Source organism: Actinophytocola xinjiangensis (assembly GCF_001921215.1).
GTDB lineage: Bacteria > Actinomycetota > Actinomycetes > Mycobacteriales > Pseudonocardiaceae > Actinophytocola > Actinophytocola xinjiangensis.
Genome location: NZ_MSIF01000039.1, coordinates 1 through 54,884 on the forward strand (window position 1 = coordinate 1; position 54,884 = coordinate 54,884).

59 protein-coding genes, 2 tRNA genes, 1 pseudogene and 1 CRISPR repeat array (1 of these 63 running past the window's edge) are annotated in these 54,884 nt (G+C 70.0%); of the genes and pseudogenes, 35 read left to right on the plus strand and 27 right to left on the minus strand.

The window, feature by feature from the left end; all coding sequences use genetic code 11:
- From BLA60_RS44065 to dusB, 4 genes and pseudogenes are all read right to left on the minus strand, one after another.
- Positions 1-1,062, minus strand: a pseudogene (locus BLA60_RS44065) (hypothetical protein); the annotation flags it as partial.
- Between the two features lie 264 nt (positions 1,063-1,326).
- Positions 1,327-2,100, minus strand: coding sequence for a GGDEF domain-containing protein (locus BLA60_RS39380; RefSeq protein WP_075138200.1), 774 nt, complete (start codon positions 2,098-2,100; stop codon positions 1,327-1,329).
- A 254-nt stretch (positions 2,101-2,354) separates the two neighbouring features.
- Positions 2,355-2,837: a hypothetical protein gene (locus BLA60_RS39385; protein WP_245812480.1), complete on the minus strand. Its 483-nt coding sequence runs from the start codon at positions 2,835-2,837 to the stop codon at positions 2,355-2,357.
- Between the two features lie 46 nt (positions 2,838-2,883).
- Positions 2,884-4,017, minus strand: a complete 1,134-nt coding sequence (gene dusB / locus BLA60_RS39390) for a tRNA dihydrouridine synthase DusB (RefSeq protein ID WP_075138201.1) — start codon at positions 4,015-4,017, stop codon at positions 2,884-2,886.
- 97 nt (positions 4,018-4,114) lie between these two features.
- Here dusB and BLA60_RS39395 point away from each other — a divergent pair, with 97 nt between their 5' ends.
- From BLA60_RS39395 to BLA60_RS39410, 4 genes are read left to right on the plus strand one after another with little or no spacing between them, the layout of a single operon-like run.
- A complete protein-coding gene (locus BLA60_RS39395; RefSeq protein ID WP_211289011.1) occupies positions 4,115-4,759 on the plus strand; it encodes a TetR/AcrR family transcriptional regulator in 645 nt (214 codons plus the stop codon).
- Between the two features lie 47 nt (positions 4,760-4,806).
- Positions 4,807-5,292 (plus strand): hypothetical protein, encoded by a 486-nt coding sequence (locus BLA60_RS39400; RefSeq protein ID WP_075138203.1) that lies wholly within the window; start codon positions 4,807-4,809, stop codon positions 5,290-5,292.
- 26 nt (positions 5,293-5,318) lie between these two features.
- Positions 5,319-6,032 carry a DUF1266 domain-containing protein gene (locus BLA60_RS39405; RefSeq protein WP_075138204.1) on the plus strand — a complete coding sequence of 238 codons (714 nt, stop codon included), beginning with the start codon at positions 5,319-5,321 and terminating at the stop codon, positions 6,030-6,032.
- 37 nt (positions 6,033-6,069) lie between these two features.
- Positions 6,070-6,558, plus strand: coding sequence for a DUF6328 family protein (locus BLA60_RS39410; protein WP_075138205.1), 489 nt, complete (start codon positions 6,070-6,072; stop codon positions 6,556-6,558).
- Positions 6,559-6,560: 2 nt separating this feature from the next.
- On the opposite strand, the gene BLA60_RS39415 is transcribed toward BLA60_RS39410, so the two are convergent.
- Positions 6,561-7,178 (minus strand): hypothetical protein, encoded by a 618-nt coding sequence (locus tag BLA60_RS39415; RefSeq protein ID WP_075138206.1) that lies wholly within the window; start codon positions 7,176-7,178, stop codon positions 6,561-6,563.
- Between the two features lie 96 nt (positions 7,179-7,274).
- A complete protein-coding gene (locus BLA60_RS39420; RefSeq protein ID WP_075138207.1) occupies positions 7,275-7,781 on the minus strand; it encodes a hypothetical protein in 507 nt (168 codons plus the stop codon).
- A gap of 189 nt (positions 7,782-7,970) precedes the next feature.
- On the opposite strand from BLA60_RS39420, the gene BLA60_RS39425 reads away from it, so the two are divergent.
- Positions 7,971-8,435: a methylated-DNA--[protein]-cysteine S-methyltransferase gene (locus BLA60_RS39425; protein ID WP_154814921.1), complete on the plus strand. Its 465-nt coding sequence runs from the start codon at positions 7,971-7,973 to the stop codon at positions 8,433-8,435.
- A 17-nt stretch (positions 8,436-8,452) separates the two neighbouring features.
- On the opposite strand, the gene BLA60_RS39430 is transcribed toward BLA60_RS39425, so the two are convergent.
- The gene (locus BLA60_RS39430; RefSeq protein ID WP_075138252.1) at positions 8,453-9,016 is read right to left on the minus strand and encodes a bacterial proteasome activator family protein; all 564 of its coding nucleotides are present in this window, start codon (positions 9,014-9,016) and stop codon (positions 8,453-8,455) included.
- 122 nt (positions 9,017-9,138) lie between these two features.
- Between BLA60_RS39430 and BLA60_RS39435 the strand changes: the two genes are divergently transcribed.
- On the plus strand, positions 9,139-10,344 hold the full coding sequence (locus BLA60_RS39435) for a cysteine desulfurase-like protein (protein ID WP_075138209.1): 1,206 nt from the start codon (positions 9,139-9,141) through the stop codon (positions 10,342-10,344).
- A 272-nt stretch (positions 10,345-10,616) separates the two neighbouring features.
- Here BLA60_RS39435 and BLA60_RS39440 read toward each other — a convergent pair whose 3' ends face one another.
- Positions 10,617-11,597, minus strand: a complete 981-nt coding sequence (locus BLA60_RS39440; protein WP_075138210.1) for an NAD(P)H-quinone oxidoreductase — start codon at positions 11,595-11,597, stop codon at positions 10,617-10,619.
- Between the two features lie 162 nt (positions 11,598-11,759).
- Between BLA60_RS39440 and BLA60_RS39445 the strand changes: the two genes are divergently transcribed.
- The 3 genes from BLA60_RS39445 (at position 11,760) to BLA60_RS39455 (ending at position 14,371) form a co-directional block, all read left to right on the plus strand.
- Positions 11,760-13,292: a M28 family metallopeptidase gene (locus BLA60_RS39445; RefSeq protein ID WP_075138211.1), complete on the plus strand. Its 1,533-nt coding sequence runs from the start codon at positions 11,760-11,762 to the stop codon at positions 13,290-13,292.
- Between the two features lie 540 nt (positions 13,293-13,832).
- Complete coding sequence (locus tag BLA60_RS39450; protein WP_075138253.1) at positions 13,833-14,264, plus strand: MarR family winged helix-turn-helix transcriptional regulator; 432 nt, start codon at positions 13,833-13,835, stop codon at positions 14,262-14,264.
- 22 nt (positions 14,265-14,286) lie between these two features.
- A tRNA-Ser gene (locus tag BLA60_RS39455) sits at positions 14,287-14,371 on the plus strand.
- A 99-nt stretch (positions 14,372-14,470) separates the two neighbouring features.
- Here the strand turns inward: BLA60_RS39455 and BLA60_RS39460 are convergent.
- Both BLA60_RS39460 and BLA60_RS39465 read right to left on the minus strand, forming a co-directional pair.
- A complete protein-coding gene (locus BLA60_RS39460) occupies positions 14,471-15,805 on the minus strand; it encodes a tyrosine-type recombinase/integrase (RefSeq protein WP_154814922.1) in 1,335 nt (444 codons plus the stop codon).
- 114 nt (positions 15,806-15,919) lie between these two features.
- A complete protein-coding gene (locus tag BLA60_RS39465; protein WP_075138213.1) occupies positions 15,920-16,363 on the minus strand; it encodes a helix-turn-helix domain-containing protein in 444 nt (147 codons plus the stop codon).
- A 128-nt stretch (positions 16,364-16,491) separates the two neighbouring features.
- Here BLA60_RS39465 and BLA60_RS46030 point away from each other — a divergent pair, with 128 nt between their 5' ends.
- From BLA60_RS46030 to BLA60_RS44085, 10 genes are all read left to right on the plus strand, one after another.
- Positions 16,492-16,932 (plus strand): DNA-binding protein, encoded by a 441-nt coding sequence (locus BLA60_RS46030; protein ID WP_075138214.1) that lies wholly within the window; start codon positions 16,492-16,494, stop codon positions 16,930-16,932.
- Positions 16,929-17,270, plus strand: coding sequence for a helix-turn-helix domain-containing protein (locus BLA60_RS46610; protein ID WP_075138215.1), 342 nt, complete (start codon positions 16,929-16,931; stop codon positions 17,268-17,270). Before BLA60_RS46030 ends, BLA60_RS46610 begins: the two co-directional genes overlap by 4 nt.
- The gene (locus BLA60_RS39480; RefSeq protein WP_154814923.1) at positions 17,267-18,682 is read left to right on the plus strand and encodes a hypothetical protein; all 1,416 of its coding nucleotides are present in this window, start codon (positions 17,267-17,269) and stop codon (positions 18,680-18,682) included. The genes BLA60_RS46610 and BLA60_RS39480 overlap by 4 nt, the downstream gene beginning before the upstream one ends.
- 452 nt (positions 18,683-19,134) lie before the next feature.
- The gene (locus BLA60_RS44070; RefSeq protein WP_154814924.1) at positions 19,135-19,368 is read left to right on the plus strand and encodes a hypothetical protein; all 234 of its coding nucleotides are present in this window, start codon (positions 19,135-19,137) and stop codon (positions 19,366-19,368) included.
- A gap of 472 nt (positions 19,369-19,840) precedes the next feature.
- Positions 19,841-20,032, plus strand: a complete 192-nt coding sequence (locus BLA60_RS46615; protein ID WP_075138217.1) for a ribbon-helix-helix domain-containing protein — start codon at positions 19,841-19,843, stop codon at positions 20,030-20,032.
- The gene (locus BLA60_RS39490; RefSeq protein ID WP_075138218.1) at positions 20,032-20,559 is read left to right on the plus strand and encodes a hypothetical protein; all 528 of its coding nucleotides are present in this window, start codon (positions 20,032-20,034) and stop codon (positions 20,557-20,559) included. Before BLA60_RS46615 ends, BLA60_RS39490 begins: the two co-directional genes overlap by 1 nt.
- Positions 20,549-20,719, plus strand: coding sequence for a hypothetical protein (locus BLA60_RS44080; RefSeq protein WP_154814925.1), 171 nt, complete (start codon positions 20,549-20,551; stop codon positions 20,717-20,719). The genes BLA60_RS39490 and BLA60_RS44080 overlap by 11 nt, the downstream gene beginning before the upstream one ends.
- 2 nt (positions 20,720-20,721) lie before the next feature.
- A complete protein-coding gene (locus tag BLA60_RS39495) occupies positions 20,722-21,270 on the plus strand; it encodes a hypothetical protein (RefSeq protein WP_075138219.1) in 549 nt (182 codons plus the stop codon).
- Positions 21,271-21,387: 117 nt separating this feature from the next.
- The gene (locus BLA60_RS39500; RefSeq protein WP_075138220.1) at positions 21,388-21,768 is read left to right on the plus strand and encodes a hypothetical protein; all 381 of its coding nucleotides are present in this window, start codon (positions 21,388-21,390) and stop codon (positions 21,766-21,768) included.
- Between the two features lie 243 nt (positions 21,769-22,011).
- Positions 22,012-22,263 (plus strand): hypothetical protein, encoded by a 252-nt coding sequence (locus BLA60_RS44085; RefSeq protein WP_154814927.1) that lies wholly within the window; start codon positions 22,012-22,014, stop codon positions 22,261-22,263.
- Between the two features lie 39 nt (positions 22,264-22,302).
- Here the strand turns inward: BLA60_RS44085 and BLA60_RS39505 are convergent, their stop codons facing one another.
- Entirely contained in the window at positions 22,303-23,502 is a 1,200-nt protein-coding gene (locus tag BLA60_RS39505) for a helix-turn-helix domain-containing protein (RefSeq protein WP_075138221.1), read from the minus strand.
- Positions 23,503-23,808: 306 nt separating this feature from the next.
- Here BLA60_RS39505 and BLA60_RS39510 point away from each other — a divergent pair, with 306 nt between their 5' ends.
- A complete protein-coding gene (locus BLA60_RS39510; RefSeq protein ID WP_154814928.1) occupies positions 23,809-24,426 on the plus strand; it encodes a hypothetical protein in 618 nt (205 codons plus the stop codon).
- 39 nt (positions 24,427-24,465) lie between these two features.
- Here the strand turns inward: BLA60_RS39510 and BLA60_RS39515 are convergent, their stop codons facing one another.
- The 5 genes from BLA60_RS39515 to BLA60_RS39535 all read right to left on the minus strand — a co-directional run bounded on the left by BLA60_RS39515 (position 24,466) and on the right by BLA60_RS39535 (position 29,008).
- Positions 24,466-24,813 carry a hypothetical protein gene (locus tag BLA60_RS39515; RefSeq protein ID WP_075138223.1) on the minus strand — a complete coding sequence of 116 codons (348 nt, stop codon included), beginning with the start codon at positions 24,811-24,813 and terminating at the stop codon, positions 24,466-24,468.
- Positions 24,814-24,828: 15 nt separating this feature from the next.
- Positions 24,829-25,017 (minus strand): hypothetical protein, encoded by a 189-nt coding sequence (locus BLA60_RS39520; RefSeq protein WP_075138224.1) that lies wholly within the window; start codon positions 25,015-25,017, stop codon positions 24,829-24,831.
- 689 nt (positions 25,018-25,706) lie between these two features.
- A CRISPR array of direct repeats spans positions 25,707-26,340; the repeat unit is 37 nt; unit sequence GCTGCGCCGGCCCTCCGGGACCGGCGAGGATCGCAAC.
- Between the two features lie 352 nt (positions 26,341-26,692).
- Entirely contained in the window at positions 26,693-28,015 is a 1,323-nt protein-coding gene (locus BLA60_RS39525) for a tyrosine-type recombinase/integrase (RefSeq protein ID WP_075138225.1), read from the minus strand.
- Position 28,016: 1 nt separating this feature from the next.
- Complete coding sequence (locus BLA60_RS39530) at positions 28,017-28,301, minus strand: helix-turn-helix domain-containing protein (protein ID WP_075138226.1); 285 nt, start codon at positions 28,299-28,301, stop codon at positions 28,017-28,019.
- Positions 28,298-29,008 (minus strand): DUF3631 domain-containing protein, encoded by a 711-nt coding sequence (locus tag BLA60_RS39535; RefSeq protein ID WP_075138227.1) that lies wholly within the window; start codon positions 29,006-29,008, stop codon positions 28,298-28,300. The genes BLA60_RS39530 and BLA60_RS39535 overlap by 4 nt, the downstream gene beginning before the upstream one ends.
- An 823-nt stretch (positions 29,009-29,831) precedes the next feature.
- On the opposite strand from BLA60_RS39535, the gene BLA60_RS39540 reads away from it, so the two are divergent.
- Together BLA60_RS39540 and BLA60_RS39545 are read left to right on the plus strand one after the other, a co-directional pair.
- Positions 29,832-31,829 carry a DUF6541 family protein gene (locus BLA60_RS39540; protein ID WP_342744822.1) on the plus strand — a complete coding sequence of 666 codons (1,998 nt, stop codon included), beginning with the start codon at positions 29,832-29,834 and terminating at the stop codon, positions 31,827-31,829.
- A 151-nt stretch (positions 31,830-31,980) separates the two neighbouring features.
- Positions 31,981-32,463, plus strand: coding sequence for a hypothetical protein (locus BLA60_RS39545; protein WP_075138229.1), 483 nt, complete (start codon positions 31,981-31,983; stop codon positions 32,461-32,463).
- 8 nt (positions 32,464-32,471) lie between these two features.
- Here the strand turns inward: BLA60_RS39545 and BLA60_RS39550 are convergent, their stop codons facing one another.
- Positions 32,472-32,681 carry a hypothetical protein gene (locus tag BLA60_RS39550; RefSeq protein WP_075138230.1) on the minus strand — a complete coding sequence of 70 codons (210 nt, stop codon included), beginning with the start codon at positions 32,679-32,681 and terminating at the stop codon, positions 32,472-32,474.
- Positions 32,682-33,090: 409 nt separating this feature from the next.
- Between BLA60_RS39550 and BLA60_RS39565 the strand changes: the two genes are divergently transcribed.
- Complete coding sequence (locus BLA60_RS39565) at positions 33,091-33,660, plus strand: dihydrofolate reductase family protein (RefSeq protein ID WP_075138232.1); 570 nt, start codon at positions 33,091-33,093, stop codon at positions 33,658-33,660.
- 24 nt (positions 33,661-33,684) lie between these two features.
- Here BLA60_RS39565 and BLA60_RS39570 read toward each other — a convergent pair whose 3' ends face one another.
- The 3 genes from BLA60_RS39570 to BLA60_RS39580 all read right to left on the minus strand — a co-directional run bounded on the left by BLA60_RS39570 (position 33,685) and on the right by BLA60_RS39580 (position 36,261).
- Positions 33,685-34,650, minus strand: a complete 966-nt coding sequence (locus BLA60_RS39570) for an RNA polymerase subunit sigma-70 (RefSeq protein WP_075138233.1) — start codon at positions 34,648-34,650, stop codon at positions 33,685-33,687.
- A 75-nt stretch (positions 34,651-34,725) separates the two neighbouring features.
- Entirely contained in the window at positions 34,726-35,391 is a 666-nt protein-coding gene (locus tag BLA60_RS39575; protein ID WP_245812484.1) for a carotenoid oxygenase family protein, read from the minus strand.
- A gap of 54 nt (positions 35,392-35,445) precedes the next feature.
- Positions 35,446-36,261, minus strand: coding sequence for a hypothetical protein (locus tag BLA60_RS39580; RefSeq protein WP_075138235.1), 816 nt, complete (start codon positions 36,259-36,261; stop codon positions 35,446-35,448).
- A gap of 137 nt (positions 36,262-36,398) precedes the next feature.
- Here BLA60_RS39580 and helR point away from each other — a divergent pair, with 137 nt between their 5' ends.
- Entirely contained in the window at positions 36,399-38,567 is a 2,169-nt protein-coding gene (helR, locus tag BLA60_RS39585) for an RNA polymerase recycling motor ATPase HelR (protein ID WP_211289012.1), read from the plus strand.
- 534 nt (positions 38,568-39,101) lie between these two features.
- Positions 39,102-40,817 (plus strand): tetratricopeptide repeat protein, encoded by a 1,716-nt coding sequence (locus tag BLA60_RS39590; RefSeq protein ID WP_154814931.1) that lies wholly within the window; start codon positions 39,102-39,104, stop codon positions 40,815-40,817.
- On the opposite strand, the gene BLA60_RS39595 is transcribed toward BLA60_RS39590, so the two are convergent.
- A complete protein-coding gene (locus BLA60_RS39595; RefSeq protein WP_075138236.1) occupies positions 40,814-41,065 on the minus strand; it encodes a hypothetical protein in 252 nt (83 codons plus the stop codon). The two genes, BLA60_RS39590 and BLA60_RS39595, sit on opposite strands and share 4 nt — an antisense overlap.
- Positions 41,066-41,186: 121 nt before the next feature.
- Here BLA60_RS39595 and BLA60_RS44095 point away from each other — a divergent pair, with 121 nt between their 5' ends.
- The 8 genes from BLA60_RS44095 (at position 41,187) to BLA60_RS39630 (ending at position 46,664) form a co-directional block, all read left to right on the plus strand.
- Positions 41,187-41,330, plus strand: a complete 144-nt coding sequence (locus BLA60_RS44095; protein WP_154814932.1) for a hypothetical protein — start codon at positions 41,187-41,189, stop codon at positions 41,328-41,330.
- A 19-nt stretch (positions 41,331-41,349) separates the two neighbouring features.
- The gene (locus BLA60_RS39600) at positions 41,350-42,084 is read left to right on the plus strand and encodes a DUF4142 domain-containing protein (protein ID WP_084736066.1); all 735 of its coding nucleotides are present in this window, start codon (positions 41,350-41,352) and stop codon (positions 42,082-42,084) included.
- Entirely contained in the window at positions 42,081-42,914 is an 834-nt protein-coding gene (locus tag BLA60_RS39605) for a ferredoxin (protein ID WP_075138237.1), read from the plus strand. The genes BLA60_RS39600 and BLA60_RS39605 overlap by 4 nt, the downstream gene beginning before the upstream one ends.
- Positions 42,915-42,933: 19 nt before the next feature.
- Positions 42,934-44,277, plus strand: a complete 1,344-nt coding sequence (locus tag BLA60_RS39610) for an NAD(P)/FAD-dependent oxidoreductase (RefSeq protein ID WP_075138238.1) — start codon at positions 42,934-42,936, stop codon at positions 44,275-44,277.
- A gap of 60 nt (positions 44,278-44,337) precedes the next feature.
- Positions 44,338-45,783, plus strand: coding sequence for an FAD-binding protein (locus BLA60_RS39615; protein ID WP_075138239.1), 1,446 nt, complete (start codon positions 44,338-44,340; stop codon positions 45,781-45,783).
- A 62-nt stretch (positions 45,784-45,845) separates the two neighbouring features.
- A tRNA-Lys gene (locus BLA60_RS39620) sits at positions 45,846-45,921 on the plus strand.
- A gap of 81 nt (positions 45,922-46,002) precedes the next feature.
- Positions 46,003-46,224 (plus strand): type II toxin-antitoxin system CcdA family antitoxin, encoded by a 222-nt coding sequence (locus BLA60_RS39625; protein WP_075138240.1) that lies wholly within the window; start codon positions 46,003-46,005, stop codon positions 46,222-46,224.
- Positions 46,221-46,664 carry a type II toxin-antitoxin system VapC family toxin gene (locus BLA60_RS39630; RefSeq protein WP_075138241.1) on the plus strand — a complete coding sequence of 148 codons (444 nt, stop codon included), beginning with the start codon at positions 46,221-46,223 and terminating at the stop codon, positions 46,662-46,664. The genes BLA60_RS39625 and BLA60_RS39630 overlap by 4 nt, the downstream gene beginning before the upstream one ends.
- 54 nt (positions 46,665-46,718) lie before the next feature.
- Here BLA60_RS39630 and BLA60_RS39635 read toward each other — a convergent pair whose 3' ends face one another.
- The 3 genes from BLA60_RS39635 to BLA60_RS39645 form a co-directional block, all read right to left on the minus strand.
- Positions 46,719-47,603: an NAD(P)-dependent oxidoreductase gene (locus tag BLA60_RS39635; protein ID WP_075138242.1), complete on the minus strand. Its 885-nt coding sequence runs from the start codon at positions 47,601-47,603 to the stop codon at positions 46,719-46,721.
- Between the two features lie 169 nt (positions 47,604-47,772).
- The gene (locus tag BLA60_RS39640; RefSeq protein ID WP_075138243.1) at positions 47,773-47,979 is read right to left on the minus strand and encodes a hypothetical protein; all 207 of its coding nucleotides are present in this window, start codon (positions 47,977-47,979) and stop codon (positions 47,773-47,775) included.
- A 99-nt stretch (positions 47,980-48,078) separates the two neighbouring features.
- Positions 48,079-48,993 (minus strand): SDR family NAD(P)-dependent oxidoreductase, encoded by a 915-nt coding sequence (locus BLA60_RS39645; protein ID WP_075138244.1) that lies wholly within the window; start codon positions 48,991-48,993, stop codon positions 48,079-48,081.
- Between the two features lie 146 nt (positions 48,994-49,139).
- Here BLA60_RS39645 and BLA60_RS39650 point away from each other — a divergent pair, with 146 nt between their 5' ends.
- Positions 49,140-49,508, plus strand: coding sequence for a VOC family protein (locus BLA60_RS39650; RefSeq protein WP_425427134.1), 369 nt, complete (start codon positions 49,140-49,142; stop codon positions 49,506-49,508).
- Between the two features lie 30 nt (positions 49,509-49,538).
- On the opposite strand, the gene BLA60_RS39655 is transcribed toward BLA60_RS39650, so the two are convergent.
- The 3 genes from BLA60_RS39655 to BLA60_RS46380 are packed head-to-tail and all read right to left on the minus strand — an operon-like array spanning position 49,539 to position 53,773.
- On the minus strand, positions 49,539-49,976 hold the full coding sequence (locus BLA60_RS39655) for a hypothetical protein (protein WP_154814933.1): 438 nt from the start codon (positions 49,974-49,976) through the stop codon (positions 49,539-49,541).
- Positions 49,977-50,001: 25 nt separating this feature from the next.
- The gene (locus tag BLA60_RS39660; RefSeq protein ID WP_075138246.1) at positions 50,002-50,997 is read right to left on the minus strand and encodes a hypothetical protein; all 996 of its coding nucleotides are present in this window, start codon (positions 50,995-50,997) and stop codon (positions 50,002-50,004) included.
- Positions 50,998-51,028: 31 nt separating this feature from the next.
- On the minus strand, positions 51,029-53,773 hold the full coding sequence (locus tag BLA60_RS46380) for a hypothetical protein (RefSeq protein WP_154814934.1): 2,745 nt from the start codon (positions 53,771-53,773) through the stop codon (positions 51,029-51,031).
- Between the two features lie 101 nt (positions 53,774-53,874).
- Between BLA60_RS46380 and BLA60_RS39670 the strand changes: the two genes are divergently transcribed.
- Positions 53,875-54,884, plus strand: partial view of a GH1 family beta-glucosidase gene (locus BLA60_RS39670; protein ID WP_075138248.1) — the 5' portion only. 358 nt of this gene lie beyond the right edge of the window; 1,010 of the gene's 1,368 nt are visible here — the first part of the coding sequence; the start codon lies at positions 53,875-53,877; the stop codon falls past the right edge of the window.

Sequence of the window (54,884 nt, forward strand, 5' to 3'; positions counted from 1 at the left end):
GGCCTCGGGGCCGCCAGGGCGGCGCTGGGGGCCGCCGGGGAACTCGTCGGGGCGGCGCGGTGGCGGGCCGGCGTCGGGCCGGCGGTGCGGTCCGGTCTGCGGTCCCGGTTGGGGTCCGGACGGGAAGTCGTCGACGGACGGGCGGCGCGGGCCGCCGGTGTACCCGCCGGGGCGGCGCGGGAGGTCGCCGGTGTTCTGGCGGGGCGGCGGTCCGGCGGCGAAGTCGGCGGCGAAGTCACCGCGCTGGGCGGCGTCGGCCGGGGCTCGGCGGGGGGCGTCGGGGCGACGTTGGGCCCCGGTCTGTGATCCGGGTTGGGGTCCGGACGGGAAGTCGTCGACGGACGGGCGGCGCGGCGGCTCGGCCGGGCCGGGGTGGCGCTGGGGCGGGCTCTGGCGCAGCGGCGGCGCGGACGGGAAGTCCCCGTCGTCCCGCCGGCCGGGAACGGGCTGGGCGCCGGTGTGGCGCTGGCCGGGGGACGGGCGGTGCTGGGGGGCGCCGGGCGAGCCGGCGGGGTCGGTCGGCAGTTGGCCGGAGGACTGCCGTTGGCGGCGGCTGGCCGGTGGCGGGGAGGCAGGCTCTCGGCCACCCGGCGGCGGGCCAGCCTGTGGTCTGCCCGACGGTCGTTCGGTGGGCAGCGGTCCGGAGGGCTGGCGGCCGGGGCGGGGCGGGGCGGGCTGTTCGGCCCACGACTGCGGGCCGCCGGTCGCCTCGCCGGGGTGGCGGTTGCGGCCGCGGGGGGCGTCACCGGGCGCGCCGTCGGCCGACCGGCCACGGTGCGGCTGAAGTTGCGGCGGGGGCGGGGGCGGGGGTGGCGCGGGGGACGGGCTCGGCGGCATCGCGCGCCGGCCGCCGCTGGGCGGCGGTGGTGGCGGGACGGGGAGGTTCGCGCGGGAACCCGTGTGTCGCTGGACCAGATCAGCTACGGACAGCCCACCCTGGTTGTCCTCCATGGAGCGGCGTCGACGCCGGGGCTGCTCGTCCGGCTCGTCGCGCCGGTGCCTGCGGCCGTGTCCGTGAGGGTCACCGGGGCGGGCGCCACCAAGGTGGTCGTCGTCGGGCACCCGGGCTCCCTTCACCTCGCGCCAACATCGCGCTGCGACACGCGGTGTTGTGCCGCTTTCTTAACCAAGACGTTGTAGACCATAGGCCAGATCCGACTCATAGTGTCGTTCCGAGCGGAGATAGTACGGATGGATGGCATCCGTGACGACCATGGATCTCGTTCTGGCCACTTTCTGTGCGCAATAGGGCTCATCGTGCTGGTCCGAATGGACCAGTGCCGGTGGCGATCCAACCGTTATCGAACTGCCGCCGCGTGTTTCTCCTCAGCGTTGCCGACGGCGACCCGGTGCCCCGGAGAGCCGAACCTCGCTCCCGACACGGTATGCGACGGCGTTGCGGCCCGACTGCTTGGCCGTGTACAGAAGCCCGTCCGCCCGGCGTAGTTGCTGCTCCGGCTCGATGATGGCCCGTCCGCCGCCCGAGTTCTGGTGGGTGACACCGATGCTGACGGTCACCCGCAGGCCGCGCACGATCGTCGACCACGGGAACCGCTCGATGCGTGCCCTGGCCGCCTCCGCCACGGTGATCGCGGTGGCCAGGTCGACCCCGGGCAGCATCAGCACGAACTCCTCGCCGCCGTAGCGCGCGCAGAACCCGCCGTCGGGCAGGGCGACCTGCAGCAACTCCACGACCTGTTGCAGCACCCGGTCGCCGACGACGTGCCCGAAGGTGTCGTTGACCTGTTTGAACCAGTCGAGGTCGACCAGCGCGACCGCGAGCCCGCCGTCGTCGTCGACCGTCTCCAGCATCTTCTGGTCGAGGTAGCGGCGGTTGTAGCTGGCGGTCAGCGCGTCGCGGATGCTCTGCTCGCGCGCCTCGGCGTGTTCGCGGCGCAGCCGGGCGACCTCCAGCCGGTACTGCTCGGGCACCCGGGGCGTGCGCTCGGCGGTGGCGAGGTTCAGCGCGTGCCGCAGGTGCTCGTAGGCCTGACGCCACTGGCCACGGGAGGCGAGCAGATCGGCGATCGACTGGTGCAGCTCGACCAGGCGCGACTCGTCGACGTCCGGTGCGCCGACGTGCCGAGCGGGGTGCTGCATCGGTACAGTGGGCTCGCCGGTCTGCCGGTTGCGCCTGGAAGGCCCTGGCTGTGCCAGGCCCTGGTCCAGTACGGCCACCGCTTTCACCTCCCTACCTAGGACTCTTCGTCTTGGTGGAGAGCTGTCTTGAGGCGTTGGGACGGCTGGATTCCGTTTTCCCTCGTCCGGTGGAACCGTTACTGCTCCAACCCAGTGATGGCCTCCCGGTCCCCGACGCACCGGTCCCCCGCCCGCCCCGAACCCGGCGGATCTGCTCATTCTCCGAACAGGCAGGGCGAGAAACCGTAGGCCCGGCCGTCGAGGACCACCACGCGCTGTGAGCCGATCTGCTCACCCAGAAGGGTGCCGTCGTCACGGATGCTGATCGACACGCCGAGCACGTACACCGCGCCGCGTGGTTGCTCGCGCTCCTGCGGGGGCGTCCATTCCGGGTCGGCGCGCAGGGTCGACAGGGCCGGCAGCACGTGCAGGGTCAGACCGCTGAGGTCGCACAGACGGTCCAGGTAGTCCGGGTGTTGGGTGTGCCGCAGGAAGTCGTCGAGGGTGCCCTCGTCGGCCGCGGCGTTGAGCTCGTCGTAGTAGTCCTCGACGAGCGCGCGGTCCCCGGCCGGTGACCCGGACCCGGCCGGCACGGCCTGCCCGGCGACGGGGGTGCTGCACCCGGTGGCGAGCGACGTGGCGAGCACAACGGTCGCGATCGCGGCGTGGCGGACGACCCGGAGAACGTTGCTCGGCACGAGAAAAGGCTAGCCGCGCACGGGCGTGCGCGGGGCCGGTTCCGGCTCAGCCGCCGGAGTGCATCACGTCCGCGGCGAACGGCACGCTGGGGTCGTCCGGGTCGTCGAGCCAGCCGTAGGGCAGCGTGACCTTCCCCGGGGAGCCCTGGCGCCCGCGTGGGCCCTCGCCGGCGGTGGGGAACGGCGCGTCCTGGTCGAGCTGGGCGAGCAGCGCGTCGAGTTCGGGCAGCGTGCTGATCATGGACAGCTGGCGGCGCAGCGGGGAGCCGACGGGGAAGCCCATGAAGTACCAGGCCATGTGTTTGCGCAGGTCGCGCAGGCCCTTGTCGGGGCCGTCGTGCTCGACGAGCAGTTCGGCGTGGCGGCGCAGGACCCGGGCGACCTCGCCGAGGTTGGGCCCGGCCGGCACCGGCTCGCCCCGGAACGCGGCCTGGAGCTCGCCGAACAGCCATGGCCGGCCAAGACAGCCGCGCCCGACGACGACGCCGTCACAACCGGTTTTGGCCATCATCGCCAGCGCGTCGGCGGAGGTGAAGATGTCGCCGTTGCCCAGTACGGGGATGGTGGTGACGGTCTCCTTGAGCCGGGTGACGTGGTCCCAGTCGGCCTGGCCTGAGTAGCGCTGGGCCGCGGTGCGGGCGTGCAGCGCGACCGCCGCGGCCCCCTCGGCCTCGGCGATCCGCCCGGCGTCGAGGTAGGTGTGGTGCTCGTCGTCGATGCCGACCCGGAACTTCGCGGTGACCGGGACGCCGTGCGGCTGCGCGGCGGCCACGGTCGCGGCGATGATGTTGGCGAACAGCTTGCGCTTGTAGGGCAGTGCCGCGCCGCCGCCCCGGCGGCACACCTTGGCCACCGGGCAGCCCCAGTTGGTGTCCACGTGGTCGGCCAGGCCCTCACCGATGATGATCTTCACGGCCTCGGCCATGGTCGCCGGGTCGACCCCGTAGAGCTGCATCGACCTCGGCGACTCGTCCTCGTCGAAGGTCATCATGTGCCGGGTCTTGGGGTCGCGCTCGACCACGGCCCGCGCGGTGATCATCTCGCAGACGTACAGGCCGGCGCCGTACTCGCGGCACAGCCGGCGGAACGCCACGTTGGTGATCCCCGCCATCGGCGCCAGCACGACCGGTGGGTCGATGGTGTATGGGCCGATGGTGACCGGTGGGACTGGGGAGACCATTGACCAAGGCTAACCGCCGCCGCGCTCACCGGTCGCCGGTGTGGTGGCCGTGCGTGGTGCGCTGGTCCTGTTGGTTGGACGTATGTACAGTCAACGCGTGTCCCCCCGGTCGGTCCAGGCGAACGAACAGCTCCGGGAGCAGTCCCGCGAGCGGATCCTCGGCGCCGCCCTGGAGGTCTTCGCCGAGAAGGGCTTCCACAACGCCACGATCTCCGACATCACCGAGCGGGCCGGCGTCTCCCGGGGCCTGATCACCTACTACTTCCCCGGCAAGAACGACCTGGCCGCCGAACTCCTCGGCCGCTACCTCGACGGCGTCGCCGGTGTGCTCGACATCACCGGCAGCCCCGACCAGCGCCTGGCCGCGATGATCGACGGGGTCGTCGCCGCCGCCGCGGCCACCCTGCCCGTGCAGCGCCTGGCACTGAGCCTGATGACCCACCCCTCCACGCACCCGATCTTCGCCGCCACCGAGCAGCGCAAGGACGAGGACGTCATCCGGCTCGAGGACAACCTGCGCGACCTGTTCGCCCAGCGCGGTGCCGCCGACCCGGCGCTGGAGGAGGTCATGTTCCGCAGCGTCCTGGAAGGCGTGATCGTCAAGGCGACCATCTACGGCGCGAGCTACCCGCTGGAGCGGGTCCGGGTGCGCCTGCACGAGCTGTACCGCCTGCCGCCACCGGTCACACCGCTGCTCGACCCCGACCCGCCGCCGGTCGGGCGGCTGCGCGCCGACGGCTGACCGGTCGGCACCATGTCACGAGAAGGCATGTCACGAGAAGGACGGCCATGGACGCACCCGCGCTCGCCCAACGACTCGCGCACCGCCTCGGTGAGCCGAGCGGCTGGCGGCCGCTCATGCGCGGGATGTTCGGCCAGGGGCGGGCCAGGCACGCGCACGAGGTGTACTCCGCGGCCCGCAGCCGGGGCGTGTACGTCAACCACGAGCTGCGGTTCGTCGCCAACGAGACCCTCGGCTACGCGATCATGGCATTCGCGGTCACCGGCCAGCTCGCCGCGTCCGACCAGGAAACCCTTGCCGCACAAGCGGATTGCTTCGCCCTGGGGGCGGTGCGACACGCCGGGTCGGCGTACAACACACTGCTTCCGCTCACCAGGACACACCCGATCCACGCCATCGCCGACCCCTACCCGGGGGTGCACGTCTACGTCGCCACGACCTCGCCCAAGGGCGCGGACCGGCCGCTGGTCGTGCACGCCGACCGCGACGGCACCGACCACATCTTCCCCGTTCCGGGCGAGCGGCTGCGCTGAGAGGGCGACGAGAGATGGGCGCTGAGATGAGCGACACCCCGCCGGCCCGCCGGCCCGACCGGGCCGAGGTCGCGTTCGCGCTCGCCTGCGGGGCCCAGGCCGGCCCCGGGCTGGCGGCGCCCGACCCGCGCGCCCGGCTCGCCGAACGCTTCGGCGCCCGCGACGCCGCCGGCTGGCAGCGGCTGATGGACGGTCTGCTCGTCGAACGCGGCGCCCGGCGCGGCGACCTGGCGATGGAACTGCGCTGGCAGGCGACCGTGGTGCGGACCGTGCCACCGGACCTGGCCGGCTGGCAGCGGATCGTGCGTCAGGCCGGCGAGCACGGGCAGGTGCGCGCGCACTGGGTGCCGGTGCTGCTGGCCGCCGCCGACCGGATCTCCCGCTACGAGGACCGTTTCCGCGCCGACGGCCTGATTCCCCAGCACGGCGTCGTGCACAGCCTGCGCGGCTACGACTGGGCGCGCGCGGTGGGCGTCGCCGGGCTCGGCGAACGCGCCGGCTACGGCGACCAACGAACGACCGAGGGGATGGTGGTGCGAGCGGGCAGGCTCTGCGCACGGCATTACATGTCGTGGGCAGACCTGTCCGCCGCGTACGCCCTCGGTTCGCTGTTGTCCTTCGCCGGCAAGGACTTCGAGGGTTACTACCGGGAGGTCGTCACCACCCGCCAGCGGCTGCTGACCGAGCTGGAGAGCCCGTGGCGGGCGCTGCGCTGGCCTCAGCCGACCGGGGTCGGCTGAGCGGGTTTCCCCAGGCCGGGCAAGGGTATTCCCGGGTATGCCCGAGGACAACGGCCACCCTGGGTCCGCCAGCGAGTCCGACAACGAGCGGCTCAAACGCAACCTCAACGAGCTGCTCCAGGAGCTGCGGGTGGCGCAGGCGGGCGTGCAGTTCCTGTTCGGGTTCCTGCTGGCGGTCGCGTTCACCGAGCCGTACCTGCGGGGCACGGACTTCCAGCACGCGGTGCACCTGGTGGCGGTGGTGTTCGCGACGGCGGCGGTGGCGTTGCTCTCGGCGCCGGCGGCCTGGCACCGGGTGCTGTTCCGCCGGGGTCAGCGGTCGATGATCGTCGAGCTGGCCAACCGGTTCGCGGTGGCCGGGATGGCGTGCCTGGCGGTGTCGATGACGGCGACGGTGTTGTTGTTGACCGACGCCGTGCTCGGCAACTGGGTGGCGGTGGCGCTCTCGACGCTGACGGCGTTGATGTTCGCGTTGTTGTGGTTCGTGTTCCCGCTGGTGCGGCGGTGGCGGATCGGCGGGCGTTGAGGTCAGGCCAGGTCGATGTCGAGCCAGCCGCCGATCTCGTCGGCGTCGAGGTCCGCGGTGTCGGCGGTGTCGTCGTCGAAGGTGAGGCCGTCGGTGTCGTCGGCATCGTCGTTGGGCCGGGGTTCGTACTCGGTGTCCTCGTCGGGGTCGGTGCCGCCGCCCATGCCGGGTAAGCCCGCCGGGGTGCCCTCCGGCTCGTCGGCCGGTTCCTCCGCCGGTTCCTCGGCTGGTTCCTCGGCGGCTGGTTCGTCGTCGCGGGGTTCGTAGTCACCGGGGTCCGGTTCGGGATCCTCGGACGGCCCCGGCGAGGGCTGGGGCGCGGGGTCGGTCTGGTGGGTGGCGGCCGCGGTGCCCCGGCCGTCCTCGTTCCAGGTGCCCAGGCCGGTCGGGTCGGAGTACTCGGCTTCCGCCACGCCGTCGTCGTCGAGGTCCAGCACGGCGGTGTCGACCACGCCGTCGCCGTCGGAGTCCCACATCAGGTCGTCGACCCGACCGTCCCCATCGAAGTCGAGGGCGACGGCGTCGGCGGTGCCGTCGCCGTCGACGTCCACGTCGGCCGCGGAGGTGTGCACGGTCGGGTCGCCTTCGCCGGTGCCGAAGCGGTACTCGATGTCGGGCATGTCTCTCCCCGTTCCACGATGGATCAGCTGAGAGTAGATGCCCGCGAGCGGTCACCGGTTCCCGATTGTTCGGGTGAGCGGACCGGAACGATCCCCTTACGCTCCGATTCGCTGGCCGAGGTCGTGGTGGCGCCGGGCCGTGATCCGACGGGTCACCGCGATGACCGGATAGGCCGGCGGCAGCGCGGCGCCGGGCGTGGGCGGATCGACCCATTGCCAGGTCCGGATGGCCGGCAACCCCACCGGCGACCGCGGAAGGGCGACGTGCCCGCCGGGCGGCGTGAACACGACTCCGGCGAGGGCCAGTTCGTCGGCGACCCCGGTCCGCAACCGTAACTCCGGTGGTCGGGTCAGGAACGTCCATGTGCGACTGTCCGGCGTGGACACGATGGGCGCGTGCTGCATGGCGACCCCGAGTTCCTTGCGCACCAACGCGCCGAGGCCGGTCGGCATGGTCATCGCCGAGACGTCGGGGCCGGCGACCAGCGCCAGTTCCCGCCGGGAGACCTGGACGGTGACCGGCCAGCCGAGCAGTTCCTCGTAGGCGGCCCGCCCGGTGGCGAGTTCGCGCAGCCGGTGTGGAGCCGGGTGGTTCGTGATCATCGCTGTACCCCGTGTTCGGTCGAGTGGATGTCGAACCGGGGGCGCCCGCTAGTTATTCAAGAACCAACCGACCGGTATGTCAAGCCTGCCTTCGAGTGGATCTTCCCAGGTCAACCCGTCCGCGAGCCTCCCGTCACCATGGCCGATTTCCGCCAGCCGCACACGCTGCCGGGCGAGCACAGTGGACACATGCACGCAGTGATGGACAGCCCCGTTGGCCGGTTGACCCTGGTTGGTGAGGGTGGAACCCTGGCCGGTCTGTACCTGACCGAACAGCGTTACCGCCCGCCCGAGGACCACTTCGGCCCTCGGGACGACCAGCTGTTCTCGGCGGCGGCGGAGCAGTTGAGGGAGTACTTCGCGGGTACCCGGACCGAGTTCACGGTGCCGTTGGCGCCCCGGGGGACTCCGTTCCAGCACCAGGTCTGGGCGGCCCTGCGCGAAGTCCGGTTCGGTGACACCGTGACCTACGGCGAGCTGGCCGAACGCATCGGACGGCCGAACGCCGCACGGGCCGTCGGGCACGCCAACGGGCACAACCCGATCAGCATCATCGTGCCGTGTCACCGGGTGGTGGGCAGTGGCGGTTCGCTGACCGGCTACGGCGGAGGACTACCTCGCAAGCGGTTCCTGCTCGAGCACGAACGGCGTTGACGGCCTCGGCGACCGGGTCAGAGATACTGCCCGGTCCCCCGCAGATGCGGCCCTTCCTGGCCTTCACCGGCCGCCCCGGGCGGCAAGCCCCGGCGCATCTGCTCCAACTGGACCCGCGCCGCCATCTGCTGGGCGAACAACGCCGTCTGGATCCCGTGGAACAGCCCTTCCAGCCATCCCACCAGCTGGGCCTGCGCGATCCGCAGCTCGGCGTCCGACGGCGTGTTCTCCTCGGTGAACGGCAGCGACAACCGCTCCAGTTCGTCACGCAGTTCGGGCGCGAGGCCATCCTCCAGCTCGGCGATGGACCGCTTGTGGATCTCCCGCAAACGATTGCGGGACGCGTCGTCCAGCGGCGCCGCGCGGACCTCCTCCAACAGCTGCTTGATCATCGTGCCGATGCGCATGACCTTCGCCGGCTGTTCGACCATGTCACCGACGGCCTCGGCGGCGTCACCCTCGGGGATCCTCGCCGTGCCCAGGGGTGAGCCGTCGGGGCCCATGACCATCACGTGCTGGGGCTGCTCGGACCGGCCGGACTCGCCGTCCGGGCGCTGGACGTTCTCGCCTGCCTGGTTCATCTGCTCCATCCCGGGCCATCTCGACAGAAGTGTGTGCACCGAGGGTAACCGTCGCCGGCAGTGGTGAAACGGGGGGATGCCCCCGGGAGCAGGGCGAAGACCACCCTCCGTACGGTGTGGTCATGGCGTTCGACGTCGCTGCGATACGGGGACAGTTCCCTGCGTTGGGTGATGGCTGGATTCATCTGGACGCCCCGGCCGGCATGCAGGTCCCCGAGCAGGTCGCCACCGCGGTGTCGACGGCCATGCGCGCGCCCGTCTCCGGCCCGGGCGGCGTGTTCCCCGCCTCCCAACGCGCGGAGGCGATCGTCGACGCCGCCCGCCGCGCGGTCGCCGATCTGGTCGGCTGCGACCCGGCCGGCGTGGTCCTCGGCCCCAACCCGGCGGTCCTGCTCCAGCGCCTGGCCGACGCGATGGGCAGCGCCTGGGTGATCGGCGACGAGATCGTCGTCTCGCGGTTGGACCACCAGCAGAACATCGCGCCCTGGCTCGGGGTCGCGCAGCGCAGCGGGGCCACGGCGCGCTGGGCGGAGATCGACATCGAGACGTGCGAGCTGCCGGCCTGGCAGTACGAGAGCCTGATCTCCCGCCGCACGAAGCTGGTGGCGGTGACCGCCGCGTCCGGTGTCGTCGGCACCCGCCCCGACCTGGCGAAGATCACCGGTCTGGCCCGCCAGTCGAACGCCCTGGTCGTGGTGGACGCCTCGTCGTCGGCCCCGTTCGTGCCGATGGACATCAAGGCCATGGGCGCGGACGTCGTCGCGGTGTCCGCGTCCGCGTGGGGCGGCCCGACGGTCGGCGCGCTGGCCTTCGCCGATCCGACGTTGCTGGACCGGCTCCCGTCGTGCGCGCTGGGCCCGAACCTGAGCGGCCCGGGCCGCCTGGAACTCGGCCAGCACGCGTATCCGCTGCTCGCCGGCCTGGTCGCGTCGATCGAGTACCTGGCCAACCTGGACGACACGGCCACCGGCAGCCGCCGCGAACGTCTCCAGACGTCCATCGGCTCGGCGAAGTCCTACCAGGCCGGGATGCTGGGCAAACTGATCTCCGAGCTGCGCGGCCTGCTCCACGTCACGGTCATCGGCGATGCCATGCGCCGCATCCCGGCGCTGTCGTTCACCGTCACCGACGTCAAGGCGTCCGAGGCCATCGTCCACCTGGCCGACCGGGGCATCTGCGCCTTCGCCGACGACGTGCCCAGCGGCGTGTTCGCGGCGCTGGGCGTCGCCGAGGTCGGCGGCGCCGTCCGCGTCGGCCTGGCCCACTACACGACCGCCGCCGAAGTGGACGCCCTCGTCTCGGCCGCCGCCTCCCTGACCTCCCCCTGACCAGCACCCGCAGCCCGCGCCGTCACTCGTGAACCGACCCGCCGGCCCCTCCCACCTTCACCCGATCGGCTACTCATCTCCCCACACCCCCACCCATCCCACGACCCGCCCCCAAGTTGTCCACACCCCACCCGACAACCCCTTCCCCACCCACTTTCCCGAAGTAGAATGGCCTTGAGGGGTGCCCCCGGAGCGGGTGGGGATGTCTGGGTAAGGCGACGGAGAAGCCGCGGGCAGTCGGCTCGGGGACGGCTCCGGGCCGCGAGCTTCCCTCAGGGCGTCTTCAGGATGATCTTCCCGAACAGCCCGCCCTGTTCCATGGCACGGTGCGCCTGCGCCGCCCGCTCCATCGCGACGACCTCGTGGATCACCGGCTGAACCGTCCCGGCCTCGACCAGTGGCCACAGCTGTGTCACCACCTCGCCCACGATCGCCGCCTTCTCGTCGGCGGGCCGGCTACGCAGCGTCGTGGCCGTGATCGTGGCGCACTTGGCCAGCAGCGAACCGATGTTGAGCTCGCCGGTGACCCCACCCTGCATCCCGATGATCACCAGCCGCCCGTTGCGGGCCAGCGCGGAAACGTTGCGCGGCAGGTACTTGGCGCCCATGTTGTCCAGGATGACGTCGGCGCCCCGCCCGTCCGTCGCCGCCCGCACCTGGTCGACGAAGTCCTCGTCGCGGTAGTTGATCAGGACGTCGGCGCCGAGCGCGGCGCACTGCTCCAGCCGCTGTGCGGAGCCGGCGGTGACGGCGACGCGGGCCCCGAGAGCCTTGCCGACCTGGATGGCGTGCGTCCCGATCCCCCCGGCCCCGCCGTGGATCAGCAGGAGCTCGCCGGCGAGCAGCCCGGCGGTGAGCACGACGTTGGACCACACGGTGCAGGCGACCTCGGGCAGCCCGGCCGCGGTGACCAGGTCGACGCCGGCGGGCACCGGGAGCAGTTGGCCGGCGGGCACGACGACCCGCTGGGCGTAGCCGCCGCCGGAGAGCAACGCGCACACCTCGTCGCCGACACGGAACTCGTCGACGTCGTCACCCAGAACGATGACGGTGCCCGAACATTCGAGTCCGGGGATCTCGCTGGCGCCGGGCGGCGGCGGATACACGCCCTTGCGCTGGAGCAGATCGGCACGGTTCACCGCGCTCGCCGCGACCTCTAGGAGTACCTCGCCTGGGCCGGGTTGCGGATCGGGTTGCTCCGTCCAGGTCAGTACGTCCGGATCGCCGGGTTCTGTGATCACGATGGCGCGCATGCCACGACGGTAAACGGGGGCGCATAACAGTCCGCGTACGGGTCTTGACCAGCGGCGGTCGGTCCGACAAGGGTGTCCACGCCGGATGCCGTGATCACCACTTCGGGGGACGATCCTTCTTACGCGTGCGCCGGTGCCCGTCCGTCATGGAGAGGAAGCCACATGCCGTCCCGCAAGACGACGATCAGAGCCGCGGCCGCCGCGCTGGCGGCCGCGACCGGACTCGGCCTCACCGCCGCGCCGGCCGTGGCCGCGCAGCAGACCCTGCCGGACGGTCCGGCCCTGGCCCGCCAGTTGGTGAAGAAGGTCGGTATCACCAACCTGAACCGTCACCTCATCGCGTTCCAGCGCATCGCCGACCGCAACGGCGGCAACCGCGCCGCCGGCTCCGCCGGCCACGTCGAGTCGGCCGAGTACATCGCGACGAAGCTGGAGAACGCCGGGTTCGTCGTCACCCGCCAGGAGTTCCCGTTCATCTACGACGAGACCGAGGGGCAGTCGGCGACCGTCGACGGCACCGAGGTGCCCATCATCCGAATGAGCTACAGCCAGGACACCCCGGAGGGTGGTGCCACCGGTCCGCTGGTGGTCGTGCCGGTCGACGCCACGCCGGGCTGTGAGGCCTCGGACTACGACGGGCTCGCCGCGGCGGGCGCGGTCGTGCTGGTCAGCCGGGGCAGCTGCACGTTCGGCCAGAAGGCGCTGGTCGCCGGCGAGGTCGACGCGGCGGCGGTGATCGTCTACAACAACGGCCCGGGTGAGCTGAACGGCACTCTCGGTGACGTCGACCCGGCCAGTGCCCCCGCCGCGGGTGTCACCCAGGAGCAGGGCGCTGCCCTGGCCGCGCAGGCTGGCGCGTCGGTGACGATCGACCTGCAGGGCTTCATGGAGGACCGCACGACCTACAACGTGCTCGCCGAGACGCAGACCGGCCGCAAGAACAACGTCGTGGTCGCGGGCGCGCACCTCGACGGTGTGGGCTCCGGCCCGGGCATCAACGACAACGGCACCGGCAGCGCGGCCCTGCTCGAGACGGCCTTACAGCTCGGCGGCTCGCCGAAGGTCAACAACACGGTGCGGTTCGCGTGGTGGAGTGCCGAGGAGCACGGGCTGGTCGGCTCGAACTACTACGTGCAGAACCTCGACTTCGAGGAGCAGTTGAACATCGCGCTGTACCTGAACTTCGACATGATCGGTTCGCCGAACGCCGGCTACTTCATCTACGACGGCGACGACTCCGACGGTGAGGGCGCTGGCGCCGGCCCGTACGGTTCGGCGCAGATCGAGGCGGCGTTCGAGAACTACTTCGACGCGACGGGTCAGCCGACCGAGGGCACGGACTTCAACGGCCGCTCGGACTACAGCGAGTTCATCCTCAACGGCATCCCCGCGGGTGGTCTGTTCACCGGCGGTGACGGCGTGAAGTCCGAGGAGCAGGTGGCGAAGTGGGGCGGCGTCGCCGGCATCACGTTCGACCCGTGCTACCACACGGCGTGCGACAACCTGGGCAACGTGGACCGGGTGGCGTTCGACCGGATGGCTGACGGGGTGGCGTGGGTGCTGGGCTCGTACGCCATCTCGACCGAGGACGTCAACGGCGTCCCGCCGAGGGCCAAGCGCGCCGCGACCCGGGCCGCGGCGGCTCGCGCCGCGGTCGCCGAGGTGCAGGTGGATGCGGACCACGCGCTGAGGTAAACGGACAAAGGCCACGAACGGCGTCTTCGCGACCTCCCCGGTCGGGAAGACGCCGTTCGTGGCGATCCGGGGTCGCTGCCGTCCAGGCCGGCGTGGATCCCAGCCAGGCGTGATCTGGGAGCCCTGATGCGGGGATCAACATCGTCGAAGTGATGAGTTCACCCGAAGCCTGGCGCTGCTCCGCAATGCACGACCGGGTCGAGTTCTCCTCAGCTCAGCCGCGGGGTCACAGCGAACAACGGCCCATCTGGTCGATTCCGCACTGTCACGGCACCACCTGACCTCTCTGAGCTGGCCGCGACCTGGCTTTCGCGTTCAGCCAGCCGTAACTCCAGCATGCACCCGTAACAGCATGGTCACAACCCCTGGCACCCGATCTGACCTGGTGAAACCGCTGGACCAGGTCCAATGCGGACACTCGGGGAGTCCACCAGGGACGAGCAACGGGCCCAGGCGAGGTCCACACCAGGTCCACGATCGAACTACCCTGGTCGGGTGACCGAAGCGCAGGAACAGACACGGTGGCTGAGCCAGCGCGAGATGCGGGCCTGGCGCGCCTACGTGATCGGCAGCGAGCTGCTCCGCAAACAGCTGAACCGAGAGCTGCAGGACGCCCACGCGACCGCCTTGTCGGACTATGAGGTTCTCGTCCGCCTCTCCGAGCACGAGGGCCGCCGCATGCGCATGGCGCAGCTGGCCACCGAGGTCGCCAGCTCCAAAAGCCGCCTCTCCCACCAGATCTCCCGCCTGGAAGCCGCCGGCCTGGTCCGCCGAACCGAATGCGGCGACGACGCCCGAGGCGTCTACGCCGAACTGACCGAACCCGGCATGGCCCGCCTACGCACCATGGCCCCCACCCACGTGGACGGCGTCCGTAGCCACCTCATCGACCTCCTCACCCCCGAGGACCAGGAAGCCCTCGCCAACATCTTCGAACGCGTACTCACCCACCTGGATGACCTCGCCCCCTGACCCCGACTACCCTGCACCCGAGGGAGGCGTGGCAGAGCGGCCGAATGCACCTGTCTTGAAAACAGGAGTCCTTCACGGGACCGGGGGTTCAAATCCCTCCGCCTCCGCTCTCTGACATGCGAAAACAGGTCATTCGCCCTTCACCCGCACGAGCGCCGAGAGGCACTGTGTTCACGGTGTGACAACTCGCGTACCTGAACACGTGTTCACGCGCCCTTCTTGGGCTTGTGCGGCACCATCGCGGCGGTCGCCTCGGCTGCTGCGGTCGCGACGTCCGGATAGACCGACGTGTACGTGTTCGCGGTCGTCGCCAGCGTCGCGTGGCCTAGCGTCTCCTGGACGATCTTGATGTCCACGCCACCTGCGAGCATCAGCGACGCCGCGCCGTGTCGTAGGTCGTGCAGACGGATGGGCGGAAGGTCGCACTTCTCGATCAGGCGCGCGAACTCGTCCGAGACCCACTCCGGGTTCAGCGGCTCGCCGTTCGCCTGGGTGAAGACCTTTCCCGAGTCGACCCACGCCTCACCCCACGCCAGGCGCTCCTCGATCTGGCGCTTGCGGTGCGCGGCGAATGCGTCCACGGTGCCCTCGTCCAGGGCGATCACTCGTCCGCCCGCCTCGGACTTGGGCGTGTCCTCGATGATCACGCCGTCCACGTTCACGCGCTGGCGCTCGATCGTGGCGGTCCTCGCCTTCTTGTTGAAGTCGTGCCACTCCAGCCCGCACGCCTCGCCACGCCGGGTGCCCCGATGCGACAGGAACCGCCACAGCGCGTACATCCGGTCATCCGCGAAGTGGTCGAGAAAGACCGCGAGATGGTCAGGTCGCCACACCATCACCGGGCACGGTGCGGGCGTGAGATCGCGGGCACGCGCGTACGACGTGCCCTCAGCGACCAGCGCGGCGACCTTCTCGCGCCAGCGCTCCTCGCGCTCGACCGTCCACACCAGCGGCTTCGGTGACTTCCCGCTGGGCAGCTTCACGAGGGAGGCGACGTTCACCGACACGAGGCCCTCCCGCACGGCGTCTGAGAGCGCCGTGCGGAGCGTCGCGCGTATGCGTTGCATGGACGACGCGCCGACGATGCGGACGCGCCTGGTTCGCTTCAGGCGCCCCTTTCGCACCTGCTCGTTGCGCTCGCTGATCGCGTCGAACACAGCGGCGACGTGCGCCACCCGCAGATCGCCCAGGCGACGGTGCCCCAGGTGTGGTTCCCAGTACCGATCAATGTGCCCGGTGTAGAGAGCGACGGTCTTGGGCTTGACGTCGGTCTTGCCGTTGATCCACTCCCGGAGATAATCGCCCACGGTGAGGCGGTCGTTGACGATGATTCCCTTGGCTGCCTTCGCCTTGACCGCGTCCATGGCGTTCTGCGCCTCGGTCGACGAGGTGAACCCGCCCCTGATCATCCGGTTCTTCTTGCCGCCCACCCCCTCCACGTCGAGCCCGAAGTACCACGTGCCGTGGCGCGGGTTCCACGCACCGTCCGGCCGCTTGAGCTTCGGACATGACCGCCCGAGTTGACGACGCTTGCCGTCCACGACATGGGTACACCCGCACCGCTTGAACACTGAGCCTTTCACAGTGAGTTCCTTTCTCCAGATACGACGATGGCCCCGTTTCCGGGGCCGATCGGTAAGACTTGAGCGGGCTTCTTAGCGTTGTTTCTTGCTGAGACTCATCGCCTGACCAACTTGGATTCCCAGCGTGGCGGCGCGGTCGGTCGCGGCGCTGAGGTTGTCCGCGAGATCGGCTAGTGCCTCCTGCATGTCGCGGAACACCTCGCGCGCGGGCTGGCTCGGCAACGTTGCCTCGGCCAGCGCGGAGCGGGGAAGCTTCGCCGTGCTCGGCATCTCGACCTCGCGCACCTCGACGGGCGGCGTCAGCAGGTGCTCGACCGGCACGTCCAGCACGTGCGCGAAGGCCACCAGCTCGGCCGCAGTGAAGGCGCGCTTTCCCTGCTCGGCGGACCACACCGCCTGCCGGGACCACTCGCCCTTCAGCCACTCGCCGAGACGTTTGCCCAGCTCAGCTTGCGATAGGCCGCGCTGCTCCCTCGCTGCGGCAACGCGAGACCCGATCACTTCCTCAAGCTTCATCCCGCCTCCGTTGTCATTGTCATTCTTACTTGTCTCCTTCTACATTGACACCACTCGCGCCGCGTGTCAACGTGTGACACGTCAACGTCAAACATGACGGTTGGCTTCTGGGAGTACAGGAGAACGACGTGACCAGCACACAGCGAAAGATCAATCTGAGCCGGGAGGAGTTGCTAGCCCTACCCACGGCCGTGGACCTAGTGACTGCGGCGAACGCGCTCGGCATCTCGCGTACCAAGGCGTACAGGATGGCCAGGTTCGAGGAGTTCCCCGTCCCGGTGCTCAGGCTCGGCAACAGTTACCGCGTTCCTACGGCCCCACTGCTGCGGTTCCTCGGCATAGATCCCGACGAGTCTGCACACGACGCGAACACACCACACCCGACCACGGACGGAGAGGCGGACAACTCACCGAACATCAGGCGCGTGCTGGACTTCTCGGAGCCGGTCTACCTGAAGGCCAAGAGCGGAAAGCACGTCAGGATCGACCCCGACAAGTCCTACACGTACAAGGGTCGTCGCGGCGTGTCCGGTGCCGAGATCATCGAGGAGCGGAGGCGGGCGCGGTGACTCCCCGCACGCTCAAGATCCTCGCGTACCTGCACCGCGCGGGTCCGTCGCGTCTGATCGACGTGAGCCGGGAGGTCGGTCCCGCTCGCTCTAGCGCGCACGCCGCGCTCAGTCGGCTAGAGCGTCGCGGCCTCGTAGTGCACTCAGGACGCGGAGGCGTGTGGTCCCTCGCGTTCCCGGACATCGACCCGCTCGCCGAGTACGACGCGAGGGTTCCGGGCTACGTGCTCATGGGGTACGCGATCAACGATCGAACGGGCGCGATTGCGGCGTCTGAGATCGCCCGTACGCGTCTGCGACACGCGCGCTCGTGTGACGACGCGCGGAGGTCACCGTGACGCGCTCAGACAACGGCGTGACCACACCCCGCCGGCCGAACACGATCGATGACCTTTTTGCGGGCACGACGTCGCCCCCACCTACACCCGAACAGCTCGAAGAACTCAGGCGAAAGGCAAAGGCCAAGCCGCCCGACCCTGATCAAGAACTGGTGGACGAGATCGTGCGGCGCGGTGAGGTCTTCGACGGAGCCAGGGCCAACATGTCCGATGCGGAGTACGACGACGCCGTGGCCAACCTGCGACGTGGGTGGGATACCTACCGCGCCAACAAGCAGTTCCGCCGCGCTGTCGAAGATCATGTCATCGAGGTCTTTGACCAGTTAGTCGAGTCGAACCACGGGCGGAATCCCGCACGCGTCGTGCTCGCCCGAGAGGCGTTCGACGGGAGCGTCTGGGACGACAGCCTGTTGGACATGCCCAGCGTTGACGAACCTCTCTGGGGCAGGGGCGACCACCAGCTGTGGACGCCGGGCGACCCTGGGCACTTCTGGGGTCCGTCTGGGGCCTACAAGACCGGTGCGTTCGGCATCCCGCTCGCGGCCTTCCGCAGTGGAGCGGCGCAAGACATGCTCGGCCACTCGAATCTGTGGGGGTTCCCGGTGAAGCCCACACAGGGCGGCGTGGCGTACCTGGCGTGGGACCGCGAGAGGCAGATTATGAAGATCGCTTCTCGCTACTCGCGCTTCCTGGGCGCGGACCTGAAGGACTACGTCGACTTCATCGGATTGACTCCCGAGCGGCGAGAGGCGATTCTCGGCAATCCAGCCAGCTTCATCGACTGGCTCCTAGACCACGAGATCGACACTCTCTTTGTGGACTCGTTGCAGAACGTGGTGGGCATCGAGTACGGCACGGGGCCGCTTCAGCAATACCTAAATTTCCTCAAGCTGTGCTCCCGCGCGGGCATCGAGACGCAGACAATCAACCACGCCATCAAGCCGGGTTACTCGAATGGCCAGCAGAATCCCTCGGCCTACCGCGGCTCCCAGGTTATCCAGGACCAGATCGGAACCTCCCTCACCGTCAAGCGGAAGTCGAACGAGACCGACGAGTACGCCTACCTCACGGTGACCATGGACAAGGCATCCGTCGAGAGCGTCGGCTCCATCTCGCTCAGGTTCGACAAGGCGCTCGGACACCCCGAGGTCGACGAGGACGCCGAGCCCGAACAGGCGGCCACACCTAACCGCCCTGGACGCAGAAGGCGGCCGTCTCGCGTCCGCGAGGTGGCAGAGCACATCGAGAACGCGACCGCGCCCGTCCCCACTCGCGGCCTCGGGGCAGTTCTCGGCATGAGCAACGGCACGGCAGGAAAGCTGGTGGATGAACTTCGAGAGGGCGGGTACATCGTCCGCTCCGACGACGACAAGGGATGGATTTCCGCCCGACCCTACGGGGACGGCCTGTGATGCGGCGTTATCCTAATTGCGAGCGTTACGGTAACGCGTTATCGATAACGGTAACGCATCACCCGAGGGGCGTTATCGCGTTATCCGTTATCGCCTCTCATTTATGAGGGCGTAACGATAACGAGTAACGCTCGATGCGTCGGTCATCCCTCAAGATCAGCGGATGAATCTCTCAGGATAACGCTGTCGCGTGCGCTTCCCGCTTGAAAGATGATTCGCTCACGCCGTCGAATGTAGAATGACGTGCACGCCGCAAGGAGGAACCCCTAAATGGAAGACTACGTCGAGTTCGAATCTGACAGCGGTCGAACGGTTCGCCTACCTGAGTCGGATATGTGCCCCGACTGCACCACGCCGAGGGTTCAGGTAGATATCAGGACCGGTCAGGTGTGGAGCCTGATACATGATTCCTCGTGCCCGAACAGGCACGCGGCTCTCTACGCGGAGGAGCGATGACCCCCGACTACGACCCGGACGAGATCGTCGTCAGGTCTACTGAGGACCGCAGGCCCCGCAGCGAGTACGACCCGGCCCCGCCCACGCCAGCGGGCCGGATTCAGCCGCGCGAGGCGAGCGACCAGTACCGCACCCTGCGCGACGTCTACTCCGTGGACCGCGACGAGGGTGTGGGAGAACCGAATCGTCCGCGCCGACCCTCGCGACGATCTCGCATTGAGAATGGGTGACCCGCGACGTAGAATGGCGTTGCGTTCTCAGCGGGACCGCATGGTGAAGTTCATCCTTCCTGTTTGGACGGCAAGGCCCTGAACCTGATCTCTGGTCGTCGGGTTCGGGGCTTTGTCATGGACGCCTGATTACTGGTCAGATGTGCCGCCCGTTTCCGCACCTCGGATTACCCATGATCAGAGTGTGTCGACCCGCGTTCGCGCCCGTGTCGCCGACGTTCACCGATCGTGCGACGACCAAGCGCCGTTGGAGAGTCCTCATTTCATCTGTGAGCGTCCGTCATGCGCGCCGACGAGTGATTATGCCATCGCGACACCCAGAGACCGCACGGGCGATCCAGGGACGTCGCTCGATCCCGCAATTCCCCGTCTGCGTAGCGGGGAAATGCTCGGCAAAACCCTTATGGATTGCGAACTTTCGCGCGTCGGTGCAATTATCGCTGGTCAGGAGAAATGAAGCAGGGATGAGGCGATGGGCGCGAGAGGCAAGATCACTCAGTACGGCAGCCGCGTTGTCGTCCGCTTCCCGCGGGGTGTGGAGGCACAGTTGCGCATTCTCGCGTCCACGGAAGGGCTATCGATAGCCGGACTGATTCGGCAGATGGTGGTCGAAGGTCTCGCCGCGAGGCAGAGCCGGCCAGCCGGAGCTGAAAGGGATGGGTGATGGAGTACAGCACGAACGCTAAGGCTGCGCGGTCCCGGCTTCGCAGGGCCAGCCGAGCCGTAGACCGAGACCTCAACATCGTCTACGACAAGCCAGTCAGCGAGTGGGACTTTGACGAGTTGCAGCGCGGTAGGCCGAGAGGCCCCGACGGGAAGTTCCGCACCGGCCCGCGCCCGAAGTGGATTACCGACGCGGTAATGGCCGAGGCGCGAAAGCGGCTCAAGACCTTGGCGCGTGATCGCCTTGGCATGTACGCAGGGGCGGCCATCGACTTCCTGAAAGACCTGATGGAAGACGACCGCGTAGACGAGAACGGCAGGCCGATCACGCCGAACAGCGTCAAGTTGCAGGCGGCTACGTATCTGCTTGACCAGATCGTCGGCAAGTCGATCACCCACGTCGAACTCGAAGGGTCGGTGAACCTCCGTCACCTGATGGCGACAGTGATGGTCAATCCGGACGGCGAGGAATCTCACCCGGTGGTCGGACCAACGACTGAAGAAGAGGAGATGACCGATGACGCATAAGCCCGCTAACGCCGAGACGCGGCAGTACCAGCTCGACAAGGCGTACCAGGCACTCAGCACCTTGGAGGGTGTGGTCACCGAGGCCGAGGTACGCGAGCGGCGCATGGACGCCGCGCCCAGGATCGACGCGAGCCGCTTTCCTGCGGCGGAGGGTAGGTAGAGATGACTCACCCCGGATTCTCGTCGGGCCGACTGTCGGCCATGCGCGAGGTGCTGGACGAGGTGCCCATGGGCGACCGTGACCGGCAGATCGTCGCGTCCGCCATCGGCGAGATCGAGGCGCACTGGCAGACCCAGCACCGCGAGCGGTACGACCAGGCCGTAGCCACCCGCGACGAGCAGCACCAGCAGGTGATGAGCAGCGCGCAGGAGTTCCGCTCCCGCGTGGATGACGTGGCCGACGCCGTGCGTAGCGGTCGGATGCCCGCTGCCGAGGCGCGCGCCTGGGTTCGCGACGCCATGGGCGAGCTGAAGCGCTACGCCGAGCAGCACGACGGGATCACGCAGGCCGACGAGCACCTGACCGCGTTCGAGGCCCTGACGCCCGAGGCGTACCAGGAACAGCTCTACGCCCGCATGCCCACGCTGGAGCAGGCCGCGCCCACGCTGGCGGCGAAGGTGGACGAGTACCTGACTGCTCACCCGCGCGGGACCCGTGGACCGCAGCCCGAGGGACCGATGGCGCTCAACCGGCACCCAGGGAGGCGCTGAACCCCCACACCTGCCTTCGCGTGCTGGTGCACCCGTTCGTGTAGTGGGACAGCGTGTCCTACCTTCTCAAGATCAAGTTTTCTTAGCGTCATGGGTGAACGCAAGGAGCGCACCCGCATGAACACGGAACTCGACTACTGGCTCGAAAAGCTGCGCCACGAGCGGTGGACGTTGCACGGAGGCCCCGACCTGAAGCGGCCGGAATGGCTCGCCGCGCACTACGCGTGGCAGGACTGCGCGGACGTGGTGATCATCCGCAGCGAGACGTCGGCCGTGGCGTTCCGCACGCCCACCGACGAGAACACCGACGTGCTCAACCCGGAGTACGTGACGTGGGTCTACGGCGACGACAAGTCAGCGGTGTGGGTGCTCCGCGCGGCTCTGTCGCTTCCCCGGCCCGGCTCGCAGCACGAGTCCATTCAGTGGATGAAGGCCCCGCCCATGTGCCGCATCTCGCCTGAGGGCCGAGTGCCCGTGACCATGCGTCCGCTCCGGTAAGACCCGGCAGGGTCGACGTCCCCCGACCGTCGATTCTGTCGCGTGCCCCGGCTGTTCCCCTCGAATGGCCGGGGCACATCCATGAGGTAACCTGTGTCGATCACAGCCATGCGACCTGCGTGGCCCCACACAGAGAGACACCGGATGCGCCGTCTAGATAGCTGATCCACGAGCTCCCGCTCGGGACGGCTTCTGCCTGTTGTTGGTACTTGCAGCAGGTGAGGTGTGTCTGGAGGTCGGGTCGTGGGCAGTTGGGTGCAGGTCGGCAGTACCGTCGGTATCGGCCTCTGTGCCGTGTTGCTGCTGCAGTGGGCCCTGTTCATCGGCCTGTCTATCTGGTCGATGGCCACGAAGTGCGCCGATCGTCGAAAGCACGCGCTGGCGCTGATCGGCCTGCTTAGACGGGTTGGTCCGCCGCTCCCCAGGCTGCCTAAACAGTCCGGCCCGGCGTCTGAAGGTGGTGAATCACCCGATGACGCATCAGACGACGCCTGATCCACACCACGTCAGACGACGTGTGTTCAGGGTGTGTCGTCAGGCCGTGCGCGTGACGCCGATCCGCTCGGCAAGCTCGCGAAGACGGGTGGACTTCCGTGCTTCGCGGGCCAACAGCTCACGGGTGACGTACTTGACCAGCGTCTGGTGCTGCATCCAGTCGGGCGCCATGCCCTCTGTCGCGAGCAGCAGGTTCAACGCCTTGTCGTCCTCGCCGAGTCGGGTGTGGGCGAACGCGCGGTCGGTCATGTGCCGGGCCCGTGCGGCGAGGGGTAGACCTGGTTCGCTTGGCATCGCCCCGGCGTCCCGCAGCGCGGCGGCGTAGTCCTCAGTCACGACACCGACGTCCACCGTCTGCATGACGACCTGAGACGGTCCAAACGGCGTCTCGTAGTCGTTGCGATCCACACCCACCCGCGCGGCGACCTCGCGTGACTCGTTCAGCAGGTCACGGGCTCGACTGGCGTTGTTGCCTCGCGCGTTGGCGGTGGCCGCGCTGATGATCAGTGAGCCGAACACCGACAGATGATCTGCACCCGCGTCCCCGGTGGGTTCGATGGACTGGGCGGTGCGCGTGGCTACTCGCTCGGCCTCGTCGAACCGACCTTGGACCAGCAGCTGCCACGACACCGATCCGCGCAGGGCCGCGCTCAGCAGCTCGTCGTCCGCCGTGTTGGCCAGCTCGACCGCGCGACGCACGGCCATGAACGCGGCGTCTTGCTGCCTCATGTGCGCGAGCGTGCAGCCCGCCACCCAGTACACGCGGGACAGCGCGTCGGCGGCCATCGGACGGTCGCTCAGATTCGCCTCGTGGAGAGTCGCGCGGGTGCCTGCGAGCGCGGGCGGGATCAGGCCGGCTAGCGAGTCGAACTTGCCTGACCAGTACGTTCCCCACAGATAGGTGACGGTTCGTCGCGCCTCGTCGAGTGGCAGGGGGTCCGCGTCAAGGCCGCCGAGCAGGTCATCCACGTCAGAGACTGCGCGGCGGAGGGCGACCACACCCGCGTCAGGGCCAGCGTCGGGCAATGCCTCGCGGCCGAACAGCTCGCCCAGGTCCACGTCCAACGCGCGAGCGATGCGGTGCAGGCTGGCAACGCTGGCGGTGTGGCGCTGCCCCTGCTCCAGCTTGCGGATCAGGCTCACGTCCACGCCAGCCGCGGTGGCAAGTTCCTGCTGGGTCATCCACCCGTTGCGCAGCTCGCGGATGCGTTCGCCGATGGTGTTCGCGCGAGTCGTCATCGCGGGCAACCCTTCGTAGGCGGGTGTACGTGTTCAACGTTACCTGCCGCGTCGCCGACGCGACACATGCGCGTTGACCAGCACGTTTGCGGGTGTCTGGGCGCGTCCGTGGCGCGTCCGCATGTGTGCGCTGGTGTCATCACTACGGCGCGAATGTGCGGACGCCATACGGGCGTGCTGAGTTGTAGCGCGCTGCTCTTCCCCGACGACACGCTTAACGTGACCCGACTGCGGCCTGCCGATCACCCCGACATGTCAGACTGGCTGACGCACTTCACCGGCCGTGCGCGACCAGCCTCTAACAACGTGGACGCGCGCATCCGCGAGATGAAGCCCGACCAGCGACTGGACGCCATCCTCGCTGAGGGCGAGTTCCGCCCCGCTGTCACCTACTCGGGCGGACTTCCTGCGGTGTGCTTCACAGAGAGCAGTGTCGCGGGCGTGGAGTATCTGATTCGAGACTGCGGCTTCCCCCCGTGGGGAATCGTGTTTGATCGCCAATGGGTATTTGAGCAGGGAGGCGCGCCAGTCTGGTACTACCGGTCCGAAGTTCGTGAGGAGCTATTCCAGTTGTCCGACAGAGTTCGGACCTGGGGCGTTCGGCTGGACGGCAGCGACGAGATGAAGTCTGACTGGCTGCACGAGCGGGAGTGGCGGATACCGGTCGAGACCGGCACGTTGAAGATCGACCCGGACGCAGTCGTCGCGACCATCATTGGCGCGCCGGACTGGAAACCGTCGCCGATTGACGTTGTGACAGTTGGATCGGGTCACTACGTCGACATGCTTTCGGGGGAACCTTCGACAGACTTGTCAAACCCATACGTCCAAGAGTGGCTTGGTGAGGCTCCCGTCTACCCCGCGTGCTGGGAGGGGAAGGAGCACTGGACCTGGGTCGACGGTGAGTTGTGCGTAGTTCCCTGACGAAAGCCCGCCTCGGCGGGCGGGCCTCGTCGTAGCAGATCAGGCGGCGGCGGTCTTGCGCGTCGTCGCGCGGCGTGCCTGCGGCTTGGGCGCTTCCTCCGCCTCGGTGATCTCCTCGACCTCGTCGTCATCGGCGGGCGCGGGCTCCTCGACCTTCGCGGCGGCCTCCTTGGCAGCGGCCTTGGCCTCGTCGCGCTCCTTGCGCCAGGTCTCGAAGCGGGTCTTCATCGGCCCGACGTCCTTGGTCTCGAACGCGTAGCGCTTGCCCGACCCGACGCCCTGGTAGTCGCTGGACGCGCGCAGGAACACGCGTAGCTCGCGGGGTGTGGTGCCCAGCGCCTCGGCGATCTGCTTGGTGGTCAGAGTCTCGGTCTTCTTCGCGGCCATTCTGATCTTCCTCCTTCAGTCGTTGAACAGGTCGTAGTCGTCGGCGAGCGATTCCTCGGTCACGCGGTGAAGGACCTCGCCCGGCGCGTCCCACTGCTCGATGGTCGATCCGACGCCGAGCACGTCAGCCTCGAAGCGGCAGATGTCGAGTCGCGTGTGGTCGCTGTAGATGTCGCCTTCGGGCGTGCGGACGATGTATCGCATCGGGGCCTCCTTCGCCTGGTGCGACAGCAACGTAAGACGCGCTGACCAGCGAAGTCAGGCGACGACGACGGACTCCGTGGGAAGCCGTGACCTTCGCAGCGGGCGGTTCGACCGCTACCGATCATCGGTGTGTGCGCGCGTGTGACAACGCACGTCCCGACACGGTGCGGCACGGCGCGATACGCGGCGGGCGGGAGAGTCGCTCCTACCTGCGTCAGGGGGATACTGTCCGATACGCGGACGCACGGCGCGGATTACCGCACACCGACTTGAAAACAGGAGACCTTCACGGGTCCGGGGGTTCAAATCCCTCCGCCTCCGCATAGCCTGACCAGCAATAACGCCCTCGGTGGGCGTTCGTGTCAGCGCAGGTGTCGTTGGCGGGGTCTCATTCAGGGTCTCATTTGAGTGGCCATGTCCGGTCGTCGAGCGTCATCGGGCTCGGTCTTCGATGAGGTGGCGACTCGGCGAAACCCGGGTGCCCGTTCGCATCCTGTGGGCCGTTGGTCGGCCGTCGCTGGTTCTCCGGGTGCGGTGCTAAAGATGATCTAGGAACCCCAAGTGGTCACGCGACACGCCATAGGTTCTCAACCGCGACACGCCGTTGTTGACGTAAGCACCAGGGCTTTCCATGCGATACAAAACCAAACAGGCATGCGACAGACTGTGATAGTCGCAGTTCAAGAACCGCTGCGCCGGCCCTCCGGGACCGGCGAGGATCGCAACCTCGGACTGCGGACGCTGCTGGTCGACGCCGACAAGGGCTGCGCCGGCCCTCCGGGACCGGCGAGGATCGCAACATCGGGCCGTTCACCGCCATGACCGTCATCTCGCTGTTGCTGCGCCGGCCCTCCGGGACCGGCGAGGATCGCAACCTCGGACTGCGGACGCTGCTGGTCGACGCCGACAAGGGCTGCGCCGGCCCTCCGGGACCGGCGAGGATCGCAACATCGGGCCGTTCACCGCCATGACCGTCATCTCGCTGTTGCTGCGCCGGCCCTCCGGGACCGGCGAGGATCGCAACCTCGGACTGCGGACGCTGCTGGTCGACGCCGACAAGGGCTGCGCCGGCCCTCCGGGACCGGCGAGGATCGCAACGAAGAAGATTTCGTCCTCTTCGGACCAGTCCTCATCGTCGCTGCGCCGGCCCTCCGGGACCGGCGAGGATCGCAACACATCACGCGGATGGACCGCATATAGCATCTGACCTGGCTGCGCCGGTCCTCCGGGACCGGCGAGGATCGCAACAAGCGCGTGGCGGCCTCCGGGAAGGTGGCGGAGCTTCGCTGCGCCGGTCCTCCGGGACCGGCGAGGATCGCAACACCAGGCTGACCCCCGCAGCCAACGGGGAGTACCGCTGCGCCGGCCTCCGGGACCGGCGAGGATCGCAACCGCAAGGACAACAGCCTCAAGTGCAACATGGACGATCACCGCTGCGCCGGCCCTCCGGGACCAGCGAGGATCGCAACATCGCCTTGGCCGCAGCCGCTGACGGTGAAGCCAGGGGCTGCGCCGGCCCTCCGGGACCGGCGAGGATCGCAACACACGCGAGAGCAAGGGCGGGGGCGGCAGCATCGCGACGCTGCGCCGGCCCAGCAGGACCGGCGCAGCTTTCCATTAGACGAGCCAAATACGGGTGTCGCGACTTCGAGGGCGCCTTAGCCGCCGGAGTTGTTCAGTGGCCCCATAAAAGGGTGTTGAGTTGTGCGGCGACGTTCACCTGGATTGTGCTGATGACGTGTAGGTAGCGCTTGGCGACCTTCGCGTTGGACCAGCCCATGATTTCCATGACGACGGGGAGTGGTACGCCGAGGATGAGGAGGACGGTCGCGGCTGTGTGGCGGGCGTCGTGGAGGCGGGCGTCTCGGACGCCGGCGGCGGTGAGGAGTGCTTTCCATTCGTTGTGGTCGGAGCGTGGGTCGATGGGTTTGCCGTTCGGCTGGGTGAACATGAAGTCGTTCTCTATCCACGCGTCTCCGGCGAGTTCGCGTTCGGCGGCTTGGGTTTTCTCGTGGTCCATGAGGAGGTCGAAGAGTTGGTCGGGGAGTCGGACGCCGCGTCGGCCGGCTTGGGACTTCACGTCGACGTCGACCATGCCGCCGATGCGCTCCGGGCAGTGCATGGCGTGCTTGACGCAGCCGGGCCGGCACGGCGGTGGGCACTTCCTCTTGTGGGACCGGCACGGCTGGCGGCAGGGCTTGATCTTGTGTCGCGTGGACACGCAGGCGGCCGGGTCGGCGCAACCGTGTTCGTAGGTGTGGCGTTGCCGCTGCCTGCGCACTCGCAGCACCTTCGTCTTCTTGTTCAGCCACGACCAGCGGAACGCGATCGACTCTCCCTTGCGGGTGCCGATGGCCAGCGCCAGCACGAACCGCGCCCCGTTGCGCCGCTGGAGGGCGGCTTCGAGGATGTCCCGGACCTCCTCGACCTCGTAGGGATCCACTTCTTCTTCCTCGACCCTGGGCGCTTTCACGATCTCGAACGGGTTCTCGGTGATGACCTTCCGCTTCTTGGCCTCGCGGAACGCGGCGCGTGCGGTGATGTGGACGTGGTTGCGCGTGTACTGGCCCAGTCCCGCTTTCGCGAGCTGGGAGTAGATCTTCTCGAACCGTTCGGGTTCGTGCTGGATTCGCGCCATCTTGTGTGCGCCGATGTGCGGGACGAGGTGTTTTCGGATGTCGTTCTCGTAGCCCTCGTACGTCTTGTAGCGGATGTGTGGTCGGGCGATTTCTTCGAGCCAGTACGTCAGCCATTCCGCAACGGTTTGGGACTTGTCGCGGGGAGTGGGCTGGACGCCTTCCTTGCGTTGGTTCTCCAGTTGTTGGACGGCTTCCACCACGGCGTCGTAGGCGCCGTCGCCCTTGCGTTTGATGTGGCGGCGGTCGGGCTTGCCGTTGTCCTTGATGCCCATGGTGACGCGGCCGTGCCAGCAGCCGTCCGCGCCGAGGTAGATCGTGGAGCGGCCGTTCGCGGTTCTCGTCCTCTTCCGGCGTGCCATGTCAGTTGCCCCTCATCAGCTGGTCGGCGTAGGACTGCACCTCGGCGGCCGGGACGCGGCGAAGTCGGCCGATCGACACCGAGCGGAGTTCGCCGGACTTCACGAGGTTCCAGGCCGTGGTCCGTCCGATGCGGAGTCGTTCGGCGGCTTCCTCGACGGTCAACATGACGCTGGCGGGCGTCGGCTCGCGGGGTTGCGGGACGGTGGCCGGCTCGTGCGAGTGCGAGGCGAGCAACTGCACGACCTGGGCGAGCAGTGCGGCGACGTCCGGGTGTGCGGCGGTCATGCGTCCCCCTCGGCGGCCGACAGGTAGCGGTCCCAGGCGTCGGCCAGTCCGACCTGGGCTTTCTGGGACTTGGTCTGGGTGGTGGCGTAGGTGACGTAGCCCTTCACGGTGGTGTCGGTGTCGTCCTTGAAGGCGATGGGCGCGATGCCGTAGCGGGCCAGTTCGGCGGCCAGGCGGCGGCCGTCGAGCTGCTTGCCTCGGCCGTCGAGGTCGGCCCACGGGGCGTCGTCCAGTTCGGTCAGGTCGGCGAGCAGCGCCTTGGTGGGCAGGCGGGTGGCGTGGTGGCGGTCGTAGATGGTGCGCAGGTCGGCGAGCAGACGGACTCCGTTGGTGACCGGCTGGGCGGACCTGAGCACGAAGTGGGCGCAGGCCTGACGCGCCCGTTCCGGCCAGCCGCCGCCCGCCGCGTCGGCGATGGCCACCAGCGGTTCCCAGATCTCGGCCGGCCGGTCGACCACGCCTGCGGGCAGGCCTGGCGCGGCCTCGGCGACCTGGTCGGCGACTGACGCCATCCAGGTGGACAGCGCCTGTCGGATCGGGCGGGCGTCGCGTTCGGCGCGTCGCTGGCGGAACTGTTCGACGGTCTGGTCCGAGCGTCGGCGTCGCATGTGGATGGTGATGGCGCGGGTGGTGATCGTGGCGGGCATGTTGCCGGCGATGCCGCCGAGGGCGACCGGGGCGAACACGGGGAAGCGTTCGACCTTCATCGACCTTGATGGTCATTTCCTCGGCGAACCCGTGTCGCACGAGTGACCAGTCACCGCCGAACGCGCGGACGCCGGTGTCGGCGCGCGCTCCGATGCGGCCAGACACGGCGCGGCTGTAGGGGTGGGGGGACCGAGGGACGTGGTCCATCCGGTCTGCCAGGTTGGTGGCGGTCTGGAGTAGTGGGCGACCGTTCTTGTCGGCGGCGCCTATCAGTTGGGGGCGGAGGTGGGAGTCGGCGGCGAAGCCGGTGAACTCATCGCTGGTGTCGTCGTTGACGACCAGTTCGTAGCCGGCGTGAACGATTCTTCGGACGAGGTAGTACCGGAGAATATTATGTTCTCGAACCAGGCATCCCTGATGGATGTAGCGTTGTTAAATCTGGTATCGATGGTGAATTCAGTCATAGTTCGGATGCATCCGGCTGTGAAAAGGAAAGGCCTCGGCGACGTTCGACTACCACAGGGCGACGAGAATGTCGGCCCAACACTCGGATGTGAACGAACGGCCTGCGTCATAGGCTTGTCCCGCCAACGTTCGTCAGGCTGCGGTAAGCGGTTCGACGTGCGGATGCGTTCCAGTTCCCGTCAAGACGACGATGTGTAAGGGACTTTGCGGGTCCGAGGGTTCAAACCCTTCGGCCTCCGCATGGCCTGACCAGTGGAGATGTTGGCTGGGCGTGGTGGTTGCGTGGTTTCGATATCTGGTCACTGTGACGTTGCACGCGTACCCAAACATGCAACCTTCTTGGCTCCGAGGCGTGTTTATAGGTGTGGCGAACCCGCACGGTGCGGGAACCACGGTGCCGTTACTGGGGGATCTGCAATGGACTGGGTGGACGCTTCACCGATCGCGCTTGTCGCTGTGGTCTGGCTGTTTGGGCCGGGGCTTGCGTTGGGTTATCTGTTGGGTCTGCGGGGTCTGGCGGCGTGGGGTTTGGCGCCGGTGATCGGTGTCGGGCTGGTTGGGGCGACCGCTGTCGGTGCCGAGATGTTCGGCGTCGGCTGGTCGGTGACCGTTGTGCTTGTTGTGTGGGGTGTGGCGGTGTTGGTGGTGGGGCTTGCGGCGTACCGGTGGCGAGAACGGGCGTTCTTCGCCGCTGGCGCTGATCCGCGTGGGGTGACTGTCGCGGCGTTCGCCGGGCTTGTTCCGGTCGCCGGGCTCGGCGCGTTGACGATCATGGCGGCGATGGGTAGCCCGGACATGCTCTCGCACCGTTTCGACACGCCGTTCCACTACAACGCGCTCGCCTACATCCGGGACACGCACCAGGCGTCGTCGCTGACCCTGAGCTCGCTCGGCAACCCGGACCTGCCCGCCGCGTTCTACCCGGCGGCCTGGCACGACCTCGGATCACTCGTGATGCGCACGACCGGCGCCGACATCCCGGTCACGGCGAACATGCTGGTCGCGGTCATCGCCGTCGTGGTCTGGCCGGTGTCGTGCCTGCTGCTGGTCCGCCAGATCTTCGGTCGCAACCGTGCGGCGCTGGTGGTCGCCGGGGTGGTCAGCGTCGCCTTTCCCGCGTTTCCCTGGGATCTGCTCGGGTGGGGTGTCCTCTGGCCGAACCTGCTCGGCCTGGCCATCGCGCCGGCCGCGCTCGCCGTGGTTGTCACGCTGACCGGTTGGGCCCGCGACGACGCGATCGGCGTGCCCCGCGCGTGGCTGCTGCTGTTCGTGGCGATCGGCGCGGCCGGACTCGCCCACCCGAACGTGCTGTTCTCGCTGGTCGTGCTGGCGGTGTTCTTCGTCGCCGCCGCCCTGGTTCGTCGTGGCGTCCGGCTGCGTGGGCAGGGCCGGACCTGGCGCGGGGTCGCCGAGATCGCCGGGTTCCTGGCCGTGCTGCTCCTGGCCTGGTGGTGGGCGGCCACCACCCCGGCGCTGGAAACCGCCCGCACCTGGGGCTGGAAGGCGTTCCAGACCCCGGCGAACGCGACCGGCGAGGTGCTGCTCAACGCCACCAACCAGCACGAGGCCCTGTGGGTGCTCTCGGCCGTGGTCATCCTTGGCGCCGTCGCCGCCCACCGTCGCTACCCGACGCTGCGGCTGATCGTTCTCGGCCACCTCGCCACCGGGTTCCTGTACGTGCTCGCCGCCGGGATCGCCCGGCCGGACACCCAGAAGTTCATCGGCTACTGGTACAACGACTCGCACCGCCTGGCCGCCATGCTGCCGATCACCGGCGTCCCGCTGGCCGTCGGCGGCCTCCTGGTGCTCGCCACGTTCCTCGCCGACAAGGCCGCCGCGCTGCCCCGGCCACGCGCCCTGTCCACCACCACGGCCTCGGTCGGGCTCGTCCTGGTCCTCCTCGGCGCCACCGGCCAGCTCTACGCGCAGGACCGCACCGACCGGGTGGGGGTGACCTACCCGCGTTTCCCGCAGGACCAGCTGGTGACCGACCAGATGCGGGCCTTCTTCGACCGGGTCGCCGAGCGCGTCCCGCCGGACGCGGTGGTCGCCGGCAACCCGTTCGACGGCAGCGTGCTGCTGTGGGCGCTGGCCGACCGCACGGTCCTCTACCCGCACTTCCTGAACTCCCTCAGCGACGACCAGGCCTACCTCGCCGCGCACCTGGACCGCGTGGCCACCGACCCGAGGGTGTGCGGCGCGGCCCGCGAGCTCGGCGTGGACTACCTGCTGATCGGCAAGCCGACTGACCGCTCGGGCCCGCGCACCTACTCCGGTATCGACGCCGTCGCCGACGCGGAACTCACCCCCGGACTCGAGCTGGTGGACTCGGCCGGCCAGAGCCGGCTCTACCGGCTCGCCGCCTGCGACAGCGCGAGCCCGTCGGCGAGCTACGCCCTCCCACCACGCCCGTGACCGACCGACCGTCGAGGTGCGCGCCGGGCCCGACGAGGCAAAAGGAGGTCGGTTGTCGGCTGCGGCGAGAGCGGGGGCGGGACTCGGATTCCGTTACCGTTGACGACGTGAATCGCCAGACGTCGTTCGGTGCGGGCGAACGGGAAGGCCGGTGATCCGCCTGGCCGTCACCGGCCACCGGGGCCTCGGCGAGAACACCGCCGCCCTGGTGGACGCCGCCCTCCGGCACGAGATCGCCGAACGGGCAGAGAACGGTCCCGTGGTCGGGGTGAGCTGCCTCGCCGACGGCGCCGACGCTCTTTTCGCACGGGCCGTCCTCGATCAAGGCGGTGAGTTGCAGGTGATCGTGCCCGCTCACCGGTACCGCGACGACCTTCCCGCCGATCACCACGCCACCTATGACGCGTTGATCGACGCCGCGGCGGAGGTCACCCGACTTGACCATGTCGAGTCGGACTCGGAAGCGCACATGGAGGCCAGTCTCCGCATGCTCGCCGGCGTGGACGAACTGCTTGCCGTGTGGGACGGGCAGCCGGCCCGTGGCTATGGCGGAACCGCCGATGTCGTGGCCGCCGCTCGTGGTCGGGCTGTTCGGGTGACGGTGGTCTGGCCCCCGGGCGCGGTACGCGACTGAGCGCTGTCTCAAGCGGGCGGTTCGTCGAACCCTGACTTCGTCGAGGCCGGCCTGGCGTCCTGGTTCTCGAAGAACGCCTCGGTTTCCTCGTTGCGGGCGTGGCCCGCGGCCTCCAGCAACACCGACGTGGCCGCGATGGCCTCCGCCCGACCCTCGTCCCCCGGAACCATCTGGGTGCGGGCCATGGCGAACTCCCATTTCGCCAGCTGCGTCTCCAACTGTGCCTGCGCGACGGTGAAAGCCGCCAGCGCCGGTACCAGTCACAAGACACGGCAAGGCTGGTCACCGTGGTGATGATCACGCCTACCGCTCCGACGAACACCCGCGCCGGTGTCGACGCCGACCATGCCGACGCGATCGGGATCAACGTTCCCAGAACGATCACGACACTGGTCGCCGACTTGTGCAGACGGCGAGGCCAGCGCTTCTTCCGCTGATACCAGTCGATCAGCGGCAGTACCTGCCGTTCGACGAGTTCACGCAGAAGGCGCAGATGGTCGTCCGGCGAAGGCACGGCCGCACAGCATGGACCGTCGCGGCGCTCGTGAGTGGGTGTGAGGACCGCAGCGATCAGGTTCTCGGGCCGCGCCCGTCCGTACAGGTCAGATCCACGCACAGGAGGCTGGCATGAAGCGGAAACTGATCTTCGGCATGAACGCGACCCTGGACGGCTACATCGCCGCGACCGGGGTCGACATCGGGTGGAGTGGGCCGCCGAGCGGTGAGCTGTTCGGGCGGTGGCTGGACCAGGAACTGGCCAGTGAACTGACGCTGTACGGGCGCCGCCTGTGGGAGACGATGAGTGCCTTCTGGCCGACCGGCGACCAGCAGCCGGGCGCCACCCCGGCCGAGATGGAGTTCGCGCGGAACTGGCGGGACACACCCAAAGTGGTGTTCTCCTCGACGGTCGACAAGGTCGACTGGAACACCCGGCTGGTCACCGGCGACGCGGTCACCGAGATCGCCCGGCTCAAGGCGCGGGGCGGCGGGCCGATGACCATCGGCGGCGCCACGCTCGCCGGGGCCGCCGCGCGGGCGGGCCTGATCGACGAGTACGTGCTGGTCACCCACCCGGTCCTGGTGGGCGGCGGCACACCGTTCTTCACGGCGCTGGACAGCTGGGTGAACCTGAACCTCGTGGAGACGCGGACGTACCCCGGTGGCGTGGTCCTGACCCGGTACGAGACGAGGCGGTGAGCCCCGCCGGCACCAGCGGGCCGGTCACAGCGTGGCGGGCAGGCCCAGCCATGGTGTGTCGGTGGCGTCGAAGCCGGTGAGCTCGGCGATCTTCCCGTCGACGACGTGCAGGGCCGCGATGGCGAAGCGCCGGTACCCGGGGTCGCCGGCGGTGCGCAGGTACAGCGCGGCGGCGGGCATGCGGTTGACCGTCGTGGCGATGCCGCGCCAGTCGTCGCGGCCGGGGCGGAAGAGCCCGCCGGAGCGCCAGCCGTCCACCGCGTCGGTGGCCGTCGTGATCACGGTGCCCGGGTCGGGCAGCATCGCGAAGCGCAGGTCGTCGCGTAGGAGGGACGTCAGTGTGGTGAGGTCGTTGCGTTCGTGGGCGTCGAGGTACGACCTCACCACGTCGCGTTCGTCGGTCGACAGTTCGTGGGTGGTGGGGGTGCGCCAGTCGAGGCGGGGGGCGGGCAGTTGGGCGCGCATCGTCACGCGCGCCCGCTGCAGGGCGCTGGTCACCGACGCGACGGTCAGCTCCAGGGTGTCCGCGGCCTTGGACGCCGGCCAGCCGAGGACGTCGCGCAGAACGAACACCGCCCGCTGCCTCGGCGGCAGATGCTGCACGGCGACGATGAACGCCAACTCGATCGTCTCCCGCGCCACCACCGACTCCTGCGGATCCTCGGGGAGCATCGAATCGGGGTAGGGCTGCAGGTAGGGCACCTCGAAGCCGGACGGCAACGGCGTGCGGTCCCGGCGCCGGTCCAGGAAGTCGAGGCACACGTTCGTCGCGATCCGGTACAGCCACGTCCGCAGCGCGGCATGGCCCCGGAACGACTCGCGCTTGTTCCACGCCCGCAGGAACGTCTCCTGCGTCATGTCCTGGGCGTCCTCGACGTTGGCGAGCATCCGGTAGCAGTGCACCTGCAGCTCACGCCGGTGACGCTCGGTCAGGAGCGCGAACCGTGCCGTGTCGCCCGAGCGGACCGCCGCGATGAAGTCGTCGGTCATGTCATCAGTCCTTCCACCGGTGTGCATGGGTCACCGGAACTGACGACGTGGCCGAGCGTTTCTGATCGGCGCCCGTCAGGCGTCGGGGATCCAGTTGCCGTGGAAGCCGAGGGGGACCGGGTTGGGCAGGTGGATTCTGGCGAGGGGTTCGGTGGTGAAGTCCTGGGTGGAGAGGATGACCAGGTCGGAGGCGCCGCGGTGGGGGTTGTGGACGTAGGTGATCGCGTAGCCGTCGTCCTCGGTGGTGGGGTGGGCGGTGGGGACGAAGACGGGTTCGCTGGCCGCGGCCTCGCGGGGGAAGTGGTGGGTTTCCGACGTTCCCCGGCGCAGGTCGTGCTTGATGAGGGCGTTGGTGAAGGTGCGGTCGGGGGGAACTCCGTTGATGGACTCGTAGGCCAGGAACATGTCGGCGGCCGCCGCCGAATAGCCGTAGCGGTGGCGTCGGGTGACGAAGGATTCGTTGAGGCGCGGGTATTCCTGGGGGCGGTCGTCCAGGCGGCTGGTGTGGAGTCGGGCCTGGGTGAGGTCGATGGTCCAGCGGTCAAGGGACGGGGAGCCGGTGGCGCCGGGGCCGCCCGAGCCGCGGCCGCCCGGATGGAACGGGGCGGGGAACGTGGTCAGGTCCACGATGATCGACGTGCCGTGGTCGTAGGCGTTGAGGGTGTGGGAGTACATGATCCGGGGGGCCTCGAACCAGCGGACCGGACCACCGGCGCGGGGCAGGACGCCGATCTTCGGCAAGACCGCGACCACCAGCCGGGTTCAGCTGGCCCTGGTCGTGCGGGCGGCGGGGCGCTAGTGCCAGTCGAGGGGGAGCAGGTCGGTGATCTCCTTGGCGCGCCGGCGGGCGGTGGCCGTCGCGGCGGGGCCGTAGGGCAGGGTGTCGTCGCCGTAGTGCTCCAGGAGTTCGTGCAGCAGCACCGCCTCCCGGGTGAGGGTGGCGGCCTCCTGTTCGAACGAGGCGCCCTGGCAGGACTCGGCCTGGCATTCCCACACGAAGCTCTCGCTGGTGCGGAAGAACCCGCCCCGGGACCGGAAGAACGCGTCGAGGCCGCGGGGCGTGGCCGGTGAGGTGAGCGGCCGGGGCTGGAACGAGGCCAGCCGGTGGGCGAGCGCCAGACGGGCGTCCGCGGCGGCCACGAACCGGGACGGCCAGGTCAGCAGGCCGACGGTGCCCTCCTGGGAGGTGAACTCGGTCTCCACCGGCGGCTGCTCCACCAGCGGTTCGAGGCGGTCCACGAGTTCGCCGAACACCGTGTAGGACGACAGCCCTGGCCGGAGGAACTGGTGGAGCACGGGGTGGTCGTAGGCCCACAGCGCGCCCCGGGCCGCCCCGATCGACCCCATCGCCATCAGCCGGTTGGCGACCGCCGCGAGGGCCGCCGAGCGGAGCCCGCTGACGTAGCCGTAGGCGAGCCGGGGGCGGGGGTCGTCCAGGTCGTCGAGGGCGACGCGCAGCAACGCGGTCTCGGCCCGGTTGGCGGCCCGCACGAACCGGATCGCCTGGGTCCGGCCGGTGAAGCCGGTCGCCTCGTGGTCGGCCCAGGCGGTGGACGCCTTCCGCGCGAGGACCACGGCCTTGCGTCGCTGCGGTGTGTCGTCCTGGGACATTCGGCCACGGTAGCGGCGGGTGCCGGGGACTGGTCCCCGCCATTTGACACGGGGTGGATAATAAAAAATCGGCGTGTTCCTCGAAGAAATGAGAAACGCGCCGAACCTGGAACCAGATTAAACGTTGTGAGGGGCTTGTGTCAAGTCAGGGGTATGACCAGGAACTGCGGTCCGAGCAGGCCCACGTGGCCGGGCTCTACGAGCGCCTCGACGCCGAGCGGGTCCTGGCGAAGGGCCGGTTCAGGAGTGCTCTGCGGTTCGAGGGGACGCCGCTGGAGCGCGACGACCTGGTGCGCGCCACGGCCAGGGAGGTGCGGCGCCTGGACGTCGCCGACCACGGGTTGTGTTTCGGGCGCCTGGACGCCGTGTCGGGGGAACGGTTCTACGTCGGCCGGATCGGCCTTTTCGACGAGGACGACGATTACCAACCGGTTCTGCTCGACTGGCGGGCGCCGGCCGCCCGCGCTTTCTACACGGCCACCGGCGCCAATTCCGAGGGAATGCGCCAGCGGCGTCAGTTCATCACCCGGGGACGGCGCATTGTCGAATTCACCGACGAGGTGTTCGGGCGGCCGGGCGAGGCCGGGCGGGGCGACGAGGACGCCGCGTTGCTGGCCGCCGTGAACGCGCCGCGCGGCGAGGGGATGCGCGACATCGTCGCCACCATCCAGGCCGAGCAGGACGAGATCATCCGGCTCGAACACCGGGGTGTGGTGGTCATCGAGGGCGGGCCGGGGACCGGGAAGACCGTGGTCGCGCTGCACCGGGTGGCGTATCTGCTGTACACGCAGCGGGAGCGGATGGAACGGCACGGGGTGCTCGTCGTCGGGCCCAACCCGGCTTTCATCAACCACATCAGCCGGGTGCTGCCGTCGCTGGGCGAGTCGGACGTCGTGTTCGTGACGCCGGGGGAACTGGTTCCGGGGCTGCGGGTCACCGCCGAGGACCCGCAGGACGTGGCGCGGCTCAAGGGATCGCGCGACATCCTGGAACTGCTGGCGGCGGCGGTCGCGCAGCGGCAGCGGGTGCCGGAGACACCGGTGGAGATCGGGCTGCGGGAGGCGCCGTCGCGGATCGACGCGGCGACCGTGGAGTGGGCGCGGGAGGAGGCGCGGGCCACCGGGCTGCCGCACAACGAGGCGCGGGCGACGTTCGTCGAGATCATCACCTACGTGCTGACCGAGCGGGCACTGGGCCGGATCGGGCGCGGCTGGCTGACCAGGGACGACAAACCGGCGTGGGAGCGGGTGCGGGGCGAGCTGGTCAAGGAGCTGCACGAGGACGACGTGTTCCGCGCGACGATCGACGAGCTGTGGCCGTTGCTCACCCCCGAGACGCTGCTCGGCTCGCTGTTCGCGTCGGCCGAGCGGCTCGCGGCGGCCGGCGGTGACCCGAGGCTCGCGCGGGCCGACGGGACCGCCTGGACGGTGTCCGACGTTCCGCTGCTCGACGAGCTGGTGGACCTGCTCGGGCCGGTCAGCGCGCTCGACGGTGCCGCCGAGCGGGAGCGGCGGGCGCGGGCCGAGTACGCCTCCCGCGTGCTGGAGGGCATGACCGGCCGCGCCGACTCCATGGACGACGAGGACCACCTGTACGCCACCGACCTGCTCGCCGCCGAGGACCTGGCCGAGCGGTTCGACGAGGTCGACACCCGGGACCTGGCCGAGCGGGCCGCCGCCGACCGGGACTGGACCTACCGGCACGTGGTGGTCGACGAGGCCCAGGAACTGTCCGACATGGACTGGCGGGTGCTGATGCGCCGCTGCCCCGGCCGTTCGTTCACCGTCGTCGGGGATCTCGCGCAGCGCCGTGCGCCGGCCGGGGCGCGCTCGTGGGAGACGGTGCTCGCGCCGTACGTGCCGGGGCGGTGGGTGTACCGGCCGCTGACCGTCAACTACCGCACGCCGGCCGAGATCATGGCGGTCGCCGCCTCGGTGCTGGCCGACTTCGCGCCCGGGGTGCGGCCGCCGGAGTCGGTGCGGGCCTCGGGGGTGGCGCCGTGGGCCAGGCAGGTGGACGACCTGGCCGGCGCCATCGAGGAGTTCGTCCTGGCCGAGGCCGGGCGGGAGGGCACGAGCGTGGTCATCGGGCCGCCCGGTGTGCCGGGCACGGTGTCCGCCGCGGAGACCAAGGGCCTGGAGTTCGACGCCGTGCTGGTCGTCGAACCGGACCGGATCCTCGCCGACGGGCCGCGCGGGGCGGCCGAGCTGTACGTGGCGCTCACCCGGGCGACCCAGCGGCTGGGCGTGCTGCACCGGGGGCCGCTGCCGGCGGTACTGGCCGGACTGGTCGACACCGCCGGCTGAAGGGGTCGCGTTCTTCCACAGCTGGGGACAAGGCTGTGGACAATTCAAACACCTGTTCGAGATCTGGCTGTGGCGGACGGGCTACCCGTGGCTGGTCCAACCGGGTATCCCGCCGCGGCGGATGGGTGCAGTGGCGTGAACACGGTGATCGCTCACCGTTTCCTTGGGTTGACTGGGTGTCGGAGATCGTTGGCCTGATGTTGTGTCTGGGGAGCCGCCGTGTGAACGGGCACCGACCGATCGCCACCTGGCCGATTCCGCGCCAGCTTCCTGGAGACGTCGACACCTTCGTCGGCCGGGCCGGGCTGCTGGCACGGTTGGACACGATGCTGACCGGGCCGCAGGCGCGGGCGACGGCGGTCATCTCGGCGGTGGCCGGGACGGCCGGGGTCGGCAAGACCGCCCTCGCGCTGCGGTGGGCGCACCGGGTTCGGGCGCGGTTCCCCGACGGGGGACCTGTTCGCCAACCTGCACGGTTACGACTCCGGTTCGCGGGTCACGCCGACGGAGGTGCTGGACGGTTTCCTGCGTGCCATGGATGTCCCGACCTCGCGGATCCCGACCACTCTTGACGCTCAGGCCGGGCTGTACCGTTCGATCCTGAGGGAGCGGCGCGTCCTGATCGTGCTGGACAACGTCGCCAGCACCGAGGACGTCCGTCCGCTGCTCCCCGGCTCGTCGACCTGCCTGGTGTTGGTCACCAGCCGCAGCAGGTTGTCGGGGCTCGTCGCGAGGGAGGGGGCCAGCCGCGTGACCCTGGACATGTTGTCTCGGGACGAGGCCGTCGAGTTGCTGCGCGAGGTTGTCGGTGCCGAGCGGGTGGACGCTGAGCCCGCCGCGCTCGCCGAACTGGCCGCGCTGTGCGGTTACCTGCCGTTGGCGCTGCGGATCGCGGCCGAACGGATCCTCAACCATCCACAGTGGACACTCGCGGACCTGCTCGTCGACCTCGCCGACGAACGGGACCGACTGGACGCCCTGTCCACCGCCGACGACGACGAGACCACGGCCGTCCGTGCCGTCTTCTCCTGGTCCTACCGCGCGCTGCCACCGGACACGGCCAGGATGTTCCGCCTTCTCGGCCTGCACCAGGGCACCGAGATCAGCGCCGATGTCGCCGCGTCGCTGGCCGGCAGTCGGCTCACCGTCGCCAGGCGACAGCTCGACACCCTCGCCGGGCTGCACCTGGTCGAGGAGGTGTCCCGGGACCGCTACCGGTTCCACGACCTGCTGCGCGTCTACGCCGCCGACTGCGCGGAGCGGGACGAGCCGCAGGACGAGCGCCGCGATGCCACCCGACGAATGCTCAGCTGGTACCTGCACGCCGCCGAGGCGGCCGACAAGGCGCTGTCGCCCTATCGCGAGCGGGTCCCGCTCGAACGGCCGACCCGCCTGCCGCCGTCGTTCGTCGACTACGACCAGGCCTGGGAGTGGTGCGAGGCCGAGCGGTCCAACCTGGTCGCCGCGATCCGGCAGGCCGACGAGATCGGCGAGAGTGACCTCGCCTGGCGGATGCCGGGCGCCTTGCTCACGTACTTCACCCACCGCAAGCCCCGGGTCGACTGGCTGGTCAGCCACCAGGTCGGGCTGCGCGCCAGCCGCCGGGCCGGCGACCGCTTCGGCGAGGCGTGGATGTTGACCAGCCTGTCCCTCGCCCACCGGGAGCTGCGCCAGTTCGACGAGGCGATGGACTGCCTGACCGCGGCGCTGCCGTTGTGGCGCGAGGTCGGTGTGCGGTGGGCCGAGGGGTGGGCGCTGTTCGACATCGGCTTCCTGCACCACGAGCGGCAGGACCACATCGCGGCGCTGTCCTTCCTCCAGCAGGCGCTCGAGGTTCGCCGCGAGGCCGGGGACCAGTGGGGCGAAGGCTCGACACTCGGTCTGCTCGGCGAGGTCCTGTACCGGCTCGGTCGGCTGGACGAGGCCGCCGACCACGCTGAGCGGTCGCTGGACCTGCAGCGCGCGACCGGCAACCAGCGCGGCATGGCGTCGGCCATGCACACCCTGGGGCTGGTCCACCACGACCGGGGGCAGGTTGAGGCCGGCCTCGAACGCCTCCGCGAGGCGTTGGCGCTGCGCCAGGAGACGCACAACCACCTCGGTGAGGCCAAGACGCTGCGGGCCATGGGTGAGCTGGAGCGGCGGCGGGGCGACCTGGACGCCGCGCGGGAGCACTGGCGTCAGGCGCTGGAGATCCTGGAACGCCTCGACGACCCCGAGGCCGCGCAGGTGCGGGCCGCGCTGGCCTAGTCGGTGCTGGCGAACGACACCGTGTACGGGCCGCCGTCGGATTCCTGGGCGGTGCTCGTCGCGGTGATCTGGCGGCGTTCGCCGGTGGGCAGTTCGATGGCGGTCAGCTCGGGCAGGCGGTCGAGGTCCTCCTGGCCGACGACGATCGTGCCCTCCCACAGGCGCTTGCTGGTGCGGATCGTCGCCTGGCCCTCGATGGTCGTCCGGTCGGTGAGGACGAGTGTGGCCTGGCCCTGGTAGCTACCCATGCCGGCATCATGACACGGCTCCGATGTATGTGACCTGGATCACTTCCGCTGCCTGATCGGTGTTGAACGCCGGGCTGCCGGCCCCCGTATATAGGGGCGTCGAAGCGGAAGGAGTCGCGGCATGAGATCCCTGGGACTGGCGCTGGTCGCCGCGGTGATGGTCGCCCTGCTCGGTGCCTGCGACCTGCGTGAGGGCGACGGCAGCGAGTACGGCTCGCTGCCCCGCGTCGACAGCAGTGTCGACAGAACTGTCGGGCAGAACTGACACCGAATTGAGAACAACGATGCGGCGCTCGGTCATTCGCTCGGTGCTTGTCGGGCTGGTCGCGGTCCTGCTGTCGGCGTTCCCCGCCGCCTGGATCGCCCTCGCCGAGCAGCCACAGGCACAGGCACAGCAACAGGCACAGCAAGCGGGATCCACCGAACTCGATGCTCGTGACCGGGAGTTCCTGTTCACCATCCGATTCGCCAATCTGTGGGAGATCCCGATGGGTGACCTCGCCGCGGAGCGTGGGAACTCGGACAAGGTGAAGGAGGTCGGCCGGGTCATCTCGGCCGACCACACCAAGCTCAACGTCGACATCGAGGAGATGGCCCAGCGGTTCGGCGTCGACCTGCCGAGCTCACCGACGTCCAAACAGAAACAGTGGATGGAGGAGATCACCGCGGCCTCCGGCGACGAGTTCGACCGGGTCTTCGCCAACCGCCTGCGGGCCGCGCACGGCAGTGTCTTCGGCCTGGTCGCCGAGGTCCGCGCCGGCACCCGCAACGACGAGATCCGCACCTTCGCCCAGGCGGCCAACGACATCGTCATGAGGCACATGACGATCCTGGAGGGCACCGGGCACGTCATGCCGACCGGACTGTTCTCCGAGGCCTCCGCCCGAACCCTGGACAACCCCGAGAACCAGCTCGGCGGCGGCGACCTCGCGCTCACCGGCATCATCGGCGTCCTCGCGCTCGGCGCCACGCTCGGCCTGGTCCGCACGTTCAGCTCGCACGGGGCGGCGGAACGGTGACGACCTTCATCGCCCTGCCGGGCCACGACGTCGGCGTCCGTGAGGTCGCCGCCCTGTCCGCCCGCGCCGCCTACGTGCTGATGTGCTTCACGCTCTGCTGGGGCATCTTCACCGCCACCGGCTGGATCCGCCGGCTCACCGGCTACCAGGCCATCCGGTCCGGCCACATGATCCTGGCGTCGTTCACGATCGCCGCCGGGCTGACTCACGCGATCGTGTTCCTCCTGTTGCGTGAACAGGGGCTGTCGTTCGTCGGCATCGCGATGCCGTTCAGCGGGCTGTTCCGGCACACGCTGGGCATCCTCGGCCTGGAGCTGATGATCGCCATCGCCATCGGCGTCGGCCTGAAACGGTTCGTGAACTACCGGCGCTGGCTGCGGTTCCACCAACTCGCCTACCCGGCCGTGGTCATGCTCGTCGCCCACTCGTGGTTCGGGGCGATCGCGAACGGTCACCTGTCCACGGTGTGGCTGGGCGGGTTCACCGCACTGGTGCCGGTCGTCACGCTGACGGTGTTGCGGGTCCTGCCGCCTCGGCTGCTGATCCGCGCCGGCCTGCTCGGCGCGGCACCGGTGGCGGCGTCACCGGTCCAGGAGCCGACCGGGTCGCAGAACGGCGTCGCCAGGACGGTCCGCGTGGCCGTCGACAACCAGCGCTGCAAGCGCTACGGGTTCTGCCAGATGGAGTCACCCGAACTGTTCACCCTCCTGGAGGACGGACGGTTGCGCTACGTCCGCGATCCGGACGACGAGAGCCGGGCCGGCGCGCAGGCGGCCGCCCGGGCGTGTCCCATGCGGGCCATCCAGCTGCAGGAAGTGGGTAGCAAGTGAGTGCCAAGGAGGCGTTGTCGTGAGTCGGCCGGAACGAGTGGTCGTGGTCGGTGCCGGACTGGCCGGCCTTCGCGCGGCCGAACGCCTGCGCGAACTCGGGTTCACCGGTGAACTCACCATCATCGGCGCCGAGGCGACCCCGCCCTACCACCGCCCGGCGCTGTCCAAGCAGCTGCTCACCGGCGCGATGAAACCGGTCGACCTGATGCTGCCCGCCTACCGCGAGATCGGTGCCCGGTGGCGGCTGAACACGCAGGTCCAGTACGTCGTGCCGCAGAAACGCACCGTGCGGCTGCCCGGCGGCGAGGACCTGGAGTACGACGGCCTGATCATCGCCACCGGCATGGAGGCGCGGCGCATCGCCGGCGTGCCGTACCACGACCCGCGCGTGCTCGGCCTGCGCACGATGCAGGACGCCATCGACATCGAACGCGCGGTGTCGGCCAGCCGGGGCCCGGTCGCCATCGTCGGCGGCGGGTTCACCGGCTGCGAGATCGCCTGCAGCATGCGCCACCTCAACCGTGAGGTGACGATCATCGGCCGGAGCCCGAACCTGCTGGGCAACGTGCTCGGCCCGCAGCTGGGCGAGTGGATGACGAACCTGCACCGCGACCACCACGTCGACCTGGCGCTGGAGACGTCGGTCCGCCAGTGGGTTCCGCGCCAGGACGGGATCGAGATGCACCTGTCCGACGGCACGTTCCTGCTGGCCTCGTGCGCGATCGTGGTCGCCGGCACCGTCCCGGCCACGTCCTGGCTGCGCGGCTCGGGCCTGCCGCTGGACGACGGCGTGGTGTGCGAACCGACCTGCCACGTCGTCGGCGCGGAGGACGTGGTCGCGGCCGGCGACGTCGCCCAGTGGCCCAACCTGCGTTTCTCCGACAAGCCCCGCCGGCTCGAACACTGGCTCAACGCCGTGGAGATGGGCCGCGCGGCGGCCGAGAACCTGCTGGCCGGGCGGGCCGCGGCGACCCCGTTCACCCCGATGCCGAGGTTCTGGACCGAGCAGTTCGGCATCCGGATCATGGCCTCGGGCGTGCCCAAGATGGGGACCGAGACGATCTCGCTCGGCACGCCGGAGCGCGGCAACGGCACGGTCGTGGGCTACGTCGACGACGGCCGGCTGATGGGCGTGATCGGCATCGACAGCCCGGGCGCGGTCGTGACCTGGACCGACACCGTGCTGCGGCACAACCCCGCGCCCGGCGACCGGCCGACGCGGGTCGCCCCCGAGCCCATCCCGGCGCAGGCGTTGGCCAGCCGCGCGCCGAACCGGGCCAGGGCCAACGGCCGCCACTCGCTGCCGACCCGGCGTGACCTGCAACGGGTGGTCCGCCCACCGGCCTTCGCTCCCGCGTACTGATCATCGGCGCGTAGCATCCCTCGCGATCACGCGGACGAGTGAACGAAGGAGCGTGGCGCGATGTCCTCCAGGGTGGGCCGGCGGGCGTTTCTCACCGGCACGGCGGCGGCCGCGGTGGTGGCGTTCGACCCGCTGGGCGCCGGCTGGGTCACCGAGGCGTCGGCCGAGGCGTCGGCCGACGTGCCGCGCGTGCCGAACCTGGACGGCGAACTGGTCGTCGACGAGGAGTCGGTGACCGAGGCCGCCGACGACTACGGCCACCTGGTGCACCGCCGGCCGGTCGCGGTGCTGCGCCCCGGCTCGGTGCGTGACGTGGTGACGATCGTGCGCTACGCCAACGCCGTCGATGTGCGGGTCGCGATGCGCGGCCAGGGCCACTCGACGTTCGGCCAGGCCCAGGCCGGCGGCGGCGTCGTGATCGACTCCCGCACCCTGGCGACGATCCACGAGATCGGCGCCGACCGTGCCGTCGTGGACGCGGGCGTCCAGTGGCTGGACCTGGTCCAGGCGACCATCGCCCAGGGCCTCACCCCGCCGGTGAACACCGACTACCTTGGCCTGTCGGTGGGCGGGACCCTGTCGGTCGGCGGCATCGGCGGCGCCAGCTCCCACCACGGCATGCAGGTCGACAACGCCCTGGAACTGGAGGTCGTGACGGGGGACGGCACGCTGCTGCGCTGCTCGTCGACCGTCCGCCCGACCCTGTTCCGCTCGGTCCTGGGTGGCCTCGGCCAGTACGCGATCATCGTCCGCGCCACGGTCCGGCTGACCCCCGCCGAGACCACGGCGCGGGTCTACAACCTGTTCTACCCGGACCTGCCGTCCCTGACCGCCGCCCAACGCACGGCGCTGGCCGACGGCCGCTTCAGCTACCTCGAAGGCCAGCTCATCCCGGGTGCGGACGGCTGGCAGTACATGCTCGAAGGCGTCGTCTACCACACACCCCCGACGGTTCCCGATGACGCGGCGATGACCGCCGGCCTGAACCCGGTCGCCACCGAGATCTCCGACCTGCCGTACTTCGCGTGGCTCAACCGCATCTACGACCTGGTGGAGCAGCTGAAGGGTCTGCGCCTGCCCGGCCCGTGGATCAACGTGTTCGTCCCCGACCGGGCGGCGGACGCCTACGTCCAGGACGTGCTGGCGGACCTGTCCCCGGCCGACGCCGGCGGCGTGGTGCTGCTGTACCCCGTCCTCCGCGCGCGCTTCACCCGCCCCCTGGTCACCCTGCCCGACGACGACGTGATCTTCCTGCTGGCGATCCTCCGCGCCGTCAACCCCCCGAACGAGCAGGACGTCACCCGCCTGCTGGCCACCAACCGCGCCCTCTACGACAAGGCCCGAGCCGCCGGCGGCACCCACTACCCCGTCGGCGCCATCCCCCTCACCCCCGCCGACTGGAAAACCCACTACGGCCCGCGATACCCCCAGGTCATCCTGGCCAAGGCGACCTACGACCCGCGTCACGTGCTGGCCCCGGGCCAGGGCATCTTCCGCCGCCCGTGACGGGCAGAACATGCCCATACCGGACAGAGCCGCCGACCCCTCGGTAGCATGTCGCCAAGCACGGGCCGTTAGCTCAATTGGTAGAGCTGCGGACTTTTAATCCGTAGGTTCTGGGTTCGAGCCCCAGGCGGCCCACCACACGATCAATCCCGCGTTCACTCCGCGCGTTCGCCAGGGCGGCGGTCGCCCGCCACCCCGACATGTGTGTATGTTGTGTGTATGGCCAGGCTGAACGTGTACGTGCCGGACGAACTCGCCGAGCGGGCCAAAGCCGCGGACCTGAACGTCTCCGCGCTCGCCCAGGCCGCGATCGCTGACGAGTTGCAACGTCGGGCTACGGACTCGTGGTTGGCGGCACTGCCGGTCCCACGCGGCGCGGTCTCCCATCGCGCCGCTCTGGAGGCGTTGGATGGTGCCCGTGAGGAGCTGGCCGACGGATGACCGCGTCGCCGGCCGAGTTGGTCGTCCTGGACGCCTCGGTTCTCGTTGATCTCCTGGCGGGCACCGACCATGCCGCCCCGGCGAGGAAGCGGCTTGTCGGTACCGTTCTGCATGCGCCGGCGCACCTGGACGCCGAGGTGCTGTCAGCTCTCGGCCGGCTCCAGCGCGCCGGGGAGCTGACCACCGCCGATGTCGACACTGCCCTGTCCGCGCTGAGCGCGATCCCCCTGACTCGCCACCCTGTCGCCGAGTTGGCGGCTGGTGCCTGGGCGCGCCGCGCGGATCTCCGCCTGACCGACGCGCTCTACATCGAACTCGCCGATCGTCTACGGGTGAAGGTTCTCACCACTGACCAACGTCTCGCCCGGGCAAGTTCGCTCGCTGAGAGCATCGACGTCCACGAGATGGCGGGCGACGGGCACCCACCGGACGAACCGTGATGTCAGGCCCTTCTGCCAGACCGTGTCGACACCTGAGGGCCGCGGCCGTCCTGCCTACGCCGAGGGGGTTCGGATGCCGTCGATGATGCGGGTCCAGTTGTCCTTGCCGTGGCCGTCGGCGATGGCGCGGTGGTAGTGCGCCTGGATGGCGTGCGGGAGGGCGAGGTCGATCCCGGCGGCACGGCTGGTGCCGACGATGTGGTCGGCGGTCGCGCCCATCATGGTGACCGTGCTCAGGTGGCCGGGGTGTTCGTCGGCGTCGATCTGGGTGCCGATGTTCAGGTCGGCGGTCTGGAGCATCGCCGGGATCTCGGTCAACGTCGGCATCAGCTCCGGGATCGCGTCCGCCGCGGTGATGCCGGCCGAGCCGAGGAGCGCGGTGGCGTGCATCAGCGCTGAGAGGCTGGTCAGGAAGACGTCGAGGTGGGCCTGGTACATCAACTGGGCCAGCCCGGCGTCCTCACCGAGATGGCGCGGCGCCCCGATCCTGGTCAGGACCGGGCGGTGCGTCTCGAGGACCTCGGCCGGCCCGCTGTAGTAGACGTAGGCCGCCTCGGTGCCGACCATCGGCGCGGGGACCATCACGCCGCCGGTCACGAAGCGCGCCCCATGCCCGGCCGCCCACGCGGCGGCCTCGCGGGCACGGTCGGGGGTGTCCGAGCTCAGGTTGACGATGGTGCGACCGGCCAGCGTCGGGGTCGCGTCGCGGAGCACGTCGTACATCGCCTGGTAGTCGGTGAGGCTGAGGATCACCAGCTCACTCGCGGCGACCGCGTCGGTGGGCGAGGCGGCCAGGGTGGCACCGTCGGCCACGACACCGCCGGCCCGGCCGGCGGTGCGGTTCCAGACGGTGACCGGATGGCCGGCGGCCAGCAGCGTCCGGACCATGGCCTGACCCATCGGGCCGAGGCCGATGAGCGTGACCGGCGTGACGCTCATGCGGCACCTCGGTCCTCGGAGCGAGCGGTGGAGCAGCGGGTGAGCACGCGGGTTTCGGTCGACAGAGCGGTGTTTCGAGTGGATTCAGACACGTCGACCATGCTGCATGCGTTGTGTCGTCGCGGGAAGTACGCACTATTTACTGCGGTACTTACCTTGTGGTTGGTGGTCAGCGTTGTCGCCGGAGGGTCCAGTAGAGCCAGTTCTCCACGCCCGCGCAGGTGGCCACGTCCCAGCCCTGCTCGCCCAGACCGGACAGGACCGTGACGACGTCGTTGTAGCTGCCGGGCATGGTTCGTTCCTCGCCGCCGGGCAGGTTGACTCGGATGGACGACATCGACCAGATCCATTCCACGGTGGCGAACTCGTAGGACATGGAGGCCTCCCACAGTCGGTTGATCGGCAGGGCAATCTAGCGCGTGCCCGCCATGGTCGACACCGCTCTGGGGCCGTCCGGGAACGGGAGTGGGTGGCTTCACCAGGCCCACGTCGGAGAACCGGTGGCGTGTTGGGAGAGGTCCCACAGACGTTGGCGGGCCTGTGCGTCGTAGGCGAACGCCGGCGCGGTGACGGGCCGTTCGTGCTCGTCGAGGTAGATGCCGCGGAGTTCGCCGCGCGCACCGCCGGTCGACGTCGCGTGCGCGGTCCAGGTCGTCTGCCGCGTGGCAAGGGAGCGGTAGGTGTCGGCGAGCCGCTCGGGCGGTGCCGCCATCCGGTTCTTCGGGACGTACATCAGGCGGAGCAGCGGGGGCAGCGCGGCGATGCGGTCGGCGTCCAGTCGGACGGCCGGCACCCGGACGCAGGCCACGTCGAGTTCTCCGACGGTGCGCAGCGCGAGTTGGTGGCTCACCATGATCTGGGCCAGTTTCGCGTGGTAATAGGCCCTGGTCGGGCTGTACCAGCTCAGGTCGTCGAGCTCGTCGAAACGGATCTTGATCCGCGGCATGGTGAGCAGTCCCTTGCTGGCCACCGAGATGAGTCTGGGGCGCGGGGCGTTCACCAGCAGGTGGCTGAGTCCGGCCGTGAGCCGAAACGGGCCAAGATGGTTGGTGGACCAGAACAGTTCATGTCCGGCGGCGGTGACCTGGGGTGTGCGGATCGTCTGGTCGAACACCGCCGCGTTGTTGATCAGGACGTCGAGGTGGTCCACCTCGCCCTGGAGGTGGTTCACGGCGGAGTCGATCGAAGCGGGCTCGGCCAGGTCGGCGAGTACGAGTCGCGCCGGTGTCCGGGCACGGCTGTTGATGCGGGCCAGGGCGGCCTGACCCCGCTCCGGCGTCCGGCAGATCGCATAGACCCGGTGTCCGTCGACGGCAAGTCGTTCGGCCGCGCGCAGACCGATCCCGGAGTTGGCTCCGGTGATCGCGACGACCAGCGGTGTGGTGACCATGGCGCCCTTCCGGGGAGTCGACGGGTTCGGTTCGCGACGGGTGACGGGAGTGGCCTGTCCAGTGTGACCGGGGAAGGTGCGGCGCGGAAAGGGGTGGCGCCGTGGCGAACGGCGTGTCAGGGTCGGCGACTGTGACATCGCGCATCATGAACATCTCAGTGGACTGTGCCGACCCCTATCGGCTCGCCCAGTTCTGGAGTCAGGTGCTGGACCTGCCGGTCGGCGCGGAGGACACGCCGGAGTCCGACGAGGTCGGCATCGGGGTCGCCGAGGGGCAGGAACTGCTGTTCCTGCGGGTTCCGGAGGCCAAGACGGTGAAGAACCGGCTGCATCTGTGCCTGAGCCCACTGTCCACACGCGACGCCGAGGTCGAGCGGCTGCTCGCGCTCGGCGCGACCGTCGTCGACGACCGGCGGCAACCGGACGGCAAGGGCTGGGTCGTCATGGGTGACCTGGAGAACAACGAGTTCTGCGTGCTGCGCAGCGCTGCGGAACGGGCCGCCACCGGCGACTGACACTGGTCGTCACCCGGTGGACGTGGGGCATCACGGCCTCGACTTTCGCTCGCGGCGCACGCGCAGGACCAACAGGACGGCGACCGTGAGGCACACCACGATCAGCGCCACCCCGCCGGCGATCTTGGGGACCGGACTGTAGTCGGTGCTGTAGGCGACGGGCGGGTCGCCGTCGTGCAGGCGGACGTCGGGGATCTTCGCCGGTGTCGGGTCGGAGCGGCGGACGGTCTGGTCGTCGCGGAGTTCGACGTCGCGGCGGGTGGTCTTGCGGTCGTCGCTGGTGAAGGTGCCGATCCAGGAGCAGCTTTCCTTGCCGCACTGGCGGCCGGTGGGGGTGAGGGTGCCGGCGGGGCCGTCGGCGACGGCGGTCCGGCCGTCGACGCCCTCGGTGATCAGGGCCACGCCGCCGCCGACTCCGAGGACGGCGATGAACACGATCAGCAACCCGATGAGAACTCTGCCGGCCATGCCCAGCACCCTGCCACGCGACGGGCTACTCGTCCCAGGCGGTGGCGTTCCACTCGACGGTCGAGCCGTCGACGGTGACGACCTCAAGCAGCACGATCCGGTCGATGTCGGACAGGTACTGGCAGTAGAAGCTGCCGGCGCGCAGGTCGGGCAGGGGGATCTCGGGGCTGTGGTCCGACGAGCCGGTGGCCGCATCCCGGCACGCCGACCGGTCGAGCGCGCCGTCGACGGGGACGGTGTGGTTGCTGAAGCGGATCTTGCCGTCGCCGAACCGGCAGGCGGGGAAGTAGTCGACGTCGCCGCCGGACATGCTCGGTTTCGTACCGGTGTGGTACTGGACGGTGGGGACGTCACCGCCCAGGGACACCCAGCCTCGGGCGCATGCGCTGTCGTCGAAGGTGAACGGCTCGTCGGTGTAGCGGGCGTCGCCTGGTTCGGGGGTGGGGGCCGGGTCGACGGCCCAGGCGGTGAACTCCCAGTCGATGTGCAGCGGGTCCTCGGCGGACACGTCGGTGACGGTCATCCGGATGACGCGGGCGGAGTACCGGGCGTACTCGCAGAACACGTCGCCGGCCGCCAGGTCCTCGACGGCGACGGCGCGCACGGCGCTGCCGTCGCCTCGGGACTGTTCGGCGGCGTGCTGGCAGGCCGCCGCGTCCGGGGATCCGGTGGTCCGCGCGACCGGGTTGCCGTCGAAGTCGATCTGCTGGTTGAGCCCGTGGCACGGCGGGTTCCAGCTGATCAGCATCGGCCGCTCGGCGTCCTCGTCCGGTCCGACGGTGGTGAGTTCCGGGCCGTCGTCGGAGAAGCGGATCATGACGGTGGTGGGGCAGTCGTTCTGGACCGCCCAGGACGCGCTGAACGACTCCGTTTCGCCGGTGTAGAGCGGATCCTCCTGGCCGGCGGAGGTCGTTGGGTCTGCCGGACCAGCCGGTTCGGTGGGGTTCGCGCGTTCGGAGCAGGCGGTGACGAGGGTGAGGAGCACGGCGACGACGGCGGGGACGCGTGTTCGGGAGGACACGTAACGTCACCCTACGCGCGGGGGCAAGGGGTCAGCGGTGGGCGCGCGCCCAGAGCGCCGGCCAGCCGCCCCGGCCCAGCAGCGCGGCCGGCGCCAGCAGGCCCTTCTCGGCGACCCGCTGCTCGAAAACCTCAACGGGCGCACCGAGTTCGGCGGCGGCGGGCAGCGCGTGGCGCCACGGGCCGTCGGTGAACAGGTCGGTCGCCGGGAAGCCGGGGACCGCCGTGGCGCCGGGCTCGGTCACCCGCACCACGTCCACTGTGGACTCGGTGCAGGTCGCGGCGATCACGGTGGCGCACACCAGTTCCGGCGTCGGATCGCGGGCAACGGCGCTGGCAACGGCGCGGGCGAGATCGGCCGTGCCGATGGCCCGGCGGATCGCCAGGGCGACCACGTCCATGGCGTACGCGGGCGCGATCGCCGGCCGCCGCACCAGGGTGCGCGACGAGCGGGGCAGCGGGCCGCTGAGCGCGCCGAGCCGCTCGCGCCCCGGTACGGACGCGACGGCGGCGGCCAGTGGCCGGACCCCGCTGGCCCGCCACAGCGGGCCGACGCCGCGTTCGAGCGCGGCGGCGACCAGTTCGGCCAGCCGCTGCGGCCGGGTGCGTTTCAGCGCGACGACGGCCGCCTGCTCGTCGAAGTCGCCATCGCCGTCGAGCAGCGTCGCGTAGACCCGGCGCGCGGCGCCGACCCGGGGCCGGGCCAGTTCGTGCTCGACGGCCGTGGTGAGTGCGCGGACCAACTCGGCCGGCAGGCCGGTCGGGCGCCGGGTGCCGCCGGTGGCGCGCACCGGCGGTGGCTCGGGGACCACCGTCACCTCGGGGACCACGGCGGTCAGGCCGGCGACCCAGGTGGTGACGGCGCGTTCCAGGTCCGGCTCGACCGGGTCGTTGAACCGGGCGCGCAGTTCCTCGACGTGCCAGCCGGTGCCCCGGCGGCGCAGGTCGACGTTGGCCACGAGGCGGCCGCCGTCGCGCAGGGCCAGCAGGACGCAGCGGCCGGCGCGGGCGTCATCGGCGTACCAGTGGTCGCCGATGCAGTTGCCCATGTAGCCCGACCACGCGGCGAGCTGGCGGGGATCGCGGCCGAGTTCGACCACCAGTGACGTGCCGGGCAGCGTCATCCTGTCCACAGTGGACAGCTCGGGCGGGACGGGGAACGCGCCGACGCTGGCCTCGGCCACCGCCGTGTCCGCCGACACCGCCTCGACCAGCGCGTCCCAGCTGGCGCAGCGCGGCGGCGGGGTGGCGCCGAACGCGACCAGCTGCGCCACCCCGGCCGCCGCCAGCGGCACCGAGTCCGCGCTCGGGTCGGCCGGCGCCGGGGCCACCAGCGGGTCGTGGCTCAGGCCCGGCACCAGACGGCGGTGGGTCACCTCGGCCGTTCGGTGGCCGAAGCACGGGGCGAGGGCGTCAGCGAGGTCGGCCAGCCAGAGCAGGTCGTGCGGGCGTTCGGCGGCCACCGGGTCCGTGCCGGGCGTGAGCCGCTCGGCCAGTGTCCCTTTCGGACCGTCGGGGTGCGCGTCGGGCAGCGGGGGCTGCTCCCACTCCCACGGTGACCTGGTGAAACCGGCGGCCGCGCGCCACTGGGCCAGCCGCTCGCCGCGCCACGGCCGGCAGGCGTCCCAGCATTCGTACAGCCGATCGTTCTCGTCGAGGCCGTAGAGGACCCCGACGACGGCGTCCTGCACGACCACGCCGTAGTCACGGGCCAGCGCCACCCGCTGCCGCACGTGGCGCTCGGTCCGGTCGGTGAACGTCCGGCCCGGCCGCAGCGGACCCAGCAGGTCGTGCAGGTAGCGGCCGGGGCGCGCCGGGTGGGCGGCGGAGCGGTCCGACGCCTCGGACCGCTCCCGGTCGGTCAGGCACGCGTCGGCGGCGACCAGTTCGGCGCGGTGGCGCCGCGCGGCGACGACCAGACCCTCGGCGGCCAGGGTCCTGGCGAAACGCAGCAGCGCGGTCGCGGCGATCGCGTCGTGCAGCAGCCGGCCCAGCTCGGCGGCGGTCCACCAGCGCGGCGGGCGCCAGCGGGCGGCCTGCGCCAGGGTCGTGCCGGTACCCAACTGGCGCAGCAGCGGCTCGTCGAGATGCTCGCGATGGCGGGCGCGCAGCCCGTCGAGCTGGTCGGTGGCCTGCGAGTCGGCCAGCGCGGCCAGGTCCCGGCGGTGGGCCAGCTCGTCGCACACGTGCCGCCACAGGCTTTCCACCAGCGCGAGCCGCCGTGGTTTCGGGTAGCGGTCCAGGACCAGCGCCAGGTGCCGGGCCAGGGTGGAGGCGTCGCCGCGCGGGAACGGGTCGGTGCCCTCGGGGGCGCGCAGCGCCAGCACCCGCTCCAGCTGCTCGGGCCCGAGCAGGTCGGAGGCGGCCGACGCCAGGCGCAGCGCCGCCCAGCGGCCCTCGCTGATCGCGGTGTGCGCGGCCGCGCCGACCCGTTTGGTCGCCGACAGGCCGAACAGCGCCACCAGCACCGAGGACCGGTCGCCCAGACGTTCGCCGTCGACGACCCGCAGCGCGGCGAGCACCGCGTCGCGCCGGTCGCCGGGGGCGTCGGCCAGCCGCGCGGAGGTGAACCCGCCGCCGAGGTCGACGCCCGCGCCGGCGGCCTGGACCCCGCCGTCGGCGACCAGGCCGGCGAGCGCGGCCAGCGCGGTGGCCGCGTCGGTCGGGTCGGCGCCGGCGGGGCCGACGGCGACCGGGCAGGCGGGATCGCCCGGGGTGAGCGGCCAGCACCGCGACCCCGGCCCGGTCGTCACCCCGAAGGCCAGTCGTTCGGACACGTTCCCATGGTCGCGCACCACACCAACCCATTTGCGGTCTTGACCATTTTCGCTCCAGGGTCCAGGCTTCCTCAGCTGACGACCAGTTTCCGGAGGAAACGATGACGCCCGCCATTCCCGCGTTCCCGGACGGGTTCCTCTGGGGGGTGTCGTCCTCGGCCTACCAGATCGAGGGCGCCGTCGACGCCGACGGACGCGGACAGTCCACATGGGACACGTTCTGCGCGCGGCCGAACACCGTGCTCGGCGGGGACACCGGCGCCGTCGCCACCGACCACTACCACCGCTACCGCGAGGACGTCGCGCTGATGGCCGAGCTCGGCGTCGGCGCCTACCGGTTCTCGGTGTCCTGGCCGCGCGTGCTGCCCACCGGCTGGGGCGAGGTCAACGGCGCCGGCCTCGACTTCTACGACCGGCTGGTCGACGAGCTGTGCGCGGCCGGGATCGCCCCCGCCGTCACCCTGTTCCACTGGGACACCCCGCAGGTCGTCGAGGACGCCGGCGGCTGGCTGGCCCGCGACACCGCCCACCGCTTCGCCGACTACGCCGCGATCGTCGGCGACCGGCTCGCCGACCGGGTGCGGCTGTGGATGCCGCTCAACGAGCCGATGGTGCTCACCCTGTTCGGCTACGCCGTCGGCGCCCACGCCCCCGGCTGGCAGCTGATGTTCGAGGCGCTGCCCGTGGCCCACCACCAACTCCTCGGCCACGGCCTGGCCGTGCAGGCCCTGCGCGCGGCCGGCGCCCGCGACATCGGCATCGCCAACCACCACGTCCCCGTCTGGCCGGCGTCGGGCTCCGACGCCGACCGGGGCGCCGCCCAGGCCTACGACACGCTGGTCAACGACCTGTTCGCCACGCCGGTGCTGCGCGGCGAGTACCCGGAGGGGTTCGCCGCCGCGATGCCCGGCCCGGTCGAGGAGGACCTGGCGACCATCGCCACCCCGCTGGACTGGTACGGCGTGAACTACTACCAGCCCAGCGTCGTCGGCGCGCCCCGCCCGGCCACGCCCGCCACGGTGATCGACGGCGTCGCGATGCCCGACGGGCTGCCCTTCGACTTCCCCGCCGTCGACGGCTACCCGGTCACCGACTTCGGCTGGCCGGTCGT

Coding starts and splice junctions, on each gene's coding strand:
- BLA60_RS39380 (WP_075138200.1), bottom strand. CDS start 2,100: ATGCAGCACCCCGCTCGGCACGTCGGCGCACCGGACGTCGACGAGTCG.
- dusB (WP_075138201.1), bottom strand. CDS start 4,017: ATGGTCTCCCCAGTCCCACCGGTCACCATCGGCCCATACACCATCGAC.
- BLA60_RS39400 (WP_075138203.1), top strand. CDS start 4,807: ATGGACGCACCCGCGCTCGCCCAACGACTCGCGCACCGCCTCGGTGAG.
- BLA60_RS39405 (WP_075138204.1), top strand. CDS start 5,319: ATGAGCGACACCCCGCCGGCCCGCCGGCCCGACCGGGCCGAGGTCGCG.
- BLA60_RS39410 (WP_075138205.1), top strand. CDS start 6,070: ATGCCCGAGGACAACGGCCACCCTGGGTCCGCCAGCGAGTCCGACAAC.
- BLA60_RS39415 (WP_075138206.1), bottom strand. CDS start 7,178: ATGCCCGACATCGAGTACCGCTTCGGCACCGGCGAAGGCGACCCGACC.
- BLA60_RS39420 (WP_075138207.1), bottom strand. CDS start 7,781: ATGATCACGAACCACCCGGCTCCACACCGGCTGCGCGAACTCGCCACC.
- BLA60_RS39425 (WP_154814921.1), top strand. CDS start 7,971: ATGCACGCAGTGATGGACAGCCCCGTTGGCCGGTTGACCCTGGTTGGT.
- BLA60_RS39430 (WP_075138252.1), bottom strand. CDS start 9,016: ATGAACCAGGCAGGCGAGAACGTCCAGCGCCCGGACGGCGAGTCCGGC.
- BLA60_RS39435 (WP_075138209.1), top strand. CDS start 9,139: ATGGCGTTCGACGTCGCTGCGATACGGGGACAGTTCCCTGCGTTGGGT.
- BLA60_RS39440 (WP_075138210.1), bottom strand. CDS start 11,597: ATGCGCGCCATCGTGATCACAGAACCCGGCGATCCGGACGTACTGACC.
- BLA60_RS39445 (WP_075138211.1), top strand. CDS start 11,760: ATGCCGTCCCGCAAGACGACGATCAGAGCCGCGGCCGCCGCGCTGGCG.
- BLA60_RS39450 (WP_075138253.1), top strand. CDS start 13,833: ATGCGGGCCTGGCGCGCCTACGTGATCGGCAGCGAGCTGCTCCGCAAA.
- BLA60_RS39465 (WP_075138213.1), bottom strand. CDS start 16,363: ATGAAGCTTGAGGAAGTGATCGGGTCTCGCGTTGCCGCAGCGAGGGAG.
- BLA60_RS44070 (WP_154814924.1), top strand. CDS start 19,135: ATGACCCCCGACTACGACCCGGACGAGATCGTCGTCAGGTCTACTGAG.
- BLA60_RS46615 (WP_075138217.1), top strand. CDS start 19,841: ATGGGCGCGAGAGGCAAGATCACTCAGTACGGCAGCCGCGTTGTCGTC.
- BLA60_RS39490 (WP_075138218.1), top strand. CDS start 20,032: ATGGAGTACAGCACGAACGCTAAGGCTGCGCGGTCCCGGCTTCGCAGG.
- BLA60_RS44080 (WP_154814925.1), top strand. CDS start 20,549: ATGACGCATAAGCCCGCTAACGCCGAGACGCGGCAGTACCAGCTCGAC.
- BLA60_RS39495 (WP_075138219.1), top strand. CDS start 20,722: ATGACTCACCCCGGATTCTCGTCGGGCCGACTGTCGGCCATGCGCGAG.
- BLA60_RS39500 (WP_075138220.1), top strand. CDS start 21,388: ATGAACACGGAACTCGACTACTGGCTCGAAAAGCTGCGCCACGAGCGG.
- BLA60_RS39505 (WP_075138221.1), bottom strand. CDS start 23,502: ATGACGACTCGCGCGAACACCATCGGCGAACGCATCCGCGAGCTGCGC.
- BLA60_RS39515 (WP_075138223.1), bottom strand. CDS start 24,813: ATGGCCGCGAAGAAGACCGAGACTCTGACCACCAAGCAGATCGCCGAG.
- BLA60_RS39520 (WP_075138224.1), bottom strand. CDS start 25,017: ATGCGATACATCGTCCGCACGCCCGAAGGCGACATCTACAGCGACCAC.
- BLA60_RS39525 (WP_075138225.1), bottom strand. CDS start 28,015: ATGGCACGCCGGAAGAGGACGAGAACCGCGAACGGCCGCTCCACGATC.
- BLA60_RS39530 (WP_075138226.1), bottom strand. CDS start 28,301: ATGACCGCCGCACACCCGGACGTCGCCGCACTGCTCGCCCAGGTCGTG.
- BLA60_RS39535 (WP_075138227.1), bottom strand. CDS start 29,008: ATGAAGGTCGAACGCTTCCCCGTGTTCGCCCCGGTCGCCCTCGGCGGC.
- BLA60_RS39540 (WP_342744822.1), top strand. CDS start 29,832: ATGGACTGGGTGGACGCTTCACCGATCGCGCTTGTCGCTGTGGTCTGG.
- BLA60_RS39565 (WP_075138232.1), top strand. CDS start 33,091: ATGAAGCGGAAACTGATCTTCGGCATGAACGCGACCCTGGACGGCTAC.
- BLA60_RS39570 (WP_075138233.1), bottom strand. CDS start 34,650: ATGACCGACGACTTCATCGCGGCGGTCCGCTCGGGCGACACGGCACGG.
- BLA60_RS39580 (WP_075138235.1), bottom strand. CDS start 36,261: ATGTCCCAGGACGACACACCGCAGCGACGCAAGGCCGTGGTCCTCGCG.
- BLA60_RS39590 (WP_154814931.1), top strand. CDS start 39,102: ATGGATGTCCCGACCTCGCGGATCCCGACCACTCTTGACGCTCAGGCC.
- BLA60_RS39595 (WP_075138236.1), bottom strand. CDS start 41,065: ATGGGTAGCTACCAGGGCCAGGCCACACTCGTCCTCACCGACCGGACG.
- BLA60_RS44095 (WP_154814932.1), top strand. CDS start 41,187: ATGAGATCCCTGGGACTGGCGCTGGTCGCCGCGGTGATGGTCGCCCTG.
- BLA60_RS39600 (WP_084736066.1), top strand. CDS start 41,350: ATGCGGCGCTCGGTCATTCGCTCGGTGCTTGTCGGGCTGGTCGCGGTC.
- BLA60_RS39615 (WP_075138239.1), top strand. CDS start 44,338: ATGTCCTCCAGGGTGGGCCGGCGGGCGTTTCTCACCGGCACGGCGGCG.
- BLA60_RS39625 (WP_075138240.1), top strand. CDS start 46,003: ATGGCCAGGCTGAACGTGTACGTGCCGGACGAACTCGCCGAGCGGGCC.
- BLA60_RS39630 (WP_075138241.1), top strand. CDS start 46,221: ATGACCGCGTCGCCGGCCGAGTTGGTCGTCCTGGACGCCTCGGTTCTC.
- BLA60_RS39635 (WP_075138242.1), bottom strand. CDS start 47,603: ATGAGCGTCACGCCGGTCACGCTCATCGGCCTCGGCCCGATGGGTCAG.
- BLA60_RS39640 (WP_075138243.1), bottom strand. CDS start 47,979: ATGTCCTACGAGTTCGCCACCGTGGAATGGATCTGGTCGATGTCGTCC.
- BLA60_RS39645 (WP_075138244.1), bottom strand. CDS start 48,993: ATGGTCACCACACCGCTGGTCGTCGCGATCACCGGAGCCAACTCCGGG.
- BLA60_RS39650 (WP_425427134.1), top strand. CDS start 49,140: ATGAACATCTCAGTGGACTGTGCCGACCCCTATCGGCTCGCCCAGTTC.
- BLA60_RS39655 (WP_154814933.1), bottom strand. CDS start 49,976: ATGGCCGGCAGAGTTCTCATCGGGTTGCTGATCGTGTTCATCGCCGTC.